51 protein-coding genes and 1 pseudogene (1 of these 52 cut by a window edge) are annotated in these 57,671 nt (G+C 61.1%); 22 read left to right on the top strand and 30 right to left on the bottom strand.

The genetic code is table 11. The annotated features are described in order from the left end of the window. Positions 1-66 precede the first annotated feature (66 nt). The 9 genes from ACIQWP_RS03625 to murA form a co-directional block, all read right to left on the bottom strand. Positions 67-1,182, bottom strand: coding sequence for an anhydro-N-acetylmuramic acid kinase (locus tag ACIQWP_RS03625; RefSeq protein ID WP_402782459.1), 1,116 nt, complete (start codon positions 1,180-1,182; stop codon positions 67-69). A gap of 10 nt (positions 1,183-1,192) precedes the next feature. Continuing rightward, positions 1,193-2,212, bottom strand: coding sequence for a serine hydrolase domain-containing protein (locus tag ACIQWP_RS03620; protein WP_402782456.1), 1,020 nt, complete (start codon positions 2,210-2,212; stop codon positions 1,193-1,195). 21 nt (positions 2,213-2,233) lie between these two features. After that, a complete protein-coding gene (locus ACIQWP_RS03615; protein WP_402782453.1) occupies positions 2,234-3,973 on the bottom strand; it encodes a dipeptide ABC transporter ATP-binding protein in 1,740 nt (579 codons plus the stop codon). Beyond that, entirely contained in the window at positions 3,970-4,809 is an 840-nt protein-coding gene (locus ACIQWP_RS03610) for an ABC transporter permease (RefSeq protein ID WP_402782450.1), read from the bottom strand. The genes ACIQWP_RS03615 and ACIQWP_RS03610 overlap by 4 nt, the downstream gene beginning before the upstream one ends. Further along, positions 4,809-5,768: an ABC transporter permease gene (locus tag ACIQWP_RS03605; RefSeq protein WP_402782447.1), complete on the bottom strand. Its 960-nt coding sequence runs from the start codon at positions 5,766-5,768 to the stop codon at positions 4,809-4,811. The genes ACIQWP_RS03610 and ACIQWP_RS03605 overlap by 1 nt, the downstream gene beginning before the upstream one ends. 129 nt (positions 5,769-5,897) lie before the next feature. After that, positions 5,898-7,418, bottom strand: coding sequence for an ABC transporter substrate-binding protein (locus ACIQWP_RS03600; RefSeq protein ID WP_402782443.1), 1,521 nt, complete (start codon positions 7,416-7,418; stop codon positions 5,898-5,900). An 80-nt stretch (positions 7,419-7,498) separates the two neighbouring features. Beyond that, positions 7,499-8,422: an N-acetylmuramic acid 6-phosphate etherase gene (gene murQ / locus ACIQWP_RS03595; RefSeq protein WP_402782440.1), complete on the bottom strand. Its 924-nt coding sequence runs from the start codon at positions 8,420-8,422 to the stop codon at positions 7,499-7,501. Positions 8,423-8,694: 272 nt separating this feature from the next. After that, positions 8,695-9,585, bottom strand: a complete 891-nt coding sequence (locus ACIQWP_RS03590; protein ID WP_402782437.1) for a BadF/BadG/BcrA/BcrD ATPase family protein — start codon at positions 9,583-9,585, stop codon at positions 8,695-8,697. Continuing rightward, positions 9,582-10,838 (bottom strand): UDP-N-acetylglucosamine 1-carboxyvinyltransferase, encoded by a 1,257-nt coding sequence (gene murA, locus ACIQWP_RS03585; RefSeq protein WP_402782434.1) that lies wholly within the window; start codon positions 10,836-10,838, stop codon positions 9,582-9,584. The genes ACIQWP_RS03590 and murA overlap by 4 nt, the downstream gene beginning before the upstream one ends. Before the next feature lie 226 nt (positions 10,839-11,064). Here murA and ACIQWP_RS03580 point away from each other — a divergent pair, with 226 nt between their 5' ends. Both ACIQWP_RS03580 and ACIQWP_RS03575 read left to right on the top strand, forming a co-directional pair. Further along, complete coding sequence (locus ACIQWP_RS03580) at positions 11,065-11,925, top strand: MurR/RpiR family transcriptional regulator (protein ID WP_402782431.1); 861 nt, start codon at positions 11,065-11,067, stop codon at positions 11,923-11,925. Positions 11,926-12,154: 229 nt separating this feature from the next. Beyond that, positions 12,155-12,931 carry an SDR family oxidoreductase gene (locus ACIQWP_RS03575; RefSeq protein WP_402782428.1) on the top strand — a complete coding sequence of 259 codons (777 nt, stop codon included), beginning with the start codon at positions 12,155-12,157 and terminating at the stop codon, positions 12,929-12,931. A gap of 90 nt (positions 12,932-13,021) precedes the next feature. Here the strand turns inward: ACIQWP_RS03575 and ACIQWP_RS03570 are convergent, their stop codons facing one another. From ACIQWP_RS03570 to ACIQWP_RS03540, 7 genes are all read right to left on the bottom strand, one after another. Further along, complete coding sequence (locus ACIQWP_RS03570; RefSeq protein ID WP_402782425.1) at positions 13,022-14,428, bottom strand: purine-cytosine permease family protein; 1,407 nt, start codon at positions 14,426-14,428, stop codon at positions 13,022-13,024. A 168-nt stretch (positions 14,429-14,596) separates the two neighbouring features. Next, entirely contained in the window at positions 14,597-15,454 is an 858-nt protein-coding gene (gene nadC, locus ACIQWP_RS03565; RefSeq protein WP_402782422.1) for a carboxylating nicotinate-nucleotide diphosphorylase, read from the bottom strand. 1 nt (position 15,455) lies between these two features. Then, positions 15,456-16,997 carry an L-aspartate oxidase gene (locus ACIQWP_RS03560; protein ID WP_402782419.1) on the bottom strand — a complete coding sequence of 514 codons (1,542 nt, stop codon included), beginning with the start codon at positions 16,995-16,997 and terminating at the stop codon, positions 15,456-15,458. Further along, positions 16,994-17,965, bottom strand: coding sequence for a quinolinate synthase NadA (nadA, locus tag ACIQWP_RS03555; RefSeq protein WP_402782416.1), 972 nt, complete (start codon positions 17,963-17,965; stop codon positions 16,994-16,996). The genes ACIQWP_RS03560 and nadA overlap by 4 nt, the downstream gene beginning before the upstream one ends. Positions 17,966-18,034: 69 nt before the next feature. Continuing rightward, positions 18,035-18,934: an NrtR DNA-binding winged helix domain-containing protein gene (locus ACIQWP_RS03550; RefSeq protein ID WP_402782413.1), complete on the bottom strand. Its 900-nt coding sequence runs from the start codon at positions 18,932-18,934 to the stop codon at positions 18,035-18,037. 139 nt (positions 18,935-19,073) lie between these two features. After that, complete coding sequence (locus tag ACIQWP_RS03545; RefSeq protein WP_402782410.1) at positions 19,074-19,286, bottom strand: hypothetical protein; 213 nt, start codon at positions 19,284-19,286, stop codon at positions 19,074-19,076. Positions 19,287-19,444: 158 nt separating this feature from the next. Continuing rightward, positions 19,445-20,137, bottom strand: a complete 693-nt coding sequence (locus tag ACIQWP_RS03540; RefSeq protein WP_402782407.1) for a GntR family transcriptional regulator — start codon at positions 20,135-20,137, stop codon at positions 19,445-19,447. Between the two features lie 131 nt (positions 20,138-20,268). Here ACIQWP_RS03540 and ACIQWP_RS03535 point away from each other — a divergent pair, with 131 nt between their 5' ends. Genes ACIQWP_RS03535 through ACIQWP_RS03515 form a run of 5 tightly spaced genes read left to right on the top strand, consistent with a single transcriptional unit; the run spans position 20,269 to position 25,544 of the window. Continuing rightward, complete coding sequence (locus tag ACIQWP_RS03535) at positions 20,269-21,273, top strand: ABC transporter substrate-binding protein (protein ID WP_402782404.1); 1,005 nt, start codon at positions 20,269-20,271, stop codon at positions 21,271-21,273. Between the two features lie 51 nt (positions 21,274-21,324). Continuing rightward, on the top strand, positions 21,325-22,140 hold the full coding sequence (locus tag ACIQWP_RS03530; RefSeq protein ID WP_402782401.1) for an ABC transporter ATP-binding protein: 816 nt from the start codon (positions 21,325-21,327) through the stop codon (positions 22,138-22,140). A gap of 3 nt (positions 22,141-22,143) precedes the next feature. After that, a complete protein-coding gene (locus ACIQWP_RS03525) occupies positions 22,144-23,007 on the top strand; it encodes an ABC transporter permease (protein WP_402782398.1) in 864 nt (287 codons plus the stop codon). A 55-nt stretch (positions 23,008-23,062) separates the two neighbouring features. After that, positions 23,063-24,799, top strand: a complete 1,737-nt coding sequence (gene araD / locus ACIQWP_RS03520; protein ID WP_402782395.1) for an L-arabinonate dehydratase — start codon at positions 23,063-23,065, stop codon at positions 24,797-24,799. A gap of 19 nt (positions 24,800-24,818) precedes the next feature. After that, on the top strand, positions 24,819-25,544 hold the full coding sequence (locus ACIQWP_RS03515; protein WP_402782392.1) for a ribonuclease activity regulator RraA: 726 nt from the start codon (positions 24,819-24,821) through the stop codon (positions 25,542-25,544). Positions 25,545-25,595: 51 nt separating this feature from the next. Here the strand turns inward: ACIQWP_RS03515 and ACIQWP_RS03510 are convergent, their stop codons facing one another. Both ACIQWP_RS03510 and recX read right to left on the bottom strand, forming a co-directional pair. Beyond that, the gene (locus ACIQWP_RS03510) at positions 25,596-26,171 is read right to left on the bottom strand and encodes a DUF922 domain-containing Zn-dependent protease (RefSeq protein ID WP_402782738.1); all 576 of its coding nucleotides are present in this window, start codon (positions 26,169-26,171) and stop codon (positions 25,596-25,598) included. Between the two features lie 104 nt (positions 26,172-26,275). Next, positions 26,276-26,812 carry a recombination regulator RecX gene (gene recX / locus ACIQWP_RS03505; protein ID WP_402782389.1) on the bottom strand — a complete coding sequence of 179 codons (537 nt, stop codon included), beginning with the start codon at positions 26,810-26,812 and terminating at the stop codon, positions 26,276-26,278. Between the two features lie 259 nt (positions 26,813-27,071). On the opposite strand from recX, the gene ACIQWP_RS03500 reads away from it, so the two are divergent. Next, positions 27,072-28,103 carry an aldo/keto reductase gene (locus ACIQWP_RS03500; RefSeq protein WP_402782386.1) on the top strand — a complete coding sequence of 344 codons (1,032 nt, stop codon included), beginning with the start codon at positions 27,072-27,074 and terminating at the stop codon, positions 28,101-28,103. Positions 28,104-28,183: 80 nt separating this feature from the next. On the opposite strand, the gene ACIQWP_RS03495 is transcribed toward ACIQWP_RS03500, so the two are convergent. Further along, entirely contained in the window at positions 28,184-29,218 is a 1,035-nt protein-coding gene (locus ACIQWP_RS03495; protein WP_402782383.1) for an aldo/keto reductase, read from the bottom strand. A gap of 93 nt (positions 29,219-29,311) precedes the next feature. On the opposite strand from ACIQWP_RS03495, the gene ACIQWP_RS03490 reads away from it, so the two are divergent. Further along, the gene (locus tag ACIQWP_RS03490) at positions 29,312-30,214 is read left to right on the top strand and encodes a LysR family transcriptional regulator (RefSeq protein ID WP_402782380.1); all 903 of its coding nucleotides are present in this window, start codon (positions 29,312-29,314) and stop codon (positions 30,212-30,214) included. Positions 30,215-30,273: 59 nt separating this feature from the next. Here the strand turns inward: ACIQWP_RS03490 and ACIQWP_RS03485 are convergent, their stop codons facing one another. The 6 genes and pseudogenes from ACIQWP_RS03485 to ACIQWP_RS03460 all read right to left on the bottom strand — a co-directional run bounded on the left by ACIQWP_RS03485 (position 30,274) and on the right by ACIQWP_RS03460 (position 33,381). Beyond that, the gene (locus ACIQWP_RS03485) at positions 30,274-30,933 is read right to left on the bottom strand and encodes a peroxiredoxin (RefSeq protein ID WP_402782377.1); all 660 of its coding nucleotides are present in this window, start codon (positions 30,931-30,933) and stop codon (positions 30,274-30,276) included. 115 nt (positions 30,934-31,048) lie between these two features. Next, positions 31,049-31,633 (bottom strand): RBBP9/YdeN family alpha/beta hydrolase, encoded by a 585-nt coding sequence (locus ACIQWP_RS03480; RefSeq protein WP_402782374.1) that lies wholly within the window; start codon positions 31,631-31,633, stop codon positions 31,049-31,051. Positions 31,634-31,698: 65 nt separating this feature from the next. Further along, a complete protein-coding gene (locus tag ACIQWP_RS03475; RefSeq protein WP_402782371.1) occupies positions 31,699-31,869 on the bottom strand; it encodes a hypothetical protein in 171 nt (56 codons plus the stop codon). Between the two features lie 59 nt (positions 31,870-31,928). Then, positions 31,929-32,489, bottom strand: coding sequence for an FMN reductase (gene msuE, locus ACIQWP_RS03470; protein ID WP_402782368.1), 561 nt, complete (start codon positions 32,487-32,489; stop codon positions 31,929-31,931). 370 nt (positions 32,490-32,859) lie between these two features. Beyond that, positions 32,860-32,982, bottom strand: a pseudogene (locus tag ACIQWP_RS03465) (porin); the annotation flags it as partial. A gap of 18 nt (positions 32,983-33,000) precedes the next feature. Continuing rightward, positions 33,001-33,381 carry a pore-forming ESAT-6 family protein gene (locus ACIQWP_RS03460; protein WP_402782365.1) on the bottom strand — a complete coding sequence of 127 codons (381 nt, stop codon included), beginning with the start codon at positions 33,379-33,381 and terminating at the stop codon, positions 33,001-33,003. A 399-nt stretch (positions 33,382-33,780) separates the two neighbouring features. Here ACIQWP_RS03460 and ACIQWP_RS03455 point away from each other — a divergent pair, with 399 nt between their 5' ends. After that, complete coding sequence (locus ACIQWP_RS03455; protein ID WP_402782362.1) at positions 33,781-34,776, top strand: ABC transporter substrate-binding protein; 996 nt, start codon at positions 33,781-33,783, stop codon at positions 34,774-34,776. 315 nt (positions 34,777-35,091) lie between these two features. Continuing rightward, on the top strand, positions 35,092-36,528 hold the full coding sequence (locus ACIQWP_RS03450) for a family 16 glycosylhydrolase (RefSeq protein WP_402782359.1): 1,437 nt from the start codon (positions 35,092-35,094) through the stop codon (positions 36,526-36,528). 80 nt (positions 36,529-36,608) lie between these two features. Here ACIQWP_RS03450 and ACIQWP_RS03445 read toward each other — a convergent pair whose 3' ends face one another. From ACIQWP_RS03445 to htpG, 5 genes are all read right to left on the bottom strand, one after another. After that, entirely contained in the window at positions 36,609-36,998 is a 390-nt protein-coding gene (locus tag ACIQWP_RS03445; protein WP_402782356.1) for a GFA family protein, read from the bottom strand. A gap of 120 nt (positions 36,999-37,118) precedes the next feature. Further along, positions 37,119-38,429 (bottom strand): HlyD family type I secretion periplasmic adaptor subunit, encoded by a 1,311-nt coding sequence (locus tag ACIQWP_RS03440; RefSeq protein WP_402782353.1) that lies wholly within the window; start codon positions 38,427-38,429, stop codon positions 37,119-37,121. Next, entirely contained in the window at positions 38,426-40,165 is a 1,740-nt protein-coding gene (locus tag ACIQWP_RS03435) for a type I secretion system permease/ATPase (RefSeq protein ID WP_402782350.1), read from the bottom strand. The genes ACIQWP_RS03440 and ACIQWP_RS03435 overlap by 4 nt, the downstream gene beginning before the upstream one ends. 339 nt (positions 40,166-40,504) lie before the next feature. Then, entirely contained in the window at positions 40,505-41,278 is a 774-nt protein-coding gene (locus tag ACIQWP_RS03430; RefSeq protein WP_402782347.1) for a siderophore-interacting protein, read from the bottom strand. 281 nt (positions 41,279-41,559) lie between these two features. Continuing rightward, positions 41,560-43,449, bottom strand: coding sequence for a molecular chaperone HtpG (gene htpG, locus ACIQWP_RS03425; protein ID WP_402782344.1), 1,890 nt, complete (start codon positions 43,447-43,449; stop codon positions 41,560-41,562). 284 nt (positions 43,450-43,733) lie between these two features. Between htpG and ACIQWP_RS03420 the strand changes: the two genes are divergently transcribed. From ACIQWP_RS03420 to nirB, 11 genes are all read left to right on the top strand, one after another. Continuing rightward, a complete protein-coding gene (locus ACIQWP_RS03420) occupies positions 43,734-44,618 on the top strand; it encodes a helix-turn-helix domain-containing protein (RefSeq protein ID WP_402782341.1) in 885 nt (294 codons plus the stop codon). Between the two features lie 169 nt (positions 44,619-44,787). After that, the gene (locus tag ACIQWP_RS03415) at positions 44,788-46,977 is read left to right on the top strand and encodes a TonB-dependent siderophore receptor (protein ID WP_402782338.1); all 2,190 of its coding nucleotides are present in this window, start codon (positions 44,788-44,790) and stop codon (positions 46,975-46,977) included. 101 nt (positions 46,978-47,078) lie between these two features. Next, positions 47,079-47,972: an ABC transporter substrate-binding protein gene (locus ACIQWP_RS03410; protein WP_402782335.1), complete on the top strand. Its 894-nt coding sequence runs from the start codon at positions 47,079-47,081 to the stop codon at positions 47,970-47,972. Further along, entirely contained in the window at positions 47,965-49,956 is a 1,992-nt protein-coding gene (gene fhuB, locus ACIQWP_RS03405) for a Fe(3+)-hydroxamate ABC transporter permease FhuB (protein WP_402782736.1), read from the top strand. Before ACIQWP_RS03410 ends, fhuB begins: the two co-directional genes overlap by 8 nt. Next, a complete protein-coding gene (locus ACIQWP_RS03400; protein ID WP_402782332.1) occupies positions 49,953-51,008 on the top strand; it encodes a DUF2218 domain-containing protein in 1,056 nt (351 codons plus the stop codon). Before fhuB ends, ACIQWP_RS03400 begins: the two co-directional genes overlap by 4 nt. A 114-nt stretch (positions 51,009-51,122) precedes the next feature. Beyond that, positions 51,123-51,710 (top strand): ANTAR domain-containing response regulator, encoded by a 588-nt coding sequence (locus ACIQWP_RS03395; RefSeq protein ID WP_402782329.1) that lies wholly within the window; start codon positions 51,123-51,125, stop codon positions 51,708-51,710. Between the two features lie 91 nt (positions 51,711-51,801). Then, positions 51,802-53,064, top strand: a complete 1,263-nt coding sequence (locus tag ACIQWP_RS03390) for a CmpA/NrtA family ABC transporter substrate-binding protein (protein ID WP_402782326.1) — start codon at positions 51,802-51,804, stop codon at positions 53,062-53,064. A 368-nt stretch (positions 53,065-53,432) separates the two neighbouring features. Further along, on the top strand, positions 53,433-54,731 hold the full coding sequence (locus ACIQWP_RS03385; protein WP_402782323.1) for a CmpA/NrtA family ABC transporter substrate-binding protein: 1,299 nt from the start codon (positions 53,433-53,435) through the stop codon (positions 54,729-54,731). Continuing rightward, complete coding sequence (ntrB, locus tag ACIQWP_RS03380; protein ID WP_402782320.1) at positions 54,731-55,624, top strand: nitrate ABC transporter permease; 894 nt, start codon at positions 54,731-54,733, stop codon at positions 55,622-55,624. Before ACIQWP_RS03385 ends, ntrB begins: the two co-directional genes overlap by 1 nt. Positions 55,625-55,634: 10 nt before the next feature. Next, on the top strand, positions 55,635-56,432 hold the full coding sequence (locus tag ACIQWP_RS03375; protein ID WP_402782317.1) for an ABC transporter ATP-binding protein: 798 nt from the start codon (positions 55,635-55,637) through the stop codon (positions 56,430-56,432). A 5-nt stretch (positions 56,433-56,437) separates the two neighbouring features. Next, positions 56,438-57,671: the 5' portion of a nitrite reductase large subunit NirB gene (nirB, locus tag ACIQWP_RS03370; protein WP_402782314.1), read on the top strand. It continues 1,217 nt past the right edge of the window; the window shows 1,234 of its 2,451 coding nt (coding positions 1-1,234); the start codon lies at positions 56,438-56,440; its stop codon lies off the right edge, out of view.

Below are 57,671 nucleotides of genomic sequence, written 5' to 3'. Positions count from 1 at the left end.
ACCTCTTCATAGCATCGATGGACGGTAGCGAAAACCTCCAAACCGATGCTCGTCGGTGGGAGGCCGCTATTCGGCGAGGCGCCCGCCACGCATCGGCGCGGGCACGCCCGTCGTGCCGGGAAAGCTGATTGGCAGACCGCGCAGCACGCGCGCGGCGAGAAACGCGAAGCACTCAGCCTCGACCGCATCGCCGCGCCAGCCCAGATCTTCGGCGAAGATCGGCTCGACGCCGGCACGGCTCCGGAGCATCGACATGATCGTCGGATTGTGCCGGCCACCGCCGCTGACGACGACCTTGCTCGGTCTGCGCGGCAGCAGGTCCAACGCCTTGCCGACGGCGCTTGCCGTGAAGGCCGAAAGTGTGGCCGCACCATCTTCCGGGCCAAGACCATCGGCCATAGACGCCCCGAAATCGAATCGATCCAGCGACTTCGGATAGGGTGCGGTCAGATAGGGATGCTGCAGCAGCCTTTCGAGCCGTGCCTCATCGACCGTGCCGGCACGTCCAAGCGCGCCGTCGCGGTCCATTTCACCGAGCCCGTGGGACTTGATGAAATCGTTGAGCGGCGCATTGGCGGGGCCTGTATCGAAGGCGACGAAATTGCCCTCGCCGTCCCACCAGGTGACATTCGCAACACCGCCAAGATTGAGAATAGCGGCTTCGCCCGCGGCGCCCGCCCCGCGCAACAGCGCGGTGTGGTAGGCGGCGGCAAGCGGCGCCCCCTGCCCGCCGGCGCGCATATCGGCGGAACGGAAATCATAGGCGACCTTGGTGCCGAGAATGGAGCGCATCAACTCCCCGTCGCCGAGCTGGCGCGTCTGCCCCAGCCGATCCTTCTGCGGTGCCCGATGCAGCACGGTCTGCCCATGGAAGCCGACCACGCCGATGTCGGTCATCGTCATGCCGTTCTCTTCGACCAGTTCCCTCACCGCCTCGGACTGGGCGCGCGTCAGGGCCTCCTCGGCCGCCTTGAAGATTGCCGGTTCGGGTCCTTCGAAATTCCATGCCCGCGCCTGCCGCAATGTCTCTTCCAGCAGCTCCCGAATCCAGCTGGGATAAGGCGCCAGCACATAGGGGCCGAACTCCTCGATCCGCTCGCCATCCGTCTTCAGCATGGCGACATCGATATTGCCGTCGAGGACGGTTCCGGTCATCAGACCGACTGCCCAGATTGGTTCCATGGTCAGGCTCCTAAGCTGCGTTGACGAGATCGCTCACTGCTTGACGAAGCGCCAGAATGCCGCTGTCGAAGTGACGTGTCGGATGAATGCGGTTGGTGAGCAAAGTCCAGGCCCTCCCCCTGTCGAAGTCAATCCAGAGGGCCGTGCCGGTAAAGCCTGTATGGCCGATGGTGCCTGAGGAGCAGAGGCTGCCGCCATGCCAGCCGTCATGTGGCCGCTCCCAGCCATGGGTGCGTGTCGCCGAAAGCGGCGTCCGCATCAGCGCTATCGAACCTGCCGCCGCGCCGCTGCCGTCAAGCAGTCCTCTGGCGAAATCGAGGATCGCGGCTGCGGCTCCGAAGAGGCCGGCATGGCCGGCGCCTTGCAGCGCTGAACAATTGTCGTCATGGACTTCGCCCGACAGGATACGGTGACGCCAGGTGCAGTCTTCCGTCGCGGCCGCCAGTTCTGGCGCCGCTGAGAAGGCAAAACCGGGGCCCGCATCCATGGCCCGGATGGTTCGTCCGGTCAGCCGTTCCAGTGCGAAGCCCAGCAGAATAAAATTGATATCGGAATAGACGGGCGGCCCGGCACGCCATTCTCGCTGGAGGATGAAGGTGCGCAAGAGCTCCGGGTCCCGACCGTAGGTGTAGATCGGCTCGACCGCCGGGAATGGAGTCTGGTGCCCGAGGCATTGGCGGAACGTCACCTTTCGCTCCCAGGCCTCGGCGCTGTATTGGCGCAGATCGGGCAGAAGCTCCGTCAATGGAGCATCGAGATCGATCGTGCCGGCCTCGGCCAGCGCCAGAATGCGCGGCGTGGTGAAAATGACCTTGGTGAGAGAGGCAAGATCGAACCAAGTATCTGCCAGCATCGGCCTGACATCAGGTACCTTCTGCGCCGAGCCGATCGCACGAACCTGCCGATTCCCCTCGAGATCGACCATGCCGAGCACGCCGCCGGGGATGCGAGCCGCCACGACCGATTGTTCGAGCGGTGCAAAGGCCTGGTCGAAACGCTCCTGAAACTGCATGCTCCCCCCCGCTGCCATCTGGGCTCCCCGCAGCTCTGCTCAGGCTTCCGCCAGAGCGATGTGATCCGGTGCAAAGCGCCGCCATTCCGGAACCGCAGGCTCAAAGCCCACCGGTCGCACCAGCGACGGAACCTGACGCGTGTCGAGCGTGAAGGTCTCCTTGCGCCGCGCGACCGTCGGAACCGCCGCAATCAGCCGCCTGGTATAGGAATGCTTGGGTTCCGACAAGACGGAGGCGGCATCACCGATCTCGACGATCTGCCCTGCATAGATTACCGCGATGCGATGCGCGATGCGCTCGACGACCGCCATGTCATGCGAGATGAACAGATAGGCGAGACCGTATTCGCGCTGAAGCTCGATCAGCAGTTCCAAAACCTGCGCCTGGACGGAGACGTCAAGCGCCGAAACCGCTTCGTCAAGCACCAGCACGGAAGGATTGAGCATCAGGGCACGCGCGATGCACAGTCTCTGGCGTTGTCCTCCCGAAAACTCGTGCGGATAGCGTTCAAGGGCATTTTCCGGCAAGCCCACGCGCTTCAGCAGCGTGGCCATTCGCTCGCGTGCTTCGACCGAGATGCGTCCACCCGCAGCAATCACCGGCTCGGCGAGGATGCTGTCGACACGGAGTCGGGGATTGAGCGAGGCATAGGGATTCTGGAAGACCATCTGCACCGCGCTCGTACCATCGACGGCCTTGCCGCCATTGGTCGTAAAGGTCCCGCGCGTCGATTTCACCAATCCGAGGATTGCCCGAGCAGTGGTGGACTTGCCCGAACCGCTCTCGCCGACAATTGCCAGCGTCTCGCCGGGCATGAGATCGAAACCGACCGCCTCGACGGCATGGACCGCGCCTGTCGACGGACGCAGGAAGCTCCCCCGCACCGGGAAACGGACCGTCAGGCCTTCCACTTTAAGCGCCGGCTTGGATGGCGTCGCCTCGCGTCGGAAATCGGTGCGAGCTGCCTGTCCAGCAGCGAAATGCGGGACGGAATGCAGCAGGTGCCGGGTATAGGGATGCGCAGGATGATCGAGGATCTGATTGAGCTCGCCCTGTTCCACCGCCTCGCCGGCCTGCATCACCATCACCTTGTCGGCAATGCCGGCAACAAGACCGATATCGTGGGTGATGAAGATCATCGACATGCCTGTCTCGCGCTTCAACTCGGCAAGCAAGGCCATGATCTGCGCCTGCACGGTCACATCGAGCGCGGTCGTCGGCTCGTCAGCGATCAGCAGGCGCGGATTGCAGGCAAGGGCCGTGGCGATCATCACGCGCTGCAGCATGCCACCCGAAAGCTGGTTCGGGCAATAGGTCAGCCGGCGCGCGGCATCGGGAATGCGCACGCGATCCAAGGCATCCCTGGCCGCCGCCTTTGCCTGGCTTCCCGTCAGGCTGCGATGCAGCCGGAACGACTCCTCGATCTGCGTGCCGATGGTCAGAACCGGGTTGAGAGAGGTCATCGGCTCTTGAAAAATCATGCCGATCTCGCCGCCACGGATCTTCGTCAACTGCGCTTCGCAGGCCTTGGTCAGGTCGAGAATGCCGTTATCGGCGCGCTTGAGACGGATCGATCCGCCGGTAATGCGGCCACCGCCGAAATCGACGAGGCGATTGATGGAGAGCGCCGTGACCGACTTGCCGGAGCCGCTCTCGCCGACGATCGCAAGCGTCTCGCCGGCACCAAGATCGAAGCTGACGCCGCGCACGATAGGGTTTGCCTCGGGATTACGTCCGAAGCCGACGCGCAGATCGGAAACCGAGAGGAGCGGTGTCATACCGTCGACCTCCGCATTTTCGGATCGAGGATATCACGCAGGGCATCGCCGAGCAGGTTGAAGCCGAGAATAGAAATCATGATGGTCACGCCCGGGAAGATCAGCAGCCAGGGCGCCGTTTCCATGAGATTGCGGCTGTCGCTCAGCATCAGGCCCAAGGAGGAGGCCGGCGGCTGCGTTCCCAAGCCAAGGAAGCTCAAGCCCGCTTCCGTCAGCAGCGACCAGGCAAGCGCCAGTGTCACCTGCACCGTCAAGGGCGCAACGAGATTGAGCAGGAGGTGCCGCGTCAAGATATAAGACCGGCTGCTGCCGAAGGTGCGGGCAGCATCGACGAAGTCACGTCCCTTCAGCGAGAGAGCCGGACCGCGGACAACGCGGGTGAAGATCGGTGTGTAGACGATCGCAATCGCCACGACGCTGGTCCATGTGCCAGGCCCGACAATGGAGATGATCAAAAGCGCAAGCAGGATCGCTGGGAAGGCCAGAAGCACATCCATCATACGCATGATCACGCCGTCCCAGCGCTTGCCGGACCATGCCGCCGTCAGGCCGAGTACGGTGCCGATCAGGGTCGCGGTGGCCACAGAGAGGAAGGCGACGGTGAAGGACTCTCCGATGCCATGCATCAGGCGGCTCGCGACGTCGCGGCCGAAAAGGTCCGTACCCATCCAGTAGGTGAGGCTCGGCGCGTGCAGGCGGTCGATCCGGTTCTGCGTCAAGGGATCGTGGGGCGTGATACCGACGGTACCGAGAAGGGCGAGCAGGATATAGACGAGGACGATGACACCGCCGATCCGGCCGCTCATATGCCCAAAGATGGCTTTGACGATCCGCATCAGCCTTCTCCCAGCCGAACGCGTGGATCGAGCGCGACATAGGCGAGATCGACGAGCAGATTGACGATCATGAAGTTGAAGGCGATGAACAGCACGCTGCCCTGCACCAGCGCATAGTCGCGTTGCAGGATGGCATCGAGCACCATCCGACCGAGCCCCGGCAGAGCATAGATCTGCTCGACCAGTACGGCGCCGCCAAGCAGATAGCCGAATTCAACGCCGCTCAGCGTTACGACAGGGATCAGCGCGTTCGGCAGGGCATGGCGCCAAATCACACCGCGCGCCGGCACGCCGCGACTGCGGGCCGTGCGGACATAGTCATCGCTCAAGACATCGAGCATGGCGGAGCGCACAACGCGCGTCACGGAAGCGGCAAAGGCAAAGCCGAGCGTCAGTGCCGGAAGGATCATCTGGCCGAGATTCTCGAGCGGGTCCTGCCAGATGGGCGTGAAGGCGCCCATGGTGGGCAGCACACCGAAACCGGCAGACAAAGCATAGATCAGCAGAAGCCCGAGAACGAAGTTCGGTGTCGACTGCCCGATCATGGCGACGATGCGCACGAGAAGATCGGACAGCCTTTCGTTTCGCGTAGCGGCAAAGACACCCGCCGGCAGGCCGATCGCGAGCGCAATCACCATGGAAAGCAAGGCAAGCTCCAGCGTCAACGGAAAACGCTCCAGGATGATGTCGAGCACCGGCTTGCCATAGGTGACGGATATACCGAGATTGCCCTGGAATACGCCGAGCAGCCAATGCCAATACTGGATGGGCCAGGATTGATCGATGCCGAAATAGGCGGCCAGGGCCTGCCGCTGCTCCGGCGTCAAAAGGCCCGCATTGGTTCCGAGCATCGCCGTGATCGCATCGCCCGGCACCAGCCGGATGGCGACGAAGACGAAGATGGACACGCCCAGCATGATCAGCGGGAATGTCATCAGCCGGCGCGTCAGGTATGCCATTGCGATTCCTCTAGAGCAATTTCAGTTAAACCAAGACGTGAACTTGCGGCTAAAATTGCGTAAAAACAAAGAGATAGAGCACTGCCGTGACACCGTTTGAAACGGAAATGCTCCAGGTCCCGACTGCCGTTACTTGATCGTAACCTTGCTGAGACCGAACAGCGAACCGGTTGGCGTCGGCACGAAACCTTCGACGTTTTTCTGCTCAGCGGTGTAGCCGTAGGCCGTGTAGAGCCAAATCCAGGGCGAGACTTCGGCGATATGCCTTTCGAATTCGGCGAAGATTTCCTTGCGCTTGGCCGGATCGGTTTCGGCGCGGCCCTTCTGCATCAGGCTGTCGAGCGTATCGTCGATGTAGTTGGCGACCTTCTGCAGGTTGCCTGATTTCGTCCAGTAACGGTTATACATCGAATAGGGGTCGGCGCTGCCGCCGTTGAGCGCCACCGCCATGTCGAAATTGCCCTTGAGCCATGTGTCGACATAGACGTTAAGTTCCATCACCTTGATATCGAGCTTGATGCCGATTTCGGCGAGCTGCGACTGGATGACCTGTGCTTCGGCGGTGGCTGTCGGCGGTTCGCCGGTTGCGGCGATCACGGTTGCCGAGAAGCCGTTGGCAAAGCCGGCATCGGCCATCAGCTTCCTCGCCCTGGCGACGTCGCGCGTGTAGCAGAAGAGCTTGCTGGGATCGGTGGCATAGAGCGGCATGGTCAGCGGCCCGGTCACCTTGCCCTCACCGAGAGCGGCAGTATCCATCACGTCCTTGCGGTCGATGGCGCAGGAAATCGCCTGGCGCACGGCGAGCTGATCCATCGGCTTGCGCGACGGATTGAGCTGAAGGACGTTATAGGAGAGGACCGGCGTGCGGGTGAGCTGCAGCTTCGGCTCCTTCGGCACCAGCGTTGCCACCAGCGGATCGTTCAAAAGCGCGAAATCGATCTGGCCGGTGCGCAACGAGGCAAGGATCGCGGTTTCGTCCGGCAGCACGCTGATATTGATGCCATCGACGCCGGTGGCACCGCCTGCCCAGTCCTTGTTGGCGCTCAAGACTTCCTTGGAATTTGGAACCCAGCTGTCGAGCTTGAACGGACCGGAGCCGATCGCCTTTGTGCCGATGGTGCCAGCGGTGATTTCGCTTGCCGGAACCACCGCCGCGTTGAGGCTGGTCATGGCGGTCAGAAGCGGAACGTCGGGCTGCGACAGATTGAAGACGACGCTATTGGCATCGGGGGTATCGATGCTCGCGATCGACAGGAAGTTGGCGCGGGCAACGGCACCGGTCGCCTGATCGAGAATACGCTGGAAGGAGGCCTTGACGTCAGCCGAGGTCACCGGCGCGCCGTTCTGGAATTTTGCCTTGGCATTGAGCTTGAACGTCAACTGCTTGCCGTCGGGCGAAAACTGCCAGCTTTCGGCAACACCGGGCGCGATTTGCAGATTGCCATCGAGGCGAACGAGCGGCTCGTAGATCAATTCCAGCAGGCGGATGGAAGAAAAGGCCGTCTGCTTGTGTGGATCAAGCCCGGTCGCGTCCTGCGACCATGCCATGCGCAGCGTCGCTGCCTCAACCGGCATCGCGACCGTTGCAAGGCCAATCCCCACGGCCAGCGCCATTCCCGAAATGAGCGTCTTCCCACAATTCCCCTTCATTCCCAGTCCTCCAAATTTTTAAAATGTCCCCGGCCGATTTTGGCCCATTGATTGCCATCGCGGCTTACCGCGATGTTCGTTTAAGCAGTCCTCGCGTTGATGGCCTTGCGCAGGAATCCATCAGCGTTTTGCAATGCCGCGCGGGCTTCTTCAATGCCCATCCCGGTTATTTCCATCAATATGGCAAGCTTGACGTCATTGCCGGTCAGATCGAGCACGCGGCGCGCTTCCTGCTGCGAGCAGCCGGTCGCCTGCATGACGATGCGCGCGGCGCGCGCCACCAGCTTCTTGTTGCTGGCGCTGACGTCGACCATCAGATTCTGATAGCTTTTGCCGATGCGGATCATGCTCGCCGTCGTCAGCATATTGAGAATGAGTTTTTGCGCCGTACCGGATTTCAGGCGGGTGGAGCCGGTCAGGATTTCAGGGCCGACCACCGGCGAGATCGCCAGATCGGCGATGCCGGCGATGATGGAATTGGGATTGCAGGACAGGGCGACCGCAAAGGCGCCAATGCTTTTGGCGTAATTCAAGCCACCGATGACATAGGGGGTACGACCGCTGACGGCGATGCCGACGACGACATCGTCTTTGGTCAGCTTGACCTCTTCCAGCGCCTGGCGCCCCTGCTCCGGATCGTCTTCCGCGCCTTCGATCGAGCGTCGCAGCGCATTGGGACCGCCGGCGATCAGACCGATGACCATGTCCGGCGGCACGCTGAAGGTCGGCGGGCACTCGGAGGCATCGAGAACGCCAAGGCGGCCGCTGGTGCCGGCGCCCATATAGATTAGCCGGCCACCTTTCTGAAAAGCGGCAACGATCTGATTGACGGCGGCGGCGATCGCCGGAATGACCTTCTCGACGGCGATCGGTACCGTCTGGTCCTCATAATTCATCTCGCGCAGGATATCGAAGGTCGGCAAGAGATCGATATGCATCGTATTCGGATTGCGGCCTTCGGAAACCAACTGCTCCAGTTCGGATATCAACTTCTGCTCTGTCATGGGTCTGCTCGCGAAATAACGCTTCGATATCAATAGGTCAGGGTGGTGTGCTCGATCATTTTGATATCGGGCGCACCGCGGCAAAGATCGGTTTTCAGCAAGACGGACGACCAAAGTCGCCGGGACGCGGGATGGCCTTTTCGGCTTCGTTCCCCGTCCATTCCCTGTTTACCTTGGTTAACACTATGTCCGTTTATTCCTCTCGTCAATCCATAGAGGAATAAAATATTCCATTCCGTGCGCAGGCAGGGAGCCCGCGTCATTTCCGGCGGTTAACGCTCGCAAATAGTCCTTCGCGCCAGAATGATCGCCCCGGATACGGCGTCGCCGTCGATGGGCTTCAGGTGGCGACGCACATCGGGCGCAAGCCAGGGCTCGAGCGGGCTTGCGAGACCGCCGAGCAGGCTGACGCGCGGCGCGCCCTTCTCAAACAGGGTACGAATGAGTGTGTCGATATGGCCCGCAGCACCCTGCACGATCCGTCGCGCGACGGCATCGCCCTGATCGGCGTGGCGAAGAACCATCGGCGCAAGAGCGGCATAATCCGTCGCCGAAGCCCGATCCATCCAGGCGACCGCCTCCATCGGATCGCTCTGGAAACGCTGCATGATCTCGGCCAGCAACGCCGTCTTCTGTTCGCGGCCATCATGGGCACGCAGCGCGAGCTGTACCGCCTTCAGCCCGAGATAGGCGCCGCTGCCTTCGTCCGAGATCGGAAAGCCATAGCCACCGACCCGTAACTGCCGCCCTTCGACGAGGCCAAGCCCGATAGAGCCTGTCCCGGCGATGACGATAGCACCGTCACGACCGGAATGCGCGCCAAGGCAGGCGCCCTCGCCGTCGCTGACGAAATCAATGCCGGCGAAGGGGTGTTCTATCGCCTTGAGGGCGGCAAGCGCACCCTTGCGGCCGATCCCAGCCAGCCCGACGCCGACGTGGATGCGGCCGATAGCACCTTCATTCAACCCGGCTTCTTCGATGGCGGCATCGGATGCACGCGAAATCGACGCCCATGCCTCGGCGATCCCGAGGCGGGTCGTCGCCGGCCCGGACAATCCTTGCCCCAAAACAGTGCCCCCGGCATCCTCGATGCGCGCCCGGCAACCGGTGCCGCCGCCATCGATGCCCAGGAAATATGGAGCGGTTTCCAATGCCGCGGTCATGACGTCAGCCGTTCGATATCGGCGCCGCAGAGGCGCAATTTGCGATCGAGCTGCTCATAGCCGCGGTCGAGATGATAGACGCGGTTGACGATGGTTTCGCCTTTCGACACCAGGGCGGCGAGAACCAGCGAAACGGAAGCTCTAAGGTCTGTCGCCATCACTTGCGCACCCTTGAGCGGTGCGCCGCCGCGCACCAGCGCCGTTGTACCCTGCAGCGTGATGTTGGCGCCGAGCCGCGTCAACTCCGGCACATGCATGAAGCGATTTTCGAATACCGTCTCGCGGATCAGCGACGCGCCTTCGGCGCAGCAGGCCAGAGCCATGAATTGCGCCTGGAGGTCGGTCGGAAAGCCCGGATAGGGTTCCGTGGTAATATCGGCCCCCTTGAGCGGACCGTCGCGGGATACCACCAGACCGCGGTCGCTCGGCCAGACGCTGACCCCCATGGCTTCGAGCACCTGCACGACCGAGGCCAGATTTTCCAAGCGGGCATGGATGAGTTCGAGCTGGCCGCCGGTGATCGCCGCCGCGACGGCATAGGTGCTGGCCTCGATACGGTCGGGGATGCCGTGATGCTTGGCAGGACGCCAGGCGGTGTCGCCATCGACGAGGATGCGATGCGTTCCTGCGCCCTCGATCCGCGCGCCCATGGCGCTCAAGCAGGCTGCAAGATCGGCCACTTCCGGCTCGCGGGCGGCATTCAGGATCTCGGTTTCTCCCTTGGCCGTGCAGGCGGCCATCATGGCCGTTTCCGTGGCACCGACGGATGGCGAGCTCAGCACGATCCGCGCGCCCTTCAGCCCGCTCGAAGCCAAAGCGACGATCAAACCGCTTTCGATCGCGATATCGGCACCGAGCGTCGCCAGAGCTTTTATGTGCATGTCAACCGGCCGCGCGCCGATGGCGCATCCGCCTGGAAGCGAAACGCGCGCATGGCCGAAACGGGCAAGCAGAGGCGCAAGTACCAGCACGGTCGCACGCATGCGTCTGACCGTATCGTAGGAGGTTTCCTTCGAGACGATGTCGCCCGCATCGATCGTCGTGCCATGCGGCCCACGCGCAATCTTGGCGCCATGGAGGGCAATGACGCCGAGCATGTTGTCGACATCACTGACGGCCGGCAGGTTGGTCAGTTCCAGAGGATGTGGGCTCAAAAGCGCTGCGGCGATCTGCGGCAAGGCGGCGTTCTTGGCGCCGGCGATGGTGACAGCACCCTGCAACCTTTTGCCGCCGGAGATGCGAAGTCTGTCCATCATGAAAATCCGTCAAGGAAAAGGTGAAGACGCCAAGAGGCCGTCACGCGTTCCTCTAAAGACTAATCGGCCATTCCATAGTGTCAACCGGATTTGGAATTTTTTATTCCAATTTGCTGTGATAATGTCCGATTGCACGAAGCGAGGTTGCCGACCTTGAGCCGGATGCTATTTTCGGCTCGCTCGTGTCGACGGGTAAAACGGCCTCGATGGCTCGAAGGGACAAATGTCGATCTTAAAGAAAATCAGTGCGCAGCTCGAAAGCATGGCCCCCGCCGATCGCCAGATCGGGCAATTCATCATCGACAATCCGGACCAGATGTTGCGCCTGTCCTCGGCGGCTCTGGCTGTCGAAACTGGCCGCAGCCAGTCGAGCGTCGTCAAGTTCAGCCAGAAACTCGGTTATGCCGGCTATCAGGAATTGAAACTTGCCGTCAGCGAGGCCAAGGCACAGGAATGGCAGGCGCCCGCCGGCATGATCCACGGCACGATCGAAGTGGGTGATGGCTATCTCACGATCCTGCAGAAGCTGCTCGGCAGCAAGATGCAGGCCATGCAGCAGACCATCTCGGTCAACAACGAAGCCGATATCGAAAAAGCGCTGGAAGCGCTACATGACGCCCGGCGCATCCATCTCGCGGGTGTCGGCGCCTCGTCGCTGGTGGCGCGCGATTTTTCCTATAAGCTGATGAAGCTCGGGCGCAACGTGCTGCATGACAGCGACAGCCATGTACAGATGGCCAACGCATCGACCTTGGGTCCGCACGACCTGCTCTTTGCGCTCTCCTATTCCGGCGCCAGCATCGAGACGCTGCGGATCGCGGAACTGGCAAGCCAGCGTCAGGCAACCGTCATTGCCGTCACCGGTCTACAGGACAACCCGCTTTCCCGCGTCGCCGATATCCGCCTTCACACCGTCGGCGATGAGGATCGCGTCCGCTCCTCGGCGATCACCGCCCGCGATGCGCAGCTGATGCTGACTGACCTACTGTTCATCCTGCTGGTGCAGCGTCAGCCCGACGCGAACGACTATGTGCATAACAGCGAGACGGCCGTTTCCGTATTGAAGGCCAAGCGTCTCTCGTAGGCAGAGTTCCGGTTAGTGCCATTCCAGTCACCAAGCTGTGAGGACGGCTGGCCTGTACTGCGATGGTTTCGGGACGTAGCTTTGCGCCGCCTAGAGCCGGATGATTTTAGGTCGAATCGACCTAAAATCTGAATCCGCTCTAGAATCAAGGAAGTAGAGCATGATGTCCTCCGAAAACCGCTCACACTTTTCGGCATCATGCTCTAGCAAATCATACCGGAGAGATTCCATGGACCTTGGCCTCAAGGATAAAGTCGTTCTCATCACAGGCGGTTCGAAAGGCATCGGTTTTGCCTGCGCCGAGCTATTCCTGCAGGAGGGCGCGCGGGTCGCGATCTGTTCGCGCTCGCAAGTCAATATCGATGCCGCGCTCTCCAGGCTTCCCGACGCACGCGGCTATGCCGCCGATCTGATTTCCGATGAACAGGCGCTCACGGTCGTTGACAAGGTCGAGGCAGAAATCGGCCCGATCGATATCCTCGTCAACAGCGCCGGTGCCGCGGCGCGCACGCCGGCGGACGAGCTGACCCCCGCCATCTGGCGCGCTGCGATGGATGCGAAGTATTTCTCCTACATCAATGTGATCGATCCCGTCATCAAGCGCATGGGCGCTCGCGGATCGGGCGCTGTGATCAATGTCATCGGTAATGGCGGCAAGATCGCCTCGCCGGTGCATTTGGCCGGTGGATCGGCCAATGCTGCCCTGATGCTTGCAAGCGTCGGGCTTGCCAATGCCTATGCCGGCAGGGGCGTGCGTGTCGTCGGCCTCAATCCGGGCCTCACGGAAACGGATCGTGTCGCCGAAGGCCTGAAGGCGGCCGCCAAACTGGCCGGCTCGACGGAAGAACAGGCCCTTGCCGATGCCCTGAAACGCATCCCGATCGGCCGCATGGCCGATCCGGCCGACATCGCCAATGTCGTCGCCTTCCTGAGCTCGGCCAAGGCAGGCTACGTCACCGGCGTCGTCATCAGCATGGATGGCGCGCAGGTGCCGGTCATCGTCTGAACCTACGGCGGCCTTCGGCCTTGACCTCGCCCGCGGAGACGGCCGGTGACCTGCAAGGGTAACCGGTCCGAGATCCGTCAAACCGCTCCGCTAGCCTTGGGCTGTGACTTCCAGGATCATTTCGCTTGGCGCGACCTTCGCGTTGCGCTGCAAGACATAGTAGACGAGGCTGGTCACGATCAGGCTGACGGCCCATGAAATATCGGCGTCATTGAGCGCGACTGCAATCGGCCCTTCGTAGAGCGGCTGATTGAGAAACGGTATCTGCACGACGACACCAAGGACATAGCATCCCAACGCCGTCCAATTGTAGGCGCCGTAGCGGCCCGCTGCATCATAAAGGGCGGGAATATCCACCTTCTCCTTGGAGATCAGATAGTAGTCAACGAGATTGATCGCGCTCCATGGGACGAAAACCGCCAACAGCATCAAGACGAAATTCTTGAACGCCGACAGGAAGTCGGAGCTTGCGAGGACGGCGATCAGCACCGATAGAACAACGAACCCGATGATGTAGGCCGCCCTTGCACCCCTGGAAATCCGGGTCTGATTGCTGAACGAGGTAAAGGTCGTAAGGATTGCCATGAAGCCGCCATAAGCGTTCAGGCAATTGATCGTCAGCTTTCCGCAGATAATGACGATATAAACGAGAACGGCGCCTTGTCCGGCCAGGGTTCCAAGGAAACCAACCTGGTTCGAAAGGAATTTTGCACCAAGCGCTGCGACAAGCACGCCGAACGTCATGGCGAGCTGCGAGGCGATCGCCGAACCGAACAGCGTGTACAGGAACGCCTTCCCGCCCGATGTCGAGGACGGAAGATAGCGAGAATAGTCGGCAACATAGGGCGCGTAGGTCAGCTGCCATCCGGCCGAGAGGGAGACGGCCAGCAGGAAGGTCGCGACCGTTGCCGGCTTTTGGCCGAAGGCCGATTGAACATCGTACTGATGGAACAGCTGGTAGGCCAAATAAGCAAAGCCAAGGATGCTGATGACCGTGGCGATCCGCCCCATGATATGGATCACCTTATAGCCGACGAGCGCGATCACGGTGCTGAGCACGCCGAAAATCACCATGCCGACAGCCGGATTGGAAGCGCCAAGCAGAAGGTTCATGGCCTGGCCGGCGAGCACCGTCCCTGTCGCGGCGAAGCCCAGATACATCAAAATGACCAGAAGCAACGGCAAGGTTGCGCCCCTGACCCCGAACTGGGCACGGCTGCTGATCATCTGCGGCAACCCAAGGCGAGGTCCTTGCGCGGAATGGAGGGCCATCACGATCCCTCCGAGGATGTTGCCGACGGCAAGGCCCACGATCGCGGTCATTGCCTCCGCTCCGAACACGACGGCGAGTGCGCCGTCCAGCACCGCCGTGATCTGCAAGTTCGCTCCGAACCAGAGTGTGAATTGATCTCGTGGGAAACCGTGTCGCTCGCTCTCCGGTATCCTGTCTATGGTTCTGCGCTCGGCGAATCCGTCGCCGGTTTTGACACCGCTCATCCTGTGCTCCTCCTGGGGGAATTCGGTACTCACGCACCAATCTATACAGAGGCAGGCGCTCTTTTGTATATACATTTTACCCCATTCAGATTGCCGCTAGCGACTTGGCTTCGCGAGTTTCGCCCTTGCTGTTGCAACAAGATCGCCGCAACGTCTGCGTCTGGCGCCTCAGGCTGTCGCCTTCCAGTCCAGCCCGATATCGAGCGTGGGTGCGCTATGCGTCAGCCAGCCGACGGATATGAGATCGACACCGGAAGCGGCGATGGCGGCAGCGGTTATAGGGGTAATGCGGCCGGAGGCTTCGGTGATCGCCCGACCGCCAACGATATCGACCGCAGCACGCAATTGATCAGGCGTCATGTTGTCAAGCAATACGGCATCGACGCCCTCCTGCATCGCCTCGCGAAGCTGCGCCAGCGTATCCACCTCGACTTCGATCTTGACCATGTGGCCCACGCCCGCCTTCGCACGGCGGATGGCCTCGGCAATGCCGCCGGCAATGGCGACATGATTGTCCTTGATCAGCACGGCGTCATAAAGCGCGAAGCGATGGTTCATGCCGCCGCCGGCGCGCACGGCGTATTTCTCGAGCGCCCGGAGACCCGGCGTCGTCTTGCGCGTACAGACGATCGAGGCCTTCGTACCGGCAATCGCCTCGACAATGCCGCCGGTCACGGAGGCGATACCGGAGAGATGGCCGAGGAAATTGAGCGCGGTGCGCTCCGCCGTCAATAGGCCGCGTGACGGCCCCTCGATCGTCGCGATGACGTCGCCAGCGCCGACCTTCGTTCCATCGGGCACATGCCGGGTCATGACGATGGCGGGATCGACGAGCCGGAAGGCGAGCTCGGAGGCATCGAGGCCGGCGACCACGCCCGGCTGGCGGGTCACCATCGCAACGCGGGAGCGATGCTCCGCGGGGATGACGGCCGTGGATGTGACGTCGCCGGCAAGGCCGAGATCTTCGACCAGTGCATTGCGCACCAGCGGCTCGACGATCAGGCGCGGGAGGGGAGCGAGGCTCATATCAGGCACTCCTTGCGATGGAATGGGGGATGACGGACCTGGCGATATCCAGGGCATCGGTCAGATTCATCATACGGCGCTGAGCATGATGCAGCTTGAGCGGAAAATCCGTGCGGGCATGGGCGCCGCGAGACTCCATTCTGAGACTTGCAAAGACGGCGATCAGCAGGGCCACCAGCGCAGGATCGGTCGCCGGCCCTTCACTTTCGCAAAGTGGCAGCAGTGCCGCGATCGCCCCATGGATGGCGCCGCCATTGCGCAGCACGCCGAGATGCCGTGACACGATCAACCGGACGAGCGTCAGGTCTGGCACGAAAGTCCCGGGAACATGGTTCGGCAATCTTGTCGGGTTTGCGTTCGTGCCCGCAATATCGCGCGCCGCCCGCATGCCCATGACCGCGGCCTCCAGCAGGGAATTGCTGGCAAGACGATTGGCGCCGTGCAGGCCGGTGGAACCCGCCTCGCCCACGACCCAGAGGCCAGGAACGGAACTGCGGCCATTCTCGTCGGTCGCCACACCGCCCATGTGATAGTGGACAGCCGGACGCACTGGTATGGGATCGCTCGCCGGGTCGACGCCCGCCTCGCGGCAAAGGGCTTCGATGACCGGAAAGCGTGCGGCAAAGCGATTGCCGAGCGCGTTTCGAGCATCGAGGAATACTTTGCCGCCGCGAGCGATTTCGGCGCTGATGGCACGCGCAACGACATCGCGCGGCGCAAGCTCGGCGCCTTCGATGCCCGCCATGAAGCGCTCGCCGCTTTCATTGACGAGAAGCGCACCCTCGCCACGAACCGCTTCGCTGACAAGCGCCTGCGGGCGTCGACGGCTATCGAGCGCCGTCGGATGGAATTGCACGAACTCCATGTCTGCAAGCAGCGCCCCAGCGCGCGCCGCAAGAGCAATCCCCTGCCCGAAATTGCCGACCGGATTGGTGGTGGCATCGAAGAGGCCACCGATACCGCCCGTGGCAAGGACGATGCGCGAGGATTGCAGCACGACGCTGCCGTTGTCGGTCAGGCAAAGAAGGCCGGCGACCCGATCGCCATCCAGCAACAACCGTTGCGCCTGATAACCCTCCAGCACCGTGATCGACGGCGTGCGGGCAACCGCCTCGCCAAGCGCCCGGACGATGGCCGCACCCGAGCCATCACCCTTGGAATGGGCGATGCGCCGCAGCGAATGCGCGGCTTCAAGGCCGAGAGACAGTTCACCAGCATCATCGCGATCGAACTCGACGCCGGCACGCTCCAGGGCCGCGATGGCAGCAGGCGCTTCCGCGACGATCCTCGCCGCTACCTTCGCGTCGCAAAGCCCGTCCCCGGCCGCAAGCGTATCGGCGAGATGCAGGGCGGCACTATCACCCTTACCGAGACTGGCGGCAATGCCGCCTTGCGCCCAGGCGCTCGAGGTCTCGGTACCGATCAGCGCGCGAGTGACGATCACGGTCGGTTCCGGCGCCAGCGTCAGCGCCGTCATCAGCCCTGCAAGGCCGCTGCCGACGATGACGATACGATCGCTCAATTCTTCGAGAATCTCGCTCATATCGCCAGCATCCTTTCGACCGCGCGACGGGCGTCGGCGGCAATGGCAGGATCGATCGTCACCTCATGCCGCCCCTCTTCCAATGCCTTGCGGATATTGCCGAGCGTGATGCGCTTCATATGCGGGCAGAGATTGCAGGGGCGGATGAACTCCACATCCGGATGATGCACGGCGACGTTGTCGCTCATCGAACATTCGGTCAGAAGCACCACGCGCGACGGGCGCTTCTTGCCGACATAGTCGGACATGACGGCGGTCGAGCCGGCGAAATCCGCGGCCTCGACGACATCGGGCGGGCATTCCGGGTGAGCAAGCACGGTCACGCCGGGATAGTTCTCGCGCAGCTGGCGGATATCATCTGCCGTAAAGAGCTCGTGAACCTCGCAATGCCCATGCCAGGCGATGAGCTCGACATTGGTCTCGCGCGCCACATTGCGCGCCAGATATTCGTCCGGCAGCATCAATACCTTCGGCACGCCGAGCGATTCCACCACTTGCCGCGCGTTGCCCGAGGTGCAGCAGATATCGGAGGCAGCCTTCACAGCCGCCGAGGTGTTGACATAGGTAACGACGGGAACGCCGGGATGGGCCTGGCGCAGCAGGGCAATATCCTCGGGCGTGATCGATTCCGCCAGCGAGCAGCCGGCCTCCATATCGGGAATCAGAACCGTCTTTTCAGGGTTCAGCAGCTTCGCCGTCTCGGCCATGAAATGCACCCCGGCAAGGACGATGATGTCGGCATCGACGTCCACGGCCTTGCGGGCAAGCGCCAGGCTGTCGCCGACGATATCGGCAACGCCGTGGAAGATTTCCGGCGTCTGGTAGTTATGGGCGAGAATGACGGCGTTGTGCCGTCGCTTCAATTCGAGGATCGCCTCGACGTCATCCTGAAACGTCAGCCATTCGGCTTTCGGGATAACGCGGCTGACGCGCTCGTAAAGGGAAGATGCGGATACGGGAAGATTCATGACCGGCTCCTTATTATACTCACTTTGAGTATATCATGCGCAAATAGATATTCTCGCTATGAGCATATGTCAATTGCGGGAGAGCGGTAATTTCGTTCCGGAGAATTCGCGTTCTTCGAGTACGGCGCGGCGGAAGCGGAAGAGCTTGGCAGGGCGCCCGCCGGTTTCGCTTTCGGTGCCGCCTGTTTCTTCGACCAGCTCCTGTTGCTCGATCAGCCGGCGAAAATTCTGCTTATGCAGCGTCAGGCCCGCTAGAGCCTCCACGGTTTTCTGCAATTGCAGCAGCGTGAAGTTCTCCGGCATGAGCTCGAAGACGACGGGGCGGTATTTGATCTTGGCCCTGAGCCGCGCCATGCCAGTTGCAAGGATGCGGCGGTGATCAGCAAACATCGACCTGCCGAAATTGTGCTTGAGATCGCAGCCCGCCTCGGCGACCAGACGTGCTTCGTAGAGCAATTCATAGCGCTGCAGGACGAGATCCTCGTTCCATGCGGCACCGTACAGACCGAAATCGAAATCGGCACGCCGGCGGCGCTGGCTGCGGCGCATCGCATCCTCATCGATCCAGTCTGTGAGACGAGCGGCAATGTCGTCGAGGATGGTCGGCCGGCCGCTTCGATGATCCTCCCAAGGAAGATATTCGTACCAGCCATGCCAGCCCGACATGCCGCCGGGTGCGGCCTGCTCGCGCACCAGGCCCAGATAGCTGATGGAAATCGTTCGACCGCCGAGAATTTCGTTGTTTCGATCGCGATCGGCAAACGTATAGAGCTGTTCCAGATAGCCGACAGGATGGGCCGTCTGATCCTGAACCCATTCGCGCAATCCGCTTTGCAGCGTGCGATGCCCAAGCTCGAACGGGCCGGATGGCAAGACATCCCCCGACCGTACCGTCATCACCCTTGGATCGCTGCCCGTGACGGCCGTCAAAACCGCGATCAGCTCGGCATGCGCAAGCCCGATGGTCAAGCGAACTCCATGATCTGTTTGCCCATGACCTTGTCGCACGAAGAGAGGCGCAAGCCAATCCGGGCGCTATCATGCTCCACATCTCAGCGTGGTTCGCCAGGCTGAGATGCCCAGTTCGAGACTGCCGATCACTAGAACTTTACTGCTGCGACGACAGCAGGCTTCTTCCCGCATCGGTGAGGACGACAAAGCCTTGTTCTCGTTCGACAAGACCGAGATCCAGAGCATCCTCCCAGATGGGCAGGCGAGGACAACTCGTCCGCCACGCATCCATGACTTCATGATAGGGCCGCGGACCAGCTTTCAGGAAAACCAGGAGATCAATGACAAGGGTATTGGGCGCTTCCAACATCACCTCCCTGAGTAGTGAGCTGGAAACATACACCCTCAGCGCGTCGCTGTCATGATGCGCTCGATGAATTTCGCCGGCCGGCCAGTCCCGGCGGCTCGACAATTGGCGGCGACAGTGATCCTTCGCTCACGCCGCAACTGATCCGACCGATTCTGCGCTTAGCGGCTTACATAGTCCGGATATTGTTCGCAGATCAGGTCGATGATCGACAAGGTGCCCGACAGGTGCCTGCGCAGTGCGGCAACGGCAGCTTGCGCATCAGCGGAGCGTACCGCATCGACCACGGCCTGATGATCGACGATGATCTGCTCAAGCTTGCCCGGCATTGGGAGGTTGAGCATGCGCAGCCGATCAAGATGCACGCTCTGGCGCCGGACCGTCGACCACAGACCGAGAATGCCGGCCCGCTCATAGAGAACGCGATGAAAATCCTTGTCGAGTACATCGAAGAGATCGTAGGTTTCCTGCGACACCACATGCTTCTGGCGGGCCAGGATACCCTCGAGAATCGCTGCCGTTTCCGCGGGCGACTCCGCCGCCAGCCTGCGAACCGCCTCCAATTCGATCGACAATCGCAGGAAATGCGCCTCGGTCGCGTTGCGAATATCGATCCGCGAAACGACGGTTGCATATTGCGGATAGACCTCGACCAGCCCCTCCTCCTCCAGCCGGATCAAGGCATCGCGCACGGGCGTCTGGCTGACGTTGAATTCGTTTTGCAGCGAGATGCGCGACAAGACCGTGGTCGGCGGCAAGCTCATGGAAAGAATGCGTGATCGCAGGATTTCCAGGATCTGCGGCGCGACCTGACGGGAACGATCCAGCGCGAATTCTTTCGGGTTGAGCTTCACTGGCGGCCTTTCTGATTGAGCATCTGAGCTCATTAAGCACAGTTTGGGGCTTGATGCACTGATACATTAGTGCTTTAGTGGCGCCAAGCCAACTGCCATTTCTCAAGAGTTGGATCAATGGGGAGGAATAAATGAGAGAGTTTCTTCGCTGTCTGACCGCGGTCGGCGCGATGTTCGCCGCCGCGCTTTCGGCCAATGCCGCTGAAAAGACCGATATTTCGATCACGCGGCAGCCGGGCATTCTCTATCTCGCCAGCCACGTCATGGAGACGCAGAAGCTGATCGAGAAACATGCGGCGGCCGATGGCCTGCAGGGTGTCAAAGTCGAGTGGCGCACCTTCAGCGGCGGCGGCGCACAGACCGATGCGCTGCTGTCAGGCAATGTCGACATCGTCAACACCGGCACCGGCAATCTGCTGCTGCTTTGGGATCGCACCAGAGGCAAGGTCAAGGGCATCGTCACCAATTCGGCCCAGCCTGTTATCATGGTCTCGCGCGATCCGCGCATCCAGTCGCTGAAGGACATCCAGCCTGGCGACAAGATCGCCGTGCCGACTGTCGGCGTCTCGACGCAGGCGATACTGCTGCAGATGGCCGCCGCGCAAATGTATGGCGACGACCAGGTGCACAAGTTCGATGCCAATACGGTTCAGCTCGGCCACCCCGACGCGATGGCGGCGCTTGCCAACCAGACACACGAAGTCAAGAACCACTTCTCCGCCCCGCCCTTCCAGTATCTGGAGCTGAAGCAGCCGGGCGTTCACAAGGTCGTCGATTCCCGCGACATCATCGGCGGCGAGCTGACCCAGGGCACCTTCTTCACCATGACCCAGTTTGCCAGTGCCAACCCCACCATCATCAAGGCGGTGCGCGAGGCGACGGCCGAAGCGATCGATTTCATCAAGAAGGACCCGAAGTCGGCGGTGGAGGCCTACAAGACTGTCAGCGGCGACAAGACAAGCGTCGACGATCTGCTGGCGATCCTCAACGAGCCACATATGATGGAATTCCGCATGGACCCGCAGGGAACCATGAAATTCGCGGCCCATCTCTACAAGACCGGCGTACTGAAAACCATGCCCAAGGCCTGGACCGACTACTACCTGCCGGAAGCAGCCGATCTCAATGGCAACTGATGCCTGCCGGCGGCGTGAATGCCGCCTTCAAGCCACTCCTTGGAGGACCACATGCTTCAGGCAAAGCTCGCCGCGGACAAACCGACGGCAGAAACAGTGACTGCGAAGCCTCTGCTGAATGTCGAGAAGGTCACGCTGCGCTACAAGACGCCGAACCTATTGATTACCGCAACGGAAAACGTCAGCTTCTCGGTCTCCCAGTCCGATCGCTTCGTTCTCCTCGGACCTTCGGGTTGCGGAAAATCCACCCTGCTGAAGGCCATCGGTGGCTACATGACGCCGACGGCGGGCCGGATCGAGATCAAGGGGCAACCGATCAAAAAGCCCGGCGCCGACCGCATGATGGTCTTTCAGGAATTCGACCAGCTATTGCCCTGGAAGACCGTGCTGGAAAACGTCATGTTCCCGCTGACGACAGCCCGTCGCCTGCCGCGCAACGAGGCCGAGGCCATCGCTCGCGACTATATCGATAAGGTAAAGCTCACCCGCGCTGTCGACACCTATCCGCACATGCTGTCGGGTGGCATGAAGCAGCGTGTCGCGATTGCCCGCGGCATGGCGATGCAGCCTGATATTCTCTTGATGGACGAGCCGTTCGCGGCGCTCGATGCCCTCACCCGCCGCCAGATGCAGGATGAACTGCTGCAGCTCTGGGAAGATACCCGTTTCACCGTCATCTTCGTCACCCATTCGATTGCCGAGGCGATCAAGATCTCCAACCGTATCCTGCTGCTGTCGCCGCATCCCGGCCGTGTCAAGGCCGAGGTCCGCGATGTGGAGGCTGTCCGCGACGATCCTGCGGCCGCCGCCAAACTGGAGCAGGAGATCCATCACATGCTATTTGCCGAGCAGGGACATAGGGAGTAAGCCATGAGCGCGCCGCAGATCATCCTTGCCCCTCAGACGACGGAAACCGCTGGTCATATCGCGGCCGTCGAGCAAAAGCTCGGCGCGATGGAGCTGCTTTGGCAGTCGGGTCTGTTTCGCAAATCCCTGCTGATCGTCGTGCTCGCCGTTGTCTGGGAAACCTATGCCCGGCATCTCGACAATCCGCTGCTGTTCCCCACGCTCAGCGACACGTTGACGGCCCTTTACGACCGCTTTGCCGACGGCGTCCTGCCGGCCCGCATCTGGACGACGCTAAAGATATTGGTGACGGGTTACGTCGCGGGAACGGTGCTCGCCGCCGTCCTGACGGTCGTTGCGATCAACACCCGTATCGGCACCGATTTTCTCGAAACGATGACGGCGATGTTCAATCCGCTGCCGGCCATCTCGCTACTGCCGCTCGCCCTCATCTGGTTTGGTCTGGGTCCGGCGAGCCTCGTCTTCGTGCTCATACACTCCGTCCTCTGGGCCGTCGCGCTCAATACCCATGCCGGCTTCCTCGGCGTCTCCCGCACTTTGCGCATGGTCGGCGCGAATTATGGGCTGACTGGCATTTCCTATGTCTTCCGCATCCTGATTCCCGCCGCCTTCCCCTCCATTCTCACCGGATTGAAGATCGGCTGGGCCTTCTCGTGGCGAACGTTGATCGCCGCCGAGCTCGTCTTCGGCGTGTCCTCCGGCCAGGGTGGTCTTGGCTGGTTCATCTTCGAAAACCGCAATCTCCTCGACATACCCTCGGTCTTTGCCGGCCTGCTGACTGTGATCGTCATCGGGCTTATTGTCGAAAACCTGGTTTTCCAGACGATCGAGCGCCGCACCCTGCTAAAGTGGGGCATGAAGGAATGAACAGGCACACGGACTTATCTCTTCGACCAACATTCGGATACAAGGCGCAGATACAATGAACAACAGGAAGAAGCCTCAGGACCTACGCAGCGCCAGATGGTTCGCGCCAGACGATCTTAGAAGCTCGGGGCATCGCTCGCGCACCATGCAGATGGGCTATGCGCCCGAGGAATGGGCGGACAAGCCTGTTATCGCCATCCTCAACACCTGGTCCGACGCCAATCCTTGTCACGCCCATTTCAAGCATCGCGTCGAGGATGTTAAACGCGGCATCCTGCAAGCTGGCGGCTTTCCGCTGGAACTGCCCGCCCTGTCTCTATCGGAAAGCTATGTGAAGCCGACGACCATGCTCTATCGCAACATGCTCGCGATGGAGGCTGAAGAGCTTCTGCGCTCGCACCCGGTTGACGGCGCCGTACTGATGGGCGGCTGCGACAAGACCACGCCCGGCCTCGTCATGGGCGCGCTCTCCGCGGGGCTACCGATGATCTATCTGCCGGCCGGGCCGATGCTGCGCGGCAATTATCGCGGCGAATATCTGGGCTCCGGTTCCGATGCCTGGAAATTCTGGGACGAACGCCGCGCCGGCACCATTTCGGAGAAGGAATGGGTCGATGTCGAGGCTGGTATCGCCCGCTCCTACGGTCACTGTATGACCATGGGCACGGCCAGCACGATGACGGCGATCGCCGAGGCGCTCGGCCTTACCTTGCCCGGCGCCAGCTCCATACCCGCACCGGATGCCAATCACATCCGGATGTCCTCGGCTGTCGGCCGCCGGATCGTCGAGATGGTCTGGGAAGATCTCGTTCCCTCCAAAATCGTCACGCAAGCTGCGGTCAATAATGCCGTTGCTGTCGCGATGGCGACGGGCTGTTCCACCAATGCCGTCGTCCACCTGATCGCCATGGCGCGGCGAGCCGGCACCAATCTCTCGCTCGACGATCTCGACAGAGCCGGCCGCACGACGCCGGTGCTCGCCAATATCAGGCCGACCGGCAAGGCCTATCTGATGGAGGATTTCTACTACGCCGGCGGTCTGCGCGCGCTGATGTCGAAGCTTTCCTCCAAACTCGACCTTTCGGCACTCACCGTATCCGGCGTCACCCTCGGCGAAACGCTGGAAGGCGCCAAATGCTACAATGACGATGTCATCCGCTCGCTCGACAATCCGGTCTATCATGAGGGGTCGCTCGCGGTTTTGAAGGGCAACCTGGCGCCAACGGGCGCGGTCATCAAACCGGCTGCCTGCGACCCGCGCTTCCATAAGCATCAGGGGCCGGCGCTGGTGTTCGACACCTATCCGGAGATGAAGGCGGCGGTGGACGATGAAAATCTCGATATCACGCCTAACCACGTCATGGTGCTGCGCGGCGCCGGGCCGCAGGGTGGTCCCGGCATGCCGGAATGGGGCATGCTGCCGATCCCCAAGGCACTCTTGAAGCAAGGTCATCGCGATATGCTCCGCCTCTCCGACGCCCGCATGAGCGGCACCAGCTACGGCGCCTGCATCCTGCACGTCTCGCCTGAATCCTACGTCGGCGGTCCACTGGCGTTGCTGCGCAACGGCGATATCATTCGTCTCGATCTGGAAGCACGGCGCATCGACATGCTTGTCGACGAGGACGAGCTGCAGCGACGCCGCGATGCCTGGGTCAAACCTGCGGAAAAATTCGGCCGCGGCTATGGCTGGATGTTCTCTCGCCATGTGGCGCAGGCCGATACCGGCTGCGACTTCGACTTCCTGGAAACCAGCTTCGGCCCGACACCAGGCGAACCCGACATCTATTGATCGCACAAGGATATATCGCATGAGCAATTACGTACTAAGCAACGAGACACGCGACAAGCTGATGGGCGTCGCAACACCAACCATCGCTACAGCCCTTTTCCGACGCGGCCTGCGCAACCAGTTTATCCAGGATGTGCGGCCGCTCTCGCCGAAGAAGGCGAACATGGTCGGCCAGGCCTTCACGCTGCGCTATATTCCGGCGCGCGAAGACTTGAACACGCTGGAAGTCTTCCGTAACCCGGAGCATCCACAACGCGCCGCCGTCGAGCAATGCCCTCCCGGTTTCATTCTGGTCATGGACAGCCGCAAGGATGCGCGCGCCGCTTCGGCGGGCTCGATCCTGATCTCGCGGCTGCAGGTGCGCGGCGTGGCCGGTGTCGTCACCGATGGCGGTTTTCGCGATAGCCCGGAAATCGCCGCCCTCGATATCCCCTCTTATCATCACCGCCCGTCGGCTCCGACAAACCTGACGCTGCATCAGGCCATCGAGATCAACGGCCCGATCGGCTGCGGCGACGTTGCCGTTTTCCCGGGCGACGTTCTCGTTGGCGACAATGAGGGCGTCATCGTCATTCCCGCCCATATCGCCGATGAGATCGCCACCGAGACGGTGGAGATGACGGCCTATGAGGATTTCGTTACCGAAGAGGTCATGAACGGCGCCACCATCATCGGCCTCTATCCGGCGACCAGCGACGCGCCGAAACTCAAATTCGCCGAATGGCGGAAGCAGAAGGGTCGCTGAGGCTTATCAGGCAAGCGCAGCCCGTCGCAAGCGACGAACTGCGCTCAAGACCTATTCTTCCCTGACAAGCTTCAGAACAAGCTGCTGGAGGTTGCCGCCGTCGCTGAATTCAACCTTGTCGAAATCGACGTTGCGTTGCCGTTCTCTCTTGGAAATTTCCCCCAGCCGCTTCGTCAATTCCACGCGAATCTTGCTGCATTTCGGATCGTCAGGCACCGAGAAGCCGACACTCATGGCCTCGATTTCCTTGACCATATCCTTGATATAGCCGCCATGCACCCGCTCATGCGCCTCGACGCCGGTGATGAACTTCTGCCAGCTTCCGCGCGTTGAAGCCGGCAACTGTGCCGAAGGCTTCGGCAAGGTGTAGGTGATGATCACCTTGGGAATGTTGACGGTGATCGTGCAGGCGCCATCCGGCTGCGGCTCGTACTTGCGGGTCCAGGTCAGCTTGAAATCGGTATGGGCGATCGCCCTCACCTTGGGTCCGAGCAACGGACCGCGCTCGCCGATCGAATCGTAGAGTTCGGCGCCAGAGGTTCCGGTAATTGCATAGGTCTTGATGATCTCGACCGGCTTCCATTCCGCAAGTGCCGCCGCAGGCCAAAAGGCGATGCACATCGCCATTATACGCAACGCAATATCTGATTTCACGAATTTCCCCATGCACACAACAGCCAAGCGCGGCAGGCTAGCCGGTGACTTCGGCTATTTCAATGAGAACCGAAGCCTCAGAACGCAGAGCTTGACTGCAACACTTCCTCGGCGTCTTCTCGCTCCATATCGAAAACGAGTTTGCCGATGGCGAAGCTGAAACCGTTGCGAGCGAAGGCGGACAGCTCCTTTGATTTGCGCTTCTCGTCGAGATCGACACGGCGAAAAGGTCCAAAGCCACGTTTCCTGGCAAAGATGACGGCGGAATGGAGATCATCGACCTCGCCTACCACCGCAACGACGGTTTCGCCACCAATGCCTTTGGATGCAAGTTTAAAGGCGATGGCTTTCTTCGACTTGCCGGAGCGAACTGCCGAGCGCGTGCTGATCTCGGCATAGGCGACATCGTCGAGCACCTTCAGCTCATAGGCGAATTTGACGGCAAAATCGGCCAGTGCCTTGATCTGGGTTTCGCTGATATCCGCGAACTTCTGTTTTGCCTTCTTGGCGATGGCGTCGAACAGCTGCTTCTCGGTCATCATCCGGCGTTCAAGGCGATAGATGGTGGAGTTGCGCGCCCAGGAGAGCATGCGGCTTGTCGGCGTTTCATCCATGAAGGAGGGCATTCGGCGCAAGAGGAATCATCAGGCATGAATTTTACGCGAGCCAAGCCACCCAGGCAACGAATGCCCTTGGTAATCATGGGATGATTGGCTATGGTATCGACGTGGCCATGGCGCTCAAGCGTCTGTCGCCACACCTCATCGACGGTGGAGGCCGTCTCAAGCACGATATTGCTATGGATTACGGAGCCCGCGGCTCTCCCGGCCGCTTTGCCGATCAGGCACCAGTGCTCCGTCAGAGGAGACAGAAATGGATTATCGCAAGCTCGGCCCAAGCGGGGCCGTCGTCACAGCCTATTGTCTTGGCACCATGACCTTCGGCGCCGAAGCCGACGAAGCCGCATCGCATAAATTGCTGGACGACTATTTCGCCTGGGGTGGAAATTTCATCGACACCGCCGACGTCTACAGCGCCGGCAAATCGGAAGAGATCATCGGGCGCTGGTTGAAAGCACGTCCGACCGAGGCACGGCAAGCCGTCGTCGCCACCAAGGGCCGCTTTCCGATGGGCAACGGCCCGAACGACATCGGCCTCTCGCGCCGTCATCTGGGGCAAGCCTTGGACGACTCGCTACGTCGGCTCGGCATCGACCACATCGATCTCTACCAAATGCATGCCTGGGACGCACTGACCCCGATCGAAGAAACGCTGCGCTTTCTCGACGACGCCGTGCGCGCCGGCAAGATCGGCTATTATGGCTTCTCCAACTATGTCGGCTGGCACATCGCCAAGGCGGCCGAGATCGCCAAGGCGCGCGGATACACGCGTCCGGTGACGCTGCAGCCGCAATACAGCCTGCTCGCCCGCGATATCGAACTTGAGATCGTCGACGCCTGCCTGGATGCCGGCATGGGCCTGCTGCCCTGGTCACCCCTCGGTGGCGGCTGGCTGACCGGCAAATACAAGCGCGACGAGATGCCGACAGGTGCCACCCGGCTTGGCGAGAACCCCAACCGCGGCAGCGAATCCTATGCGCCGCGCAACGCCCAAGAGCGGACCTGGGCAATCATCGCTGCCGTGGAGGAGATCGCCAAGTCACGCGGCGTCAGCATGGCGCAGGTGGCGCTTGCCTGGACGGCGGCGCGGCCGGCGGTGACCTCCGTCATCCTCGGCGCCCGCACGCGGGAGCAGCTTGCGGACAATCTGGGCGCCGCCAAACTGACGTTGTCGGAGGCGGAAATGAACAGGCTGAACGAGATCAGCGCGCCGCAACCCGCAGCCTATCCCTATGGTGAGAGCGGCAGGAACCAGCGCCACCGCAAGATGGAAGGCGGCCGCTAAGACGAATTTGGCGGCGGAAAGACTGCTCCGCCGCCAATTTTCTCTTTCTTCCAATACCGGAGACGCGCAAGTGTCTCTGCTCAGACCAGCGGTGGATTGAGCCTGGCGAATCCTTCCTGCCGCCGATACGGAAAATAGGGATAGGGCGCGGTCGCGACGCTCACGCGGTCCAGCTTTTCGATCTGCTCCTTGGAAAGCGTCCAGCCCACCGCACCGAGATTCTGTCGCAATTGCTCTTCGTTGCGCGCGCCGATGATGATGCTCGACACCGTCGGGCGGCTCAAGAGCCAGTTGATCGATATCTGCGGCACGCTCTTGCCGGTTTCGCCAGCAATCTCGTCCAGCACTTCAACGATATCGAACAGCTTTTCGTCGTCGACCGGCGGTCCGAAGGTTGCGGTCTCGTGCAGACGGCTTTTCTCCGGCAGCGGCTGGCCGCGACGGATCTTGCCCGTCAGCCTCCCCCACGCAAGCGGGCTCCAGACCAGGGCGCCGACGTTCTGATCCGCCCCCAGCGGCATCAGCTCCCATTCATAGTCGCGCCCCGCAAGCGAATAGTAGACCTGATGGGCGACGTGGCGCGCATAGGAATGCTGGTCTGAGATAGCGAGCGATTTCATGAGCTCCCAGCCGGCAAAATTCGATGCGCCGATGTAGCGGATCTTGCCCGCCTTCACGAGGCTGTCGAGCGTGGAGAGCGTCTCCTCGATCGGCGTCGAGGCATCGAAGGCGTGCAGCTGCAACAGGTCGATATAATCAGTGCCGAGACGGCGTAGGGCAGCGTCGACCGACTTGATCAACCGGGAACGCGAGTTACCCCAGTCGGCCGGTCCATCTCCCATCGGCAATGCGGTCTTGGTCGAAATCAATACCGCATCGCGCCGGCCTTTGATTGCCTCACCGAGGACTTCTTCCGAGGCACCGGCCGAATAGACATCGGCGGTATCGAAGAGATTGACGCCCGCCTCGAGGCAGATATCGACGAGACGCCGTGCCTCCGTCGCATCCGTGGAGCCCCAGGCGCTGAAGAGCGGCCCGCTGCCGGCAAAAGTGCCGGCTCCAAAGCTGAGCACGGGCACTCTCAAGCCGGAAGCACCAAGGTTTCTGTAATCCATCGTCTGTCTCCTTTGCTTTCCTCAATAGATAGACGCCCCACCTCGGTTGATATAGATTGCCGGAAAGAAATTTATTTGTGATTTTAATTCATCATGAGTCGACAAGACATCAATCGTTCCGGTGAAATGGAGGTCTTCGTTCGCGCCGTGGAGCTTGGAGGCTTCACCGCAGCCGCCAAAGCCTGCCGCATGACACCTTCGGCCGTCAGCAAACTCGTCGCGAGGCTGGAAAAACGCCTCGGCGCGCGTCTCATCAACCGCTCCACAAGACGACTACAGCTGACGCCCGAGGGCTGCACCTTCTTTGAACGCAGCGTCGCGATCCTCGCGGATATCGCCGAGGCCGAACGCCATGCCTCGGCGGGAGAGCAGGTTGCAGGGCATATTCGCATCAATACCAGCGGCTCCTTCGGCAACCACGTGCTGGCCCCGCTCGTCCCCACTTTCATGGCGCTCTATCCGGACGTCTCGCTCGAAGTCTTCCATACCGACAGGGTCGTGGACCTGATGGAGGAGCGCGCCGACGTCGCAATCCGCACCGGACCGCTGAAGAGCTCCAGATTGACGGCGCGCAAGCTTGGAACGACACGAAAAATGATCGTCGCCTCGCCGGATTACCTGCGGCGGCATGGCGAACCTCGTTCTGCCGCCGAGCTTGAAAAGCATTGCCGTATAGGCTTTGCCTATTCCCGGGCCATCGAAGGCTGGCCCCTGCGGCTTGGCAGCGAAACCAGGACAATCCCTGTGGCACGCAGCCTGCAGGCGGGAGACGGCGAAGCGATGCGCCATCTGGCGCTTGCGGGCGCGGGCATGGCGCGCCTTGCGGCCTTCACCATCAAATCGGATGTCGAAGCCGGCCGCCTGCGGCCGGTACTGGAAGACCTCAACCCCGGCGATGTCGAGGAATTCTACGCTGTTTACATCGGCCAGGGCGGCCCCCTGCCGGCGCGCGTGCGGGCACTTCTCGAGTTCCTACGCGAGAACGTCAAGTTATGAAAAGCGATGCGGCCCGGAGGCCGCATCGTATGAACTGGTAGCCGTGCCATGGCTGCCCATTAGGCGGTCGGCTGGCGGGTCTTGCGCAGATAGGGCAGCACTGTATCGAACGAGCCGAAACGCGTAATTGCATCTTCGTTGGAGACGGCGGCGGTGATGATGACGTCCTCGCCCTGCTGCCAGTTCGCCGGGGTTGCGACCTGATGCCTGGCCGTCAACTGGATCGAGTCGATCGCACGGAGAATTTCGCCGAAGTTGCGGCCCGTGGTCATCGGATAGGTGAGGATCAGCTTGATCTTCTTGTCGGGGCCGATGACGAAGACCGAGCGAACCGTGGCGTTGTCGGCCGGCGTCCGCCCTTCCGAACTTTCGCCGGCACCAGCCGGCAGCATGTCGTAGAGCTTGGCGACCTTGAGATCCTTGTCGCCGATCAGCGGGTATTCGACTTCGAAGCCGGTTGCCGTCTTGATATCGCTCTTCCACTTGCTATGGCTTTCGACCGGGTCGACGGAAATGCCGATGACCTTGACGCCGCGCCCGGCGAATTCCTGCTCCAGGCCAGCCATCGCCCCGAGTTCGGTGGTGCAGACCGGCGTGAAGTTCTTTGGATGAGAGAACAGCACGGCCCAGCCACCGCCGATCCAGTCGTGGAACTGAATTTCGCCCTGCGTCGTCTCAGCGGTGAAATCGGGAGCAATATCGTTGATACGCAAACTCATTGTCTTACCTCCAAAAAAATCTGCCCCTCTGCCCACTTGGGATGGCGGCCGAGGGGCTGGATGAAAAAATCCGCCGCACAATGGCGTCGATTGTCCGATATGAAAAGCCCCTCTCTTAAATGGACGCTGCTATTGGCGCCGAAAATCCCTGCGGCCGGCGATGCCTGGCGCGCGCCTTCAGCATTTCGAGAAAACCGTAGCCGCTTGGCCAGCGCCCGAAGCCACTGGCGATGTTGATGTGCCCGGCAAGGCCGATATTGCGGACATCGGAATTCCAGAGCCGCCCGAACATCGTGAGACGATCGAGGGTCATATAGATATCGTTCAGGCTTCCGACCGTCATGCTCGGGAAAGGCAGCGCTTGCGTTGGCATCGTGCCGAAGGAAAGATGTCCGACATGCAGGGTTTCGGTCGCCGGAATATCGCATGGCGCGACAAGCAGCGCGCCTTTGACCCTGCGCGCCGCCGGACGGCCGGCCAATCTCGCCGTCAGGACACAGCCGAGGCTGTGTGCGACGATATAGGCCTCGCCGGCCTCTTCCAGCGCAGCCTCCAGCTTTTCCATCCACCTGCCGACATTGGGAAAATCCCAGTCGTCCTGCTCGACAAGCCGAACGTCGGGATGATCCTGCAGCCAATAGCGCTGCCAGTGCCCCTCACCCGAGCCAAAAAGGCCAGGCACGATCAATATTCTGGTCATGGAAGCCTCACGAGGAATAGCGATTGAATGCACAGCTCGCGACAGGAAATCAAAGGCGCGTCCCTTCAGTACCAGGGCGCTGGCGTGGTGCACCAGTAATAGATCTCATAGTCACGAGCAGAGAGCTCTCGCTCGGCAGGCCCGAACCGATCGACAGGTTGGACGCGCGCATCCGCTTGCTGCAACGCGCGGCCGGCAAAAATCGTCTTCAGGCGGTTGATGACATTCCATTTCATGTTACCCTCCATTCCATTGACAAATCCGTGACACATGGATGCAATCGTCCATCAAGCCATCATTCAGCGGCGGCAAGCGCCACGACGGGGTGCCGGAAGAAAGCTGAGAGTTCACCCACGACTTCATTGATCCGGTTGGCGAGCGGCTCCGACGAGACCTTGTAATCGGTGAAATCGCGATCCGACGCATAGACGGCGGTCGGCAGCGTATGCGCCATGAAGAAGCCGAAGAGCGGCCGCAGCTGATGTTCCACCATCAGCGCATGCCTGTCTCCGCCGCCGGTCGCGGTGATGATGATCGGCTTGGCGCGCAGCTCGTGCGGATCGATGAGATCGATCAGATGCTTGAACAGTCCGGGATAGGACCCCTTGAAGGTCGGAGAACCAATGATCAGCGCATCCGATGAGACGATTTCGTCAATCACGGCTTTCGCCTGACCGTCGAGATCCTTGCGCCACTGGGCAACGCCGAGGGACGGACCCACATCATGCAGATCGTAGACCTTGCTTGCGAAACCATATCGCTCGCTGGCGAGATCAGCGACGGTCTGGACCAGCGCGTAGGTCTTCGACGGCCGATTGAAGCTGCCGGCAATGCCGACAAGTTTGGGCGCGCTCATTCTCATCCCTTCCGAAATTCGTATGCATTTTCGACAATCCGAATATTGTCCATAAAAATAGTAGATTAAAAGGAACGACGATCTCTCAGAGCGCAGGAAAGGGAAAATCTCTTTCTACGCCTAGCCTGGTGGATGGGTCGGTGACAAATCTCGCCGGACCAAGGATTAGGTCCTTCACTCTTCTGGGGGGGTCACAGCGCGCACCGGCGCCGGCTTCAATCGGTCGACTTGCCTGCTCCTGGGCTATCCCGGCAGTCAGGCAAGCAGCGACATACCGATTGCCACATGTCCGGCTTGACGCTGAAGAGCTGAGCGGCCAATCCCGCACTCTTGCAATGAGCAATCTCAATTCGGGTTCGTAAGCGACCGCGGCATCGCAGATGCGAACGTATTCCAGCGGCTCCGGCTCAGCGGCGATCAAGCCGCCTGAAATTTCCGCCAGACTATCCGCTTCGCCAGCCCGATATTCCGCGAAAAGCTGCGACGGCTCCAGCCGCCGCAGCTTGACGTTTCACTTTGGTAGTTGCGCGCCAGCCTGCTTCACTGCGTTTGCAATGGCCTCGCAGAACTGCTTCTCGGTCACATTCTGTGCCTTCGTAACGGCCGCAAGATCCTGATTCACGCCCATGGCAGAGATCTTGCCCTTTTCGCCCTCTTGCTCGGCCTCATCGCTCTTTGCCGTGTCGGAAGGTGCCGGAATGAGCGCGATCATTTTGGTTTGGGTCTCGACGGCGGCTCCATCGATGTGGCCCGCATTCTGGCAGTATCTCAGTACGCCAAGCTGATTGCGCGCCGAATTATAAGCCAATTCCGTCTGGTCGCTTGATAGCTGCGCATAGGTTGGGGCGGCAAATCCGAATACCACGATGCCGGTTAGAATGATCTTCCGCATATGAAACTCCTGATTGCTTCAACATGCTGCGATGTATCCTCGATCGGGTCGAAGGCAATAGCGGCAAGAACCAGAAGAGGTCCCTCACCGGAGCGCATCCGCACTGGGGTCGGCGCCGACCACACCAAGCCCTCTGGCTCCTTGACCGGAGGCAACGCGCAGGTGACATCGATCGCATCCGGTCATTTCCTGTGGGAAAACTTGAAACTTCATGCGCCCAACACATGACCACGGGGTCGATGTGGCAGTAATCCGGATGCGTCCCGACCGCCTTGGCCGGTCGGGTCTGCCTCAGCGTAGGCTTTACGCGACCGGGGTATCGCAAGCGCGAAGGGAAAGGGCGACACGTTCGCCCGCGACATCCTTCGACAATAGCAACACAGGACCTGGAGGTCTTACATGAAGAAGCATATTGCTGCCGCCGTTTTCGCCGCAGCACTCTACACCTTTGCCGGCGCAGCACATGCCGATTGCGGCTCGGTCTCGATCGCCGAAATGAACTGGGCGTCGGCCGGCGTCGCGGCAAATGTCGACAAGATCATCCTCCAGGAAGGCTATGGCTGCTCGGTCGAACTCATGACGGGCGATACGCTGCCGACCTTTACCTCGATGAATGAAAAGGCCCAGCCCGACATCGCGCCAGAGCTCTGGATCAATGCGGTGCGCACGCCGCTGGATCAGGCCGTTTCCGAGGGCAGGCTCGTGATTGCGGCCGGCATTCTCTCCGATGGCGGCCAGGACGGCTGGTGGATTCCAAAGTTCCTGGCCGACGCCCATCCCGATATCAAGACCGTCCAGCAGGCTTTGGAACATCCGGAACTCTTCCCTGCAACGGACGATCCGAAAAAGGGCGTCATCTACAATTGCCCGCCCGGCTGGCAGTGCCAGGCGTCGCTCGGCAATCTCTTCAGGGCGCTCGACGGCGAGAAGAAGGGATTTGAAATCGTCGAGACCGGTTCTGCCGCCGCCCTTGACGGCACGATCGCCAATGCCTTCGAAAAGAAGACTGGCTGGCTCGGCTACTACTGGTCGCCGACATCAATCCTCGGCAAGTATCCGATGGTGCGTCTCTCTTTCGGTGTACCTCATGACAAGGCCGAATGGGATGCCTGCACATCGGTGATCGATTGCGCCAACCCGAAGATCAACTCCTACCCCGTCTCTGAAGTCTATACCGTCGTCACCAAGCAGTTTGCGGAAAAGGCCGGCGTTACCATGGACTATCTGAAGAAGCGGAAATGGCCGAATGATCTGGTGAACAGCATTCTTGCCTGGCAGACGGACAACCAGGGCACCAACGAAGACACCGCCCGATATTTCCTGAAGACCCATGAGGACATCTGGACGACTTGGGTGAGCCCGGACGTCGCCAAGAAGGTGAAGGCGTCCCTTTAAGGATTGGAACGTTGGCGGCGCGATGAGTGATCGCGCCGCCGGCTGCATGCCTATGCTCGCGGATGCCCAAACCAACCACCGTGGATATCGCAGCGAAAAAACTTGCCGTCAGGGGTGGGCAGAAAAACAATGCACGCTATCTGATGCATATGAGTGGGGAGAAATATTTGAGCATCTCCGGGAAAAACGCGCAGCGGTTTTCCGTCTGGAATGCACCAAGAAACAAAGAGATAGAGCGGTTTCGCGATTCGAAGAAGAGCGAGAATGCTCTAGGTCAGTGGAGGAGGTCGTCCGGCACGAAGGAAGAGGTTTCTCATGCCCAATTCAGTTTTAAATGCTCTTGGACAACCACTTTACTATAGCGACACGTCGACAGGCTTCTTTTCCGCCACCGGCTCTGGCCCGGTGCTCTACGGCACCGCTGGCAACGACTCCATGTGGGGCGACGCCTCCGTCAACGTGACGATGATGGGCGGGACCGGCGACGATATCTATTATCTCTATTCAAGCCTCAACCATGCCTACGAGGCGCCCAATGCCGGCATCGATACCATCAATACCTGGATGGATTATACGCTGCCCGAAAACTTCGAAAATCTCACTGTCACCGGCAACAACCGCCATGCCTACGGCAACGACGCCGACAACATCATCACCGGCGGCAGCGGCAGCCAGACCATCGATGGCGGCGCCGGCAACGACGTGCTGACGGGCGGCGGCGGGGCCGATACCTTCATCATTTCCAAGGGCAACGGCAGCGACCTCATCACCGATTTCAGCGATGACGACAAGGTCCGGCTCAATCAGTATGGCCTGACATCCTTTGACCAGGTCGTCAGCCATTCCACCCAGGAAGGCGCCAATCTCCGGCTCGATCTCGGCAATGGCGAAAGCCTGGTCTTTGCCAACAAGACCGTTTCCGACCTGCACGAAGACCAGTTTCAGCTCGGGCTCGACAGATCGTCGCTAACGCAGACCTTCTCCGATGATTTCAACACGCTTTCTCTGCATGAGGGAACGCAGGGCACCTGGGATGCAAAATACTCCTGGGCGCCGGACAAGGGCAGCAGCCTGAACGACGAGCTGCAATGGTACATCAATCCGTCCTATGCGCCGACGGCGTCTGCAAACCCGTTTTCAATCGCCGATGGCATCCTGACGATCACGGCGAAACAAACGCCGGACGCGTTGAAATCGATCGTCGAGAACCATGATTACACCTCTGGCATTCTGACGACCAATTCCACCTTCTCGCAGACTTACGGCTATTTCGAAATGCGGGCGGAAATGCCGCATAATCAAGGTGTCTGGCCCGCTTTCTGGCTGCTGCCGGAGGATGGCTCCTGGCCGCCTGAGCTCGACGTGGTGGAAATGCGCGGGCAAAACCCGACCACCGTCAATGTGACGGTTCATTCAAATGCCACCGGCGAGCATACGAAGACGTCCATTCCCGTGGAGGTACCAAGCACCGATGGCTTCCACAATTACGGCGTGCTCTGGGACAAGGATCAGATCGTCTGGTATTTCGACGACGTTGCCGTCGCCCATGCCGACACGCCGGCCGATATGCATGGCCCGATGTACATGCTGGTCGATCTTGCAGTCGGCGGCGTCGCAGGCACCCCGACGGACGGGCTTCCGAACGGGTCCGAGATGAAGATCGACTATATCAAGGCCTATTCCCTGGACGATCATGCCGCCCAGCTCGCCGCTTCATCCCAATCCGCGCATACGACGGACTGGCATATCTGATTGAAGCAGCCAACGCTTGAGCCGAAACAGGTGCTCCGGACGGATTTGACCGGGGCAAGCCCCTCTATGCGGGCGATCTACTATTCAGAGCGGGTTGCGGCGTCGCGATCGCGCTCATATCGCTTTGCGAGCGGAAACGGTGGCAGCCATGACTCGCGACGGATGGTCCAGAGTTCATAAGTGGGCGTGAATTGGTCCGGGGCATCCATAGACCCCAGATTGATCTCGATTTCGTCCGCGGTGCGAGAGAAAACGGACGAGCCGCAGCGGGGACAGAAGAAGCGTCCGCCATAATCGCGCGGTTCCCCGTCGATCCGCACCGCGTCCTGCGGAAATATCGCGGAAGTGTGAAAAAGGGCGCCGTGATGTTTGCGGCAATCGAGACAGTGGCAAAGGCCGACCCGATACGGCAGCCCCGATGCCACAAATCGGACGTCGCCGCATAGGCAACCGCCGACAAACCGATCCATGCTGACCCTCCCCGAAAATCAAACGGACGAAGAATTTACAACGGGCCATATCGTCGATGCAATTCAACGCTGCCAGGCTCGCAGTTACTTCGCAGTGTTATGCCGATCTGTGCAGACCGCTTAATCCTCTCGAAACGCCCGCCGGATCTGATCGGTCATCGGCTTTGTCAGATAGGCAAGGACGCTTCTCTGGCCTGTCTGCAGGAAAGCCTCAACAGGCATGCCAGGCAGCGGCGCGAGCTGCCCCAACCGATCCCATTCCGATTTCACCACCTTCGCCCGCACGACATAGTAGCTTTGGCCCGAACGCTGGTCGGTCGCCAGATCCGCTGAGATAGTATCGACATGTCCGTTCAATTCCGGCGTTATCCGCTGATTGAAGGCGGGAAAGCGCAAGGATACCGCCTGCCCTACGGTGATCTGATCGATATCCTGTGGTGCAAGTTTCAGCTCGGCCACGAGCGCGTCCTTATCCGGGACGATCTGCAGGATCGCCTCTGCCGGCGAGATGACGGCCCCTTCGGCATGGATGCTCAACTGATCGACGATCCCCGCCTGCGGCGCCTTGATGTCGATCCGCTTCAGATCGTCCTCGGCTGCGATCAGGCGCTCGGAAAACTGGCCGCTATCGCTTTCCGCCTGGCGTAGCTGATCGGAAACCTCCGAACTGCGATCAGCGTCGATCTGCAGAATCTGCAACTCGGTCTCCGCGATCTTGCCCCTGGTCTGGGCGATGGACGAGACGAGGTTGCCGAGATCGCCGTTCAGCGAAGCGCTTTCCCGCTGCAGCGAGTAGACTTTCGTCGCCGAGATGATGCCCTGGGTGAGCAGGCCTTCAAGGCTTCCCAATTCCTTGCCGATCAAAGCGATCTCGCGCCGCTTTCCCTGCTCCTGCGCGACGAGACCTTCGATCTCCTGCTTCAGCTGCTGAATGCGCTCATGCAGCTGCGACTTCTGTCCGTCGCGCGATGCCTGACGATCGCGAAAGAGCTGGCGTTCACCAGCCAGAACCGCCGCCACATCCGCATTTCCGGCGGACGCGAGCAGATCGGCCGGAAAGACGATATCCTGCCGGCCGTCGCGCTCCGCTGCCAGACGCGCCGTGCGGGCGGAAAGCTCGTTGAGCCGCTTGCGGATGATGGCGAGGTTAGCCCTGGTCTGGGTGTCATCAAGCCGGACGAGCATCTGGCCGGCTGCAACATGATCGCCGTTCTTCACGAGGATCGCACGGGCAATCCCACCCTTCAGGTGCTTCACCGGCTTCACATAGCTGTCCACGACCAGTGTGCCCGAGGTGATGACCGCGCCGGCGATCTTGGTCGCAGCCGCAAGACCGCCCATGACGCCGAACAAGAGAAGGATGGCGCCGATCACCAGCAGGGAGAGGCGACGGATCATCTGTTCGGTCGATGGCGGAGCCTTCTCGATCATCCGTGCGTCTCCCCGCCGGCAACGGCCAAATGGGCCGCTCCGAGTTGCTTGGGCGACGGGCCGAGGATGTCCTTCTTCGGTCCGAATGCCTGAACCTGGCCGCCGGCAATGATCATGACCGTATCGGCGGCGGCAAGAGCACTCGGCCGGTGGGCAATGACGATGGCGATACCGCCGCGCTCGCGCACGCCGGCAAGTGCTGCCGTCAGAGCCGCCTCGCCTTCCGCGTCCAGGTTCGAATTCGGCTCGTCCAGCACGACTAGAAAGGGGCTTCCGTAAAGCGCCCGCGCCAAGGCGATGCGCTGCCGCTGCCCGGCCGAAAGGCGCGATCCGCCTTCACCGATCTTCGTATCGAAACCGTCGGGGAGCTTGACGATCATGTCGTAGACGCCCGCCGTCTTGGCTGCGGCGATGACCGGTTCCGTTTGCATGTCTGCTGCAAAGCGCGAAATATTCTCGGCGATCGAACCGTCTAGGAGGTCCACATCCTGCGGCAGATAGCCGATATGCCGCCCAAGTTCATCGGTATCCCATTGCGACAACGCAGCGCGATCGAGCCTCACCGTGCCGATGGCAACCGGCCACAGGCCGGCAATTGCGCGGGCCAGCGAGGATTTGCCCGACGCACTCGGGCCAATGACGCCGAGCACTGTTCCCGCCACTACTTTGAACGAGATATTGCGCAGGATGAGATCGCGACTGCCCGGAGACGTCACGCTGATATTCTCGACACTGAGCTCCCGTGAGGGTGGTGGCAGAGCGAACGCCTGCTGTTTGGATGGCACAGCGCCGAGGAGCGCGGCAAGTCGCGTCCAGCCCTGCCGAGCCGCGACAAAACCCTTCCACTGGCCGATCGCAAGCTCGACAGGCGCCAGCGCCCGCGTCACCAGGATCGAGCTGGCGATGATGATGCCGCCCGTCGCTTCCTGGCGAATGACGAGGATCGCGCCGACGGCAAGCACCCCGGACTGGAGCATCATGCGAGCGATCTTCGCGGCAATGGTCAGCGCTCCAACGCGGGTGCTCGCTATCGCCTGATGGCCAAGATACTCCTCATTCATCGCAGCCCATTTATCGGTGAGGTGGCCAGAAAACCCCATGGCGACAGCAGCCTCCCAGTTCCGGCGCGCGGCCTGGGCAAAGCCGAGACGCGCGGCCGAGGACCTCGCAGCCTCCAGAGCCGGTCGACGCGACAGCAATTCGGCTGCCACGGTAAAGCCAACGAGCAACAAGGCACCGCATAGAGCGGTGAAGCCGATCCAGAAGTGGAACAGAAAACAAAGGAGCAGATAGAACGGCACCCATGGCAGATCGAACAGCGCCGTCGAGCCGCTGCCGGAGAGGAAAGTGCGGATCTGCTCGAGATCTCGGACGGATTGCAGGCCATCGTCCGAGGTCTGCTTTCTGGTTGGCAGGAACAGGAGCGAGCCGAAGACCCTCCTGCTCAGACGTTCGTCAAGCGACATGCCGATGCGGACAAGCAGCATGGAGCGCAGGAACTCCAATACGCCTTGAAAGAGAAAGAGGGTCACCACAATGACAACGAGGCCGGACAATGTCGGCAAGCTATGGCTCGGAATGACCCGATCATAGACCTGCAGCATGAAGAAGGAGCCGGTCAGCGCCAGCACATTGATGGCGGCGCTCGCTACGGCGATGCCGGCAAAGGCCTTGCGAAGCGTCGACAACATCAGCGCGACGAACGTCTGCGGCGGTTCTTTCGGGACGGCAAGCACCTTGCTTCGATCCTCAACATTGGCCGTCGCGTACGGCGAGGGTTCACGTGACGTTCAGGACACCGCCTCCCGCTCGGCGCCGTGAACCTGCGAGCAACCGCCGGTGGCTTCCGCCATCGGTGCTACTTCGCGCCTAACCTTCGATGATCCCACGCAATTTAGGAAGTCGAAATCTGCCTGGAATGCAGTTTCGGTGAACCCAATCTTATCATAGGACACCTTGTCCATATACGGGACAATTGCGCCATGAAATGGGGCAGCAAACCGCTCCGGCAAGGTGCTTTACCTATTATCACATCCACAGATGCAGGCGGCGTCCTGCCGCCTGCAAGTCTCTGGTCAATCGAATTTCTCCGTCGTGTCCGCCTTGCCCTTTACCCAATAGCCGGACGCCTTGATCCAGCTCAGCGGATAGCCGCGCTCTTCGACGAGATGGGAACGCAAGGTGCGCGTGACGGAGGCCTCCGCCGCTATCCAGACGAAGGTGCCGGGCAACAGGTCGACCGACTGGAGAATATTCATCAGCACGGATGGGTCTGTTGCTTCGGAAAGCGGCCGATAGGCCCAGCGCATATCCAGCTGCGCATCGGTTTGAAACGCCTGGCGCTCGGCAGCGTCGGCGACCGCCGCGATTACCGTGATATGCGTGCCGGCTCTCGCCTCCTCGATGCGGCGGCCGATGGCCGGCAGTGCCGTTTCATCGCCGATCAGCAGCCAATTCTCGATATCGCTGGAGACGACCGCCGAGCCGCGAGGCCCGCCGATCTCCAGCCTGTCGCCGACGCGAGCGTCGAGCGCCCATTGGGTCGCGGGCCCCGCCTCGTGAAGGGCGAAATCGAGAACCAGCGTCCGGGCAGCGGTATCATAGCGACGAGGCGTATAGTCGCGTCGCTCCATCTCTTCACCGGCACCCGGCACCAGAACCTTGATGTGATCGTCGGGCGCCAGGCTGACAAAATCAGCCAGATCATCGCCGGACAATTGCATGCGCAGCATGCCGGGCGTGATCCTGTCGACGGCCGTAACCGTCAGGGAGCGTCGCTTCAGCTCATGGCGCACGCGCTCGATCTTCGGAGCCGAAACAATCGAAACGGGAGTTTGGGGATTATCCATGTGTGTCCTTTCGAGGCGCTTTGATCTCGATCCGCAGGACACAGTCGCGCAGACCGAAGCCGCAGAGCCGTTCGATCATACGCGTTGAGTGACGTTAACGCTTACGTGGCTGGACGATATCAAGCCAATCTGCGTCCTCTATAGAAGAAGAAGACTCACACCGCAACGAAAAGATGATATTTTAAGACAAGTTTTCTGAGCCGCAGAAAATCGGACGCTATCGCAATCATCTGTGGAGCAGATCGGCACGGCGACTTCGAACCGTGCCGATCTCCACGGGATTACTGCAGCGCCTTTTCCATCAGACGCGCCAGCCGCTCGGCAAAGGCACGGGGATCGGCCGGCTTGTCGCCATCCAGAACGCGGGCCTGATCGAGCAGCAGGAAAGCGGCATCGTCGCGCAAGGACGGCGCATCCGCCTTCGCGGCGATCGCCTTGACGACGGGATGATCCATGTTGATTTCAAGGATCGGCTTGGCGCCGGACTGTAGCCGGCCAGCCCCTTGCAGGATCTTCTCGAGCTGCCGGTCATAGCCCTGTTCGGGAGCAACGAGGCAGACGGCGCTTTCGATCAGGCGATCAGAGGCGCGCACATCGGAGACTTCGTCAGCGAGCTTCAGCTTGGCGTAATCGAGGAAAGCCTGCACTTCGGCGGGCGCGCTTTCGCTTCCCGGCTTGTCTTCATCCTGCTTCTTGAATTGGGCGAGATCAGCAGAGCCTTGCGTGATCGACTTGAAGCCCTTGCCTTCAAATTCCGGGGCATTCGTCACCCAGAAACTGTCGACGGAATCCGTCAGCAACAGAACTTCGATGCCGCGGGCGCGGAACCCTTCGAGCTGCGGCGAGGCCTTCAGCTGCTCCAGGCTGCCGCCGACGAGATAGTAGATCGCCTGCTGGCCTTCCTTGGCCTCATTGACGTAATCGGCGAGCGAACGATAGCCGTCCGCAGAGGCCGTCGTGCGAAAACGCGAAAGCGCCAGCAGTTGCGAACGGCGCTCGAAGTCCTCGTAGAGGCCTTCCTTGATGAGGCTGCCGAAATTCTCCCAGATCTTCAGGAAGGCGTCGTGATCGCTCTCGGCCTGCTTCTCGATCGCGGTAATGATGCGGTTGGTGACGCCCTTGCGGATCGCCGTCAGGATCGGGCTTTCCTGGATCATCTCGCGCGAGACGTTCAGGGGCAGGTCGGAGGTGTCGACCAGACCGCGCACGAAGCGGAGATAGCGCGGCAGCAATTCCGCCTCGTCGGTAATAAAGACGCGCTTCACATAGAGCTTCATGCGGCCCTTGCGATCGGGATCGAAGAGGTCGAACGGCTGCGAGCCGGGCACGAAGGCGAGCGCCGAATATTCATGGCGGCCCTCGGCGCGGAAGTGCACCGTCAGCGCCGGTTCGTCATACTGGCCGGACACGCCACGATAGAAATCGGTATATTCCTCAGCCGTGATGTCGTTTTTCGACTTGGTCCAGAGTGCGGTTCCGTCGGTCAGCTGCGTGGCTTCCTCGCCGGGCTTTTCGGCGATCCTAATCGGCACCGGCACATGGCCTGACTGTTCCTTGACGATGCGCTCGACGCTCCAGCGCGAAGCGTAGCTCTTGGCATCTTCCATCAGATGCAGCGTGATGCGCGTGCCGCGCGAAGGCGCCTCGGCCACATCGATCGGGGCGACGCTGTAGCCGCCCTTGCCGTCGGAAGACCAGAGCCATGCATCTTCGGCGCCTGCGCGGCGGGAGACGACGTCGACCCGGTCGGCGACCATGAAACAGGAATAGAAGCCGACGCCGAACTGGCCGATCAGCTGCGCGCCCTCGCCCTGCTTGTTGGCCTCGATGCGTTCCATGAATGCGCGCGTGCCGGAGCGGGCAATCGTGCCGAGTGCCTCGATCATTTCGTCGCGGCTCATGCCGATGCCGTTATCGTCCACGATGAGCTTGCCGCCATCGGCATCGAGCGTCAGCAGGATGCGGCTATCGGGATCGTTTGCGAGCAGGCCGGGGTGCGCAATCGCCTCATAGCGCAGCTTCTCGCAGGCATCGGCCGCGTTCGAGATCAGCTCGCGCAGGAAGACGTCCTTATCCGAATAAACCGAGTGAACCATCATATGCAGAAGGCGGGCAACGTCGGCCTCGAAGACGTGGCTCTCGGCGGTCGTTTCTGCGGTGGTGGCTGTCATATGCGTCTAGTCTCCTGGGAAAATTGAAAGTCGCGCCGAACAGGTGGCGGAAGACGAGGGAAATTTCAAGCGGGCGTTGTCCCGTCGGGCTCAAAATGGTGCGGGAGGGTTGCCGTTCAGCATGTACAATCGTCAATTGGGCGCGTTGTTCCGGGTTCGGTCGAAAGAACCGACCGACGCCACCTCGCATCACAAGCTGATGATTGCCATCCTCTCAGCGTTGTTATAATAACTTGACTTTAATTTGAAGGATTATTGCGCGAGAGCAACGCCGGAAGCTGCCAATGACGTTTCAGCCGAGAATGCAGAACAAGATCGGAGGCTTCTCCGTCATCGGCGGCATGCATCGCCGCCAATGGAACGGCATCGTTGCCGACATCTGGAATGTCAATTGTGCGGCACAAGCAGGCGGATACTATGTTGCGCGCGACCCGCGACTGTTCATCCTTCTGGAGCAGCGCGGAGCCGGTACGACCAATGTCCGGCCGTCGCCACGCGCACGAGGCCAGCGGCAGGATTATGATAGCGGCCGTATCTCCTATATCCCCGCCGGCATGGAGCTCTGGGTCGACATGGCAGGCGTCGAGTTCGTCCGCCACCTTGATATTCACTTCAATGCCGAGATCGTCGGCCAGCGCCTGATGGAAAATATCGATCAGGCGCTGCTCGATCGTCCGCAGCTGCATTTCAACGATCAGCGCGTGATGGCGCTTGCCGAACTGATCGCCGCCGAATGCGAAAGCCCGGAGCCGCTGCACGATCTCTATGGCGATGGCCTGACGCTTTCGTTGCTGATCGACGTGTTGCGGTTGCGCGGAACCCAGCCACGCAAGCGCAGCGGTCTTGCCACCTGGCAGCTCCGCCGTGCGGTCGACTATATCGAAGAGCACTGCACGCGCGCCATACGGCTGGAGGAGCTGGCAACGCTGACCGGCCTTTCGCAATCGCATTTCAGCCATGCCTTCAAGGCCTCGACCGGCCTGCCGCCGCATCAGTGGCAGACGCAAGCCAGGCTTGAACGCGCCAAGCAGTTGCTCCTGAACAGCGAAATGCCGCTGACGACCGTTGCCGTCGAAACCGGCTTTGCCGACCAGGCGCATTTCACGCGCGTCTTCCGCAAGAGTGTCGGCGCCGCGCCGGCGAGCTGGAAACGCAGCAGGCTTGCCTGAAAACCACACTCCACGAGCAATTGCGCGATCCCCGGAGAATTGCCCAAAAACATTCAATTTCCCCCGTGACAGACAAGCCGCATTTGTAAATATGAGTTAACTGCTCATCTTATTGATAGATCGGCCAATACGGCCGAACGGGCGCAAGAATTCGGGGCAAATAACGGCAATGCAGGGATTGAAGCAGGACGTATCGCGAGCGCGGTTCATGGCGACGGGCGTAGCCATTATCGCGCTACTGGCGGGTTCGCAAGTCGTGGCGCAGGAAGCGGCGACCGAACTGCAGCCGCTGGTCATTCAAGGCGGCTCGCAACAGAAGGGCGAAGAGAGCGGCACCGCCCCAGTCAAGGGCTACGTTGCCAAGAAGACCACGGCTGGCTCCAAATCCGACACGCCGATTACCGAGGTGCCGCAGTCGGTATCGGTCATCGGCCAGCAGGAAATGCAGGATCGCGGCATCACCAACAAAGTGGACGAGGCACTGCGCTATACGCCCGGCGTCACCGCGCAGCCCTTCGGCAATGATGGCGACACGGACTGGTTCTACATTCGCGGCTTCGACGCGACGCAGAGCGGCGTCTTCATGAACGGCCTGACGCTCTACAGCTATGGCTTCGGCGGCTTCCAGATCGATCCGTACATGCTCGAGCGTGTCGAAGTCCTGAAGGGGCCATCCTCCGTGCTTTACGGCGGCGCCAATCCGGGCGGCCTCGTCAACATGGTTCGCAAGGTGCCGACCGACACCCCCCAGTATTCGACCGAGATCGGCATCAACAATCTCGGCAATGCCTTCGTCGGCTTCGATTTCTCCGACAAGCTCTCTGCCGACGGCGTCTATCGCTACCGCCTGACCGGCAAGATCGCCGGCGGCGATACCTATAGCGACGGCACCCACGACCTGCGTGGCTTCATCATGCCGCAAGTGACGATCTCTCCGGACGAATCCACCAAGCTCACCGTCTTCGGCATGCTCAGCGGCCTCGACGAGATCCACAGCGGCAACGGCTTCTTCCCCTATGTCGGCACCGTCGTCGATGCGCCTTTCGGCAAGATCAAGCGCGATGCCTTCTATGGCGAACGCAGCATCGACAACCTGAAATACGCCCAGCAGATGCTCGGCTACGAGTTTTCGCACGACTTCGACGGCGGCTGGACCGTGTCGCAGAATGCGCGCTACGGCCATCTCTACAAGCGCGAAGAAGGCCCCTATCTGAACGGCTATGTGGACGGCAATCCGCTCAGCCCAGGTTATGACGATCCGAACTACATGCTGAACCGCATCGGCTTCTTCGAGCGCTCGAAGGTCGACACCTTCTCCGTCGACACCCGCGCGGAAAACAAGTTCGACACCGGCCCGATCAGCCATGATTTCCTGATCGGCACCGACTACTCGATCTATCGGCTCGACCAGATCCAGGCCTGCTGCGGCTCCAACCCGATCAGCGCGACCAACCCTGTCTATGGCACGCCGCAGGGCACCAACTTCGTCTACCTCAATCAGGTCATGACGCAGCAGCAGCTTGGCATCTACACGCAGGACCAGATGCGCTTCGGCAACGGCTGGCTGGTAACGCTCAACGGTCGTTACGACTTCGTCGACACCAATTCCGACTCGAAGGTCGGCACGAGCTACAAGTCGAACGAAAACGCGCCGAGCGGCAGGGCGGGCCTCGCCTACGAGTTCTCCAATGGCATCACGCCCTATATCAGCGCCGGCACCTTCTTCAATCCGCTGATCGGCACCAGCGTCACCGGTGGCGGCCTCACACCGGAAAAGGGCGAGCAGTACGAAGCCGGCATCAAATATGCGCCCGACTTCATCGACGGCCTGTTCACCGCCTCCATCTTCCAGATCGACCGCAAGAACATGGCGCTGACCGACCCCGTCACCTTCCTGCAGCGGCAGGTCGGCGAGGTTCGTTCGCGCGGCGTCGAATTCGAAGGCAAGGTCAATCTCGACGACAACTGGAAGGTGCTCGGTTCCTATTCCTATACCGACCTCGAAGTGACGAAGGATCTGAATCAGGCCATCGTCGGCAACTCGCCTTATCTTGTGCCGAACTCCACAGCCTCGCTGTGGCTCGACTACGCCTTCACAAGCGAAGCGCTTGACGGCCTCAGCATCGGCGCCGGCGTCCGCTACCAGGGCAAGTCCTGGGCGGACCAGGCCAACACGCTGCGCGTGCCTTCCGCAACGCTCTTCGATGCGGGCATCCGCTACGAGAAGAAGGGCTGGGGCGCTTCGCTCAACGTCGCCAACCTGTTCGACAAGGAATATGTCTCGGGTTGTGCCGGCGAGAACGTCTGCGGCTATGGCGAAGCACGGACGATTACCTTCAAGCTGAGCAAGAAGTGGTAAGTTGAGAATTAAAGTATACTTTCACTCTCGATCATGGCAAAGAGCCGGGGATTGCCGCAAGGTAATCCTCCAATTCGTTTGAAATCAGGGATGACGCCGGCATGACGGCAGCAAGCGCTCATAGGCTGTCACGCCGGCAGCTGCTGGCCATGGCGGGCGCCGGCGTCCTCGCCGGTCTGACCCCGGCGCGTGCTGCGACAGGTCCGCGCGTGGCGACGCTCGATTGGGCCATTCTGGAAACACTGCTGGCGATCGGCGCCAATGTGGTCGCTGGCACCGAGCTTCTGCAGTTCAGAGACGTCGCCGTCACCCCTGCCGTCCCCGCCGATGTCGCCGATCTCGGCCTGCGCGGCACGCCGAACTTCGAAGTTCTCTATGCCGCCAAGCCGGACCTGATCTTCAATTCGAATTTCTACGCCTGGGCCGATGAGCGCATGCGGCTGATCGCGCCGGTCGAGAGCCATGCCGTCTATCAGCATGGAGCCAGCCCCTACCAGCGTTCCGAAGAGATGACGCTTGCGATTGGCGAGCGGCTCGGGCTGCCAACCGGTCGCGCCCTTGTCGACGCGGCGCGGGCAAAGCTCGACGCCTATCGCATCAATTTCAGCAGGGGCGACCATCGGCCGATCCTGCCGATCAATCTAGGCGATGCCAGGCACTTCCGCGTCTTCGGTTCCGACAGCATGTTCGGAGAGGTTCTGACCCGCACCGGCCTTACCAATGCATGGCCTGACCTGACGAGTTACTCTGCGACAGCGCCTGTCGGCATCGAGCGGCTCGCCGCCATGTCGGAAGCATGGATCGTCCTGATTCCACCGCATCCGGCGGAAGCCTTTGAGGAGCTTCAGCGAAGTGCCTTCTGGAAAGCGCTGCCGTTTGTTCAGCAAGGCCGCGTTCTTCTACTGGGCTCGATCAACCCTTATGGGGCTCTGCCGGCTGCCGAACGTTTTGCCGATCTGCTTGCGGGAGGGCTCGCCCGTGCATGGAATGGCTGACCGCCCGATGATCTCCGCAAGCAAGCCGCTCGTGCGCAATGGCGCCATGCTTGCGATCGTCTGCATCTTTGCCTTTGGCGCCCTCATCTTCCTGCGCCCGCAGCTTGCCGCGGACATGCGCAATGCGGACGCCCTGAACCATATCCTGCTGATCGACAGCCTGCTGCCGCGCTCGGCCATTGCGGTGATCGCCGGGGCGGCGCTTGGTCTTTCCGGCGCCCTGTTGCAAAGGGTCCTGCGCAATCCGATCGCCGATGCCTCGACGCTTGGGATCGCCGCTGGCGCTCAGCTGGCGATGACCATCGCCGTAGGCCTCTTTCCTCTGCTCATCGGCCTGCCGCGGGAAATTTCCGCCTTTGCCGGCGGCCTTGCCGCTGTTCTCATCGTGCTTGCCTTGAGCTGGCGTCGTGGCCTCGATCCGGTGACGGTGGCGCTGTGCGGCTTGATGGTGACATTGGTGGCGACCGCACTCAGCGTCACCATCATTCTCGCGCGCGGCGAATATGCCATGTCGGTCTTCATCTGGGGCGCCGGCGCGCTGAACCAGCAAAGCTGGGATGGCGTCATTACCCTCGCCCCTCGCCTTGTCATCGGCTTTGCCGCTGCTTTGATATTGGTGCGCCCGCTCACCGTGATGAGCCTCGACGACAGCAGCGCGAAAAACCTCGGCGTCGCATTGCACAGCACGCGCTTTGCCATTCTGGCGCTTGCCGTCTGGCTGGCGGCTTCGGTGACTGCGCAGGTCGGCATCATCGGCTTTCTCGGCCTTGCCGCGCCTCATCTGGCGAGATTTTGCGGCGCGCGCCGTACCCGGCAATTGCTGATCGCCGCACCCATCGCCGGCGCCGGGGTATTGTTCCTGACGGATTGCGCCGTACAACTCCTGTCGCCCGGCTTTACGGATCTCGCCCCGACGGGGGCGGCAACCGCGCTCCTCGGCGGACCGCTTCTGCTTCTGCTCCTGCCGCGGCTGCATTCGGGCAATGCGCTGCGCACCGGCAACGACCAGCAGGCCGGACCAACCCTCGCCGCACCGAGACGGACGCTCGCTTTGCTTGCCATCGGCTTTATGCTCCTGATGGTCTTCGCGCTGTCGGTCGGGCGTAGCATCGACGGCTGGCAAGTTGCTATCGGCAGCCATTTCCGGGAACTTTTGCCCTTCCGCCTGCCACGCACCATCGTTTCAGCGACCGCTGGCGCGATGCTCGCCGCAGCCGGGTTCATCATGCAGCGCCTGACCGGCAATCCACTTGCAAGCCCGGAGATCCTGGGTGTCAGCGCCGGCGGTGGCGCCGGGCTGACGGTGGCGCTCTTTCTCTTTGCCTTCCCCTCGCCAGCCATCATGATCGCGGCGATGACGATCGGCGCACTCATTGCGTTCCTTGCGATGATGGCAATCAGCGCTCGCGGCGGTTTCGGCCCGGAACGTCTGCTGCTGTCCGGAATTGCGATCGGCGCCCTATGCATGGCGATCGTCACGGTCGTTCTTTCGCGCGGTGATCTGCGCGGCTATCTGTTGTTGACCTGGCTGTCGGGATCGACCAATCGCGCTGGTTCTTTCGAAGCATGGACAGGCGTTGCTTCCGCTGCCCTCCTCATCCCCTTGCTGCCGCTCCTGCGGCGGTGGTTCGATGTCCTGCCGCTTGGCGGCGACGTCTCCCGCTCCATCGGCCTGTCGGTTGCGATGAGCCGGGCGGTCCTGGCGGTTCTGGCCGCTCTCCTGACTGCCATTCCGTCATTTCTCGTCGGCCCACTTAGCCTGACGGGGTTGATCGCGCCGCATCTTGCCCGTCTCATCGGCTTCCACGGCACCGGCAAACAATTGACCGCCAGCCTGTTGCTCGGCGCCATGCTGCTGACACTGGCCGATTGGCTGTCGCGGATCGTGATCTTTCCCTACGAGGTTCCCGTCGGCCTGTTTGCTGCCCTGATCGGCGGCCCCTATCTCGTCTGGTTCCTGACCCGCAAGGAGACAAAGCAATGATGCATGCCAGGGATTTTACCGCTTCCGGCGTTGCCACGCACAAAGATGCGGGCCAGTTGCTGGATCAATTCTGCGCGCGCTTTGCCGAACATGTCACGATCACTCGGAACGCGGCTGGAGCCCGTCTCGAGACCGTCATCGGCAGCGCCGACATCGCTCTCAGCAACGACCGCCTCGACATCAAGCTGCGTTGCCCGACCGCGGCCATGCTCTTCACGATCCGCAGCATGGTTGCAGAAAACCTCTTCGAACTCTCCACCGGCAATGCGCTCGACCTGAATTGGGCGGATGGACCGCAGCCATCCGCCATACCGAACTTCCGCGAAATCAGCGTCGTCGATGCTTTCGACATCACCCCGCATATGCGCCGCGTCGTGGTCGCCACCGATGATGCCAAGCATTTCGTCGAGGGCGGCATGCACGTGCGTCTCCTCATTCCACCGAAGGGCCGCGAGCCGGTATGGCCGCATACGGAGCCCGATGGCCGCATCCATTGGCCGAAGGGCGACGATGAGCTAACCCTGCGTGCCTATACGATCCGTAGCATCGACCTTGCCCGCGGCGAAATGAACATCGATTTCGTCGTGCATGAAGGCGACAACGTTCCGGGAGCGACCTGGGCGATGACAGCCCGCCCCGGCGATCGCGCCGGCCTTATCGGACCCGGCGGCGGCGGCGTCCCAGTTGCACGCAAACTCATCCTGGCTGGCGACGAGACCGCGCTGCCCGCCATCGCCCGCATTGCCGCCGCCATGCCAGCCGAAGCGGATTTGCGCATCTTCCTAGAAGTGGCCGACCAAAGAGAGGAACAGCCGCTAACATCCAGCTCATCGATGGATCTCACCTGGCTGCATCGCAATGGAGCGCCGGCGGGGACGACCGACACGCTCGAGCGCATCCTGCGCGATCTCGTGCCCGCAGCCGATCCAGAGGCCTATGTCTGGGCCGCTTGCGAGCAGAAGCAGGCCCGCGCCATCCGTACTTTCGTCAAGACAGAGATAGCGCGCGATCCTGGCACTTTCAGCATCGCCGCCTATTGGCAGCGGTGCTGAGGAATTAGCCAATAAGCGGCGCAATGTGACTAAAATTTAGGCCATATAATAACACGCCTAATATTTCATCGAACGACACTTGCCCGCTTTGCTGCGTTGCGTCATAAAGACGGCATGAGCCGTCTCGATCTGACCATTCTTGTGATCGATGAAAATGCGATCCGCGCCTCGATCATCGAGGAGGGTTTGCGCGAGGCTGGCCATACGCGGGTGACTGTTATCCATGAGGTGCAGGGCGTCGCGCGCACGATCGAGACGCTTCGGCCCGACGTCATCATCATCGATCTCGAAAATCCGAACCGCGACATGATGGAACATCTGTTTCAACTGACGCGAACCGTGGGACGACCGATCGCCATGTTCGTCGACCGCTCCGACACGGCCTCCATCGAGGCGGCGGTCGAGGCCGGCGTTTCGGCTTACATCGTCGATGGCCTGAAGAAGGAGCGGGTCAAGCCGATCCTCGATATGGCCGTCAGCCGCTTCAATGCGTTCAGCCGGCTGCAGCGGGAATTGGCGGACGCCAAGTCAGCGCTTGAAGAACGCAAGATCGTCGAGCGCGCCAAGGGCATCCTGATGAAAATGCGTGGTCTGTCGGAAGAGGAGGCCTTCGCCTTGCTGCGGCAAACGGCCATGAACGAAAAGAAGAAGATGTCCGAGATCGCACAAAGCGTCGTGACGGCAGCGGGGTTGCTGATGTGAGCGCACCGAGCCCCATATCGTCCTTCGCCCTGAGCGGGGAGACAGCGGAGTGAATATGAGAGCGCAAGCAGCCCGTTCCGCCGGAGTTCAAATGGCAGGCGACAGCAACCCCTCCGCACCAGCACAAATTGCGAGCGAAGGCCCGCGCACATTGCGGGCAGGCTTCATTCCGCTCGTCGATGCTTCAGTCCTGATCGCGGCGGCGGAATTCGGTTTCGCCCACAAGGAGGGGATCGCGCTCGATCTCGTCAAGGACGTCTCCTGGGCCAATGTCCGCGACCGGCTTGCCTTCCGCCAATTCGACATCGCCCATATGCTCTCGCCAATGCCGGTCGCGGCGATGCTCGGGCTCGGCTCGAACCCCTCGCCGACGATTACGCCGTTCTCGCTCGGTTGCGGCGGCAACGCCATTACGCTGTCGGCGCGGCTGTTCGACCGCATGTGCAATGAAACAGGCCTCTCCGATCACGCAAGCGCGCTCGAAAATTCGCTGGCGCTTGCGAAAGTGGTCAGCTCCATGAAGGCGCGCGGCGAGCAACCACCGACGCTCGGCATGACCTATCCGTTCTCGTCGCATAATTACGAATTCCGCTATTGGCTGGCAGCCGGAGGCATCGATCCCGATCGGGATGTGAAGCTTGTTGTCGTGCCCCCGCCACTGACGTCAGATGCGCTTGCGGCCGGCGCCATCGACGGCTTCTGCGTCGGCGCCCCCTGGAACATGGTCGCCTCGGAGCGCGGCGTCGGCCGCATCGTTGCGGCCAAGCAGGATATCTGGCCTTCCGCGCCGGAAAAGGTGATCGGCATGCGCCCGCAATGGGCCGAAAGCCATCCTGAAACCGTGTCGCGCCTTATCGTGGCGCTCGATGCGGCGGCACGCTGGTGCGACCGGGCGGAAAATCATGACGCGCTCGCCGAAGCGCTGGCCGACCAGCGCTATATCGCAGCGCCGGTCGATATCATTCGCCATGTTCTGGCGGGCGAATTCAATCTCGATGCCAAGGGCCATCGCCGCATCATCGACAGATATTTCAGTTTCCACGGCGGTTTTGCCAACTATCCGCGCCCGAGCCAGGCGCTTTGGATCTTGAGCCAGATGGCACGCTGGGGACAGAGCGCACTTTCCGAGCAAAACATGAAAATGGCTGCCTCGGCCTACCGTTCCGATCTCTACCGGCTGGCGCTCGGCAACGAGGCATCGCCCGATGATGCCGATATCCGTATCGAAGGCGACCGGGACGGCGATCGCTTCATGGACGGTCATGTCTTCGACCCCGCAGACATGACCGGTTATATCGCGGGATTTGCGGTGAAGGCGACAGTCGAGATGCGGTCTTCAAGCGAGGAAATCTAGCTTTTCGCCGTGCTGCATTGCACAGAATAAGCGCAGGATCGAAAGTGGGGGGAACGGCATCCGCTCAAAATATTTGCAGAAGTGTCAACCGCCCACAAAACAAACAGCCACACCTGCTTCCGGAATAATTCTGAAATTACAATAGGATGGCATCGCCGCCACAAACTGGCACACAGTTTGCTTAGTTAACGTCGCTTCGATCAACGGCGATCGAGGCACGCAATGCGCGGAAAACGCGCTCGCAAAGACATCGACGTCGCAAGGTTCTTGCCCCGAGGACAGCCTTCCTGTCCCGGGCCGCATCGACCGAGCGGCGTTTTTTTATGTCCGAAATCCACGCGTCACGAGCAAAACAAGGGGAACTGCAAGTGAAGAAGATCCTGTCCGGTGGTGTTACGCGCCGAAACCTTTTGAAGACATCCGCCACGGCGGCCCTGATCGGCGCTGTCAGGACGGTCTTCCCATCCGGTGCCTTTGCAGCAACGTCGGGACCGGAAGTGTCGGGCGTGAAGCTTGGCTATATCGCCCTGACCGATTCTGCCCCGCTGATCATCGCCAAGGAAAAAGGTCTGTTCGAAAAGCATGGCCTTCCCGAGGTCGATGTCGCCAAGCAGGCGTCGTGGGGTGCGACGCGCGACAATCTCGTGCTTGGCGGCGCGGCGAACGGCATCGACGGCGCCCACATCCTCTCGCCGCTCCCTTACCTCATGCATACCGGCAAGGTGACCCAGAACAACCAGCCGGTGCCAATGGCGATCCTCGCCCGCCTCAATTACGACAGTCAGGGCATCTCGGTCGCCAAGGAATATGCTGATACCGGCGTCCAGCTCGATGCCTCCAAGCTGAAGGCCGCCTTCGAGGCGAAAAGAGCGGCAGGCAAGGAAGTGAAGGCCGCCATGACCTTCCCGGGCGGCACGCACGATCTCTGGATTCGCTACTGGCTCGCCGCCGGCGGCATCGACCCCGACAAGGACGTCTCGACCATCGTCGTGCCGCCACCGCAGATGGTGGCGAACATGAAGGTCGGCAATATGGACGTCTTCTGCGTGGGCGAGCCCTGGAACGAGCAGCTCGTCAATCAGGGTATCGGCTTCACGGCCTGTACGACCGGCGAGATCTGGAAGGGCCATCCCGAAAAGGCGCTCGGCATGCGCGCCGACTGGATCGAGAAGAACCCGAATGCGGCCAAGGCGCTGCTGATGGCCGTCATGGAAGCCCAGCAATGGTGCGACAGCATGGACAACAAGGAGGAGATGGCGACTATCCTCGGCAAGCGGCAATGGTTCAACGTCCCGCCCAAGGATGTGCTCGGCCGCCTGAAGGGCGACATCAACTACGGCAACGGCCGAGTCGCCAAGGGCACCGATCTCTACATGAAATTCTGGAAGGGCGGCGTTTCCTATCCCTATCAGAGCCATGACGCATGGTTCATCACCGAGAACATGCGCTGGGGCAAATTCGCTCCCAAAACCGATATCAAGGCGCTGGTCGGCCAGGTAAACCGCCAGGACATCTGGCGCGATGCCGCCAAGGACCTCGGCGTCGCTGCATCGGATATTCCCGCCTCGACCTCGCGCGGCAAGGAAACCTTCTTCGACGGCAAGGTCTTCGACCCTGAAAACCCCTCGGCCTATCTCGAAAGCCTCTCGATCAAGGTGGCGTCGTGATGTCCGCACTCGCTCGCAAACAAACGACCAATCCGGCGGCACCGACTGTGCCCAAGAGCCAGGTTGTCACTCTCTCCGCCCGCCCTGCCCGCCGCATCGACATCCGCCGGATCGCGCTTGCGATCCTGCGGGCCGTCGTGCCGCCACTGGTCGTCCTCGTGATCATGCTCGGTATCTGGCAACTGCTCTGCGAACAGCCGGGCGCCAGCCTGCCGCCGCCCTCGCAGGTCTGGCAGGAGAGCTACGACCTTATCGTCAATCCGTTCTTCAACAACGGGCCGCAGGATATTGGGCTTGCCTGGCGAGTGCTCGTCTCGCTGCAGCGTGTCGCCTATGGCTTCGGCCTTGCCGCCGTCGCCGGCGTGCTGATCGGTGCGGTGATCGGGCAATCCATCTGGGCGATGCGCGGGCTCGATCCGATCTTCCAGGTGCTGCGCACCGTGCCGCCGCTTGCCTGGCTGCCGCTGTCGCTCGCCGCCTTCCAGAATTCCAACCCATCGGCGATCTTCGTGATCTTCATCACCTCGATCTGGCCCGTGATTATCAATACCGCGGTCGGCGTGCGCAATATTCCGCAGGACTATCGCAATGTCGCCAGGGTGTTGCGGCTGAACCAGATCGAATTCTTCTTCCGCATCATGGTGCCGGCGGCGGCGCCCTACATCTTCACCGGCCTGCGCATCGGCGCCGGACTCTCCTGGCTTGCGATCGTCGCCGCCGAAATGCTGACCGGCGGCGTCGGCATCGGCTTCTTCATCTGGGACGCGTGGAACTCGTCGCGCCTGCCCGACATCATCGTGGCGCTCGCCTATATCGGCATCACCGGCTTTGTTCTCGACCGAATGGTCGCGGGGCTCGGCGCCATCGTCACCCGCGGCATGACCAGCAATTGAGGAGACCATGATGAGCGCCTATCTGAAGCTCGATCATATCGACAAACATTTCGATCGGGGCGGCCAGCGGGCCGAAGTGCTGAAGGGCATCGAACTCACCATCGACAAGGGCGAATTCGTCTCGATCATCGGCCACTCCGGCTGCGGCAAGTCCACTCTGCTCAACCTCATCGCCGGGCTCACTCGGGTCTCCGCCGGCGCGGTGCTTCTGGAAAACCGCGAGGTCAATGAGCCGGGTCCCGAGCGCGCCGTGGTCTTCCAGAACCACAGCCTGCTGCCCTGGCTCACCGTCTACGAGAATGTCAATCTCGCCGTCTCGAAGGTGTTTCGCGGCAAGAAGACAAAGGCCGAACGCCATGAATGGGTGATGCGCAATCTGGATCTCGTGCAGATGGCGCATGCCAAGGACAAGCGCCCCTCGGAAATCTCCGGCGGCATGAAGCAGCGCGTCGGCATCGCCCGGGCGCTTGCCATGGAGCCGAAGATCCTGCTGCTCGACGAGCCCTTCGGCGCGCTCGACGCACTCACGCGCGCGCATCTTCAGGATGCAGTGATGGAAATCCATGCCCGCCTCGGCAGCACGATGGTGATGATCACGCATGATGTGGACGAGGCCGTGCTGCTGTCGGACCGCATCGTGATGATGACCAATGGTCCCTCAGCCCATATCGGCGATATCCTCGAAGTGCCGATCGCGCGGCCGCGCAACCGCCTCGAGCTCGCCTCCGACCGAACCTACCTCAAATGCCGCGAAGCCGTGCTGAAGTTCCTCTACGAACGCCACCGCTTCGTCGAAGCCGCGGAGTGATCTCCATGACCCAGAAACTCGTCATCATCGGCAACGGCATGGCGCCCGGGCGCATGCTGGAGCATCTCATTGAAAAGGCGCCAGACCTTTATCAGGTCACGATCTTCAACGCCGAGCCGCGCGTCAATTACGACCGTATCATGCTCTCGCCTGTCCTCTCGGGCGAAAAGGACTATGAGCAAATCATTATCCACGGCGACGGCTGGTACATCAAGCACGGCATCACCCTCTACAAGGGCCACAAGATCGTCGCCATCGACCGTGCCGCCAAGACTGTTACGTCCGACCACGGTGTGACCGAGAGCTACGACAAGCTTGTCATCGCCACCGGCTCCGTTCCCTTCATCATCCCCGTTCCTGGCGCGGACCTTCCCGGCGTCTTGAGCTATCGCGATCTGGACGACGTCAACGCCATGCTGCTGGCGGCGCAATCGCGCGCCAAGGCGGTGGTCATCGGAGGCGGGCTGCTCGGCCTCGAGGCCGCAGCCGGTCTCAATCTGCGCGGCATGGATGTCACCGTCCTGCACGTCAATTCGAGCCTTCTCGAACGTCAGCTCGACCCTGCTGCCGGCTATCTCCTTCAAAGGGCCATCGAAGAGCGCGGCATCGAGGTCATCACCAAGGCCAATACCAAGGCGATCATTGGCGACGGCAAGGTCGAGGGCGTGGAGCTTGCCGACGGAACGATCATCCCGGCGACGCTTGTCGTCATGGCGGTCGGCATCCGCCCGAATATGGGTCTCGGGAAAGAGGCAGGGATCGCAGTCAATCGCGGTATCGTCGTCGATGCCGGCATGGGTACGTCGGACGGGGACATACTGGCGCTCGGCGAGTGTGCCGAGGTCGGCGGGCAGGTCTATGGCCTCGTCGCGCCGCTCTACGAAATGGCGCGTGTGGCTGCCGCTCAGCTTGCAGGCGATACCTCCGCCGGTTTCGTCCATTCGGATACGCCAACCAAACTGAAGGTCACCGGCATCGATCTGTTTTCGCTCGGCGACTTCGCCGATGGCGACGATCGCGAGGAAATCGTCCTGCGCGACGCGGCAGCCGGCGTCTACAAGCGACTGATCCTCAAGGATAACCGCATCATCGGCACCGTGCTTTATGGAGAAACGGCCGACGGTGCCTGGTTCAACGACCTGAAGAAGAAGGCGACCGACATCTCGGAGATGCGCGAGACGCTGATCTTCGGCCAGGCCTATCAGGGAGGGTCGCCGCTGGACCCTATGGCGGCCGTTG

It is taken from the genome of Rhizobium sp. NPDC090279 (assembly GCF_044769665.1).
Classification (GTDB): Bacteria; Pseudomonadota; Alphaproteobacteria; order Rhizobiales; family Rhizobiaceae; genus Rhizobium.
This window is presented reverse-complemented; position numbering and strand designations above follow the sequence as displayed.

Coding starts and splice junctions, on each gene's coding strand:
- ACIQWP_RS03625 (WP_402782459.1), bottom strand. CDS start 1,182: ATGGAACCAATCTGGGCAGTCGGTCTGATGACCGGAACCGTCCTCGAC.
- ACIQWP_RS03430 (WP_402782347.1), bottom strand. CDS start 41,278: ATGGATAATCCCCAAACTCCCGTTTCGATTGTTTCGGCTCCGAAGATC.
- ACIQWP_RS03530 (WP_402782401.1), top strand. CDS start 21,325: ATGCTTCAGGCAAAGCTCGCCGCGGACAAACCGACGGCAGAAACAGTG.
- recX (WP_402782389.1), bottom strand. CDS start 26,812: ATGGATGAAACGCCGACAAGCCGCATGCTCTCCTGGGCGCGCAACTCC.
- murA (WP_402782434.1), bottom strand. CDS start 10,838: ATGGACAGACTTCGCATCTCCGGCGGCAAAAGGTTGCAGGGTGCTGTC.
- ACIQWP_RS03615 (WP_402782453.1), bottom strand. CDS start 3,973: ATGACACCGCTCCTCTCGGTTTCCGATCTGCGCGTCGGCTTCGGACGT.
- ACIQWP_RS03500 (WP_402782386.1), top strand. CDS start 27,072: ATGGATTATCGCAAGCTCGGCCCAAGCGGGGCCGTCGTCACAGCCTAT.
- ACIQWP_RS03490 (WP_402782380.1), top strand. CDS start 29,312: ATGAGTCGACAAGACATCAATCGTTCCGGTGAAATGGAGGTCTTCGTT.
- ACIQWP_RS03560 (WP_402782419.1), bottom strand. CDS start 16,997: ATGAGCGAGATTCTCGAAGAATTGAGCGATCGTATCGTCATCGTCGGC.
- fhuB (WP_402782736.1), top strand. CDS start 47,965: ATGGCTGACCGCCCGATGATCTCCGCAAGCAAGCCGCTCGTGCGCAAT.
- ACIQWP_RS03515 (WP_402782392.1), top strand. CDS start 24,819: ATGAGCAATTACGTACTAAGCAACGAGACACGCGACAAGCTGATGGGC.
- ACIQWP_RS03570 (WP_402782425.1), bottom strand. CDS start 14,428: ATGAGCGGTGTCAAAACCGGCGACGGATTCGCCGAGCGCAGAACCATA.
- htpG (WP_402782344.1), bottom strand. CDS start 43,449: ATGACAGCCACCACCGCAGAAACGACCGCCGAGAGCCACGTCTTCGAG.
- ACIQWP_RS03415 (WP_402782338.1), top strand. CDS start 44,788: ATGCAGGGATTGAAGCAGGACGTATCGCGAGCGCGGTTCATGGCGACG.
- ACIQWP_RS03620 (WP_402782456.1), bottom strand. CDS start 2,212: ATGGCAGCGGGGGGGAGCATGCAGTTTCAGGAGCGTTTCGACCAGGCC.
- ACIQWP_RS03605 (WP_402782447.1), bottom strand. CDS start 5,768: ATGGCATACCTGACGCGCCGGCTGATGACATTCCCGCTGATCATGCTG.
- ACIQWP_RS03480 (WP_402782374.1), bottom strand. CDS start 31,633: ATGACCAGAATATTGATCGTGCCTGGCCTTTTTGGCTCGGGTGAGGGG.
- ACIQWP_RS03495 (WP_402782383.1), bottom strand. CDS start 29,218: ATGGATTACAGAAACCTTGGTGCTTCCGGCTTGAGAGTGCCCGTGCTC.
- ACIQWP_RS03390 (WP_402782326.1), top strand. CDS start 51,802: ATGGCAGGCGACAGCAACCCCTCCGCACCAGCACAAATTGCGAGCGAA.
- nadA (WP_402782416.1), bottom strand. CDS start 17,965: ATGAATCTTCCCGTATCCGCATCTTCCCTTTACGAGCGCGTCAGCCGC.
- ACIQWP_RS03610 (WP_402782450.1), bottom strand. CDS start 4,809: ATGCGGATCGTCAAAGCCATCTTTGGGCATATGAGCGGCCGGATCGGC.
- ACIQWP_RS03475 (WP_402782371.1), bottom strand. CDS start 31,869: ATGAAATGGAATGTCATCAACCGCCTGAAGACGATTTTTGCCGGCCGC.
- ACIQWP_RS03525 (WP_402782398.1), top strand. CDS start 22,144: ATGAGCGCGCCGCAGATCATCCTTGCCCCTCAGACGACGGAAACCGCT.
- ACIQWP_RS03590 (WP_402782437.1), bottom strand. CDS start 9,585: ATGACCGCGGCATTGGAAACCGCTCCATATTTCCTGGGCATCGATGGC.
- ACIQWP_RS03445 (WP_402782356.1), bottom strand. CDS start 36,998: ATGGATCGGTTTGTCGGCGGTTGCCTATGCGGCGACGTCCGATTTGTG.
- ACIQWP_RS03375 (WP_402782317.1), top strand. CDS start 55,635: ATGAGCGCCTATCTGAAGCTCGATCATATCGACAAACATTTCGATCGG.
- ACIQWP_RS03545 (WP_402782410.1), bottom strand. CDS start 19,286: ATGTTGGAAGCGCCCAATACCCTTGTCATTGATCTCCTGGTTTTCCTG.
- ACIQWP_RS03420 (WP_402782341.1), top strand. CDS start 43,734: ATGACGTTTCAGCCGAGAATGCAGAACAAGATCGGAGGCTTCTCCGTC.
- ACIQWP_RS03600 (WP_402782443.1), bottom strand. CDS start 7,418: ATGAAGGGGAATTGTGGGAAGACGCTCATTTCGGGAATGGCGCTGGCC.
- ACIQWP_RS03400 (WP_402782332.1), top strand. CDS start 49,953: ATGATGCATGCCAGGGATTTTACCGCTTCCGGCGTTGCCACGCACAAA.
- nadC (WP_402782422.1), bottom strand. CDS start 15,454: ATGAGCCTCGCTCCCCTCCCGCGCCTGATCGTCGAGCCGCTGGTGCGC.
- ACIQWP_RS03440 (WP_402782353.1), bottom strand. CDS start 38,429: ATGATCGAGAAGGCTCCGCCATCGACCGAACAGATGATCCGTCGCCTC.
- ACIQWP_RS03485 (WP_402782377.1), bottom strand. CDS start 30,933: ATGAGTTTGCGTATCAACGATATTGCTCCCGATTTCACCGCTGAGACG.
- ACIQWP_RS03410 (WP_402782335.1), top strand. CDS start 47,079: ATGACGGCAGCAAGCGCTCATAGGCTGTCACGCCGGCAGCTGCTGGCC.
- ACIQWP_RS03575 (WP_402782428.1), top strand. CDS start 12,155: ATGGACCTTGGCCTCAAGGATAAAGTCGTTCTCATCACAGGCGGTTCG.
- ACIQWP_RS03510 (WP_402782738.1), bottom strand. CDS start 26,171: ATGGCGATGTGCATCGCCTTTTGGCCTGCGGCGGCACTTGCGGAATGG.
- ACIQWP_RS03580 (WP_402782431.1), top strand. CDS start 11,065: ATGTCGATCTTAAAGAAAATCAGTGCGCAGCTCGAAAGCATGGCCCCC.
- ACIQWP_RS03395 (WP_402782329.1), top strand. CDS start 51,123: ATGAGCCGTCTCGATCTGACCATTCTTGTGATCGATGAAAATGCGATC.
- ACIQWP_RS03535 (WP_402782404.1), top strand. CDS start 20,269: ATGAGAGAGTTTCTTCGCTGTCTGACCGCGGTCGGCGCGATGTTCGCC.
- ACIQWP_RS03460 (WP_402782365.1), bottom strand. CDS start 33,381: ATGCGGAAGATCATTCTAACCGGCATCGTGGTATTCGGATTTGCCGCC.
- murQ (WP_402782440.1), bottom strand. CDS start 8,422: ATGACAGAGCAGAAGTTGATATCCGAACTGGAGCAGTTGGTTTCCGAA.
- araD (WP_402782395.1), top strand. CDS start 23,063: ATGAACAACAGGAAGAAGCCTCAGGACCTACGCAGCGCCAGATGGTTC.
- ACIQWP_RS03455 (WP_402782362.1), top strand. CDS start 33,781: ATGAAGAAGCATATTGCTGCCGCCGTTTTCGCCGCAGCACTCTACACC.
- ntrB (WP_402782320.1), top strand. CDS start 54,731: ATGTCCGCACTCGCTCGCAAACAAACGACCAATCCGGCGGCACCGACT.
- msuE (WP_402782368.1), bottom strand. CDS start 32,489: ATGAGCGCGCCCAAACTTGTCGGCATTGCCGGCAGCTTCAATCGGCCG.
- ACIQWP_RS03450 (WP_402782359.1), top strand. CDS start 35,092: ATGCCCAATTCAGTTTTAAATGCTCTTGGACAACCACTTTACTATAGC.